This is a genomic window from Mycobacterium sp. TH-M116 (assembly GCF_057473685.1).
In genome coordinates this window covers 1-55,213 of sequence record NZ_JBYCLC010000255.1, presented here as the reverse complement: position 1 = coordinate 55,213, position 55,213 = coordinate 1, and the positions used below count along the sequence as shown (strand labels likewise).

The 55,213-nt window shown below is 66.4% G+C and carries 52 protein-coding genes and 3 pseudogenes; 41 read left to right on the top strand and 14 right to left on the bottom strand.

The annotated features are described in order from the left end of the window. The 4 genes and pseudogenes from AC2VOK_RS13010 to nicT all read right to left on the bottom strand — a co-directional run. Positions 1–362 (bottom strand): annotated as a pseudogene (locus AC2VOK_RS13010) (hydrogenase expression protein HypE); the annotation flags it as partial. Between the two features lie 275 nt (positions 363–637). Next, complete coding sequence (gene hypB, locus AC2VOK_RS13005; RefSeq protein ID WP_428900841.1) at positions 638–1,411, bottom strand: hydrogenase nickel incorporation protein HypB; 774 nt, start codon at positions 1,409–1,411, stop codon at positions 638–640. Positions 1,412–1,490: 79 nt separating this feature from the next. Further along, the gene (locus AC2VOK_RS13000) at positions 1,491–1,826 is read right to left on the bottom strand and encodes a hydrogenase maturation nickel metallochaperone HypA (RefSeq protein WP_428900840.1); all 336 of its coding nucleotides are present in this window, start codon (positions 1,824–1,826) and stop codon (positions 1,491–1,493) included. A gap of 89 nt (positions 1,827–1,915) precedes the next feature. Next, a complete protein-coding gene (gene nicT, locus AC2VOK_RS12995) occupies positions 1,916–3,055 on the bottom strand; it encodes a Nickel transporter NicT (RefSeq protein WP_428900839.1) in 1,140 nt (379 codons plus the stop codon). A 190-nt stretch (positions 3,056–3,245) separates the two neighbouring features. On the opposite strand from nicT, the gene AC2VOK_RS12990 reads away from it, so the two are divergent. Continuing rightward, entirely contained in the window at positions 3,246–3,746 is a 501-nt protein-coding gene (locus tag AC2VOK_RS12990) for a Fur family transcriptional regulator (protein WP_428900838.1), read from the top strand. Positions 3,747–3,881: 135 nt separating this feature from the next. Here AC2VOK_RS12990 and AC2VOK_RS12985 read toward each other — a convergent pair whose 3' ends face one another. Then, positions 3,882–4,901 carry an alpha/beta hydrolase gene (locus AC2VOK_RS12985; RefSeq protein ID WP_428900837.1) on the bottom strand — a complete coding sequence of 340 codons (1,020 nt, stop codon included), beginning with the start codon at positions 4,899–4,901 and terminating at the stop codon, positions 3,882–3,884. 162 nt (positions 4,902–5,063) lie between these two features. On the opposite strand from AC2VOK_RS12985, the gene mqo reads away from it, so the two are divergent. The 7 genes from mqo to AC2VOK_RS12950 all read left to right on the top strand — a co-directional run bounded on the left by mqo (position 5,064) and on the right by AC2VOK_RS12950 (position 13,867). Further along, a complete protein-coding gene (gene mqo / locus AC2VOK_RS12980; RefSeq protein WP_428900836.1) occupies positions 5,064–6,551 on the top strand; it encodes a malate dehydrogenase (quinone) in 1,488 nt (495 codons plus the stop codon). Between the two features lie 5 nt (positions 6,552–6,556). After that, entirely contained in the window at positions 6,557–7,021 is a 465-nt protein-coding gene (locus AC2VOK_RS12975) for a GNAT family N-acetyltransferase (RefSeq protein ID WP_428900835.1), read from the top strand. Continuing rightward, the gene (locus tag AC2VOK_RS12970) at positions 7,018–8,883 is read left to right on the top strand and encodes a VWA domain-containing protein (RefSeq protein WP_428900834.1); all 1,866 of its coding nucleotides are present in this window, start codon (positions 7,018–7,020) and stop codon (positions 8,881–8,883) included. Before AC2VOK_RS12975 ends, AC2VOK_RS12970 begins: the two co-directional genes overlap by 4 nt. Before the next feature lie 22 nt (positions 8,884–8,905). Continuing rightward, the gene (gene cobO / locus AC2VOK_RS12965) at positions 8,906–9,520 is read left to right on the top strand and encodes a cob(I)yrinic acid a,c-diamide adenosyltransferase (protein WP_428900833.1); all 615 of its coding nucleotides are present in this window, start codon (positions 8,906–8,908) and stop codon (positions 9,518–9,520) included. Between the two features lie 52 nt (positions 9,521–9,572). Further along, positions 9,573–10,970 (top strand): cobyrinic acid a,c-diamide synthase CobB, encoded by a 1,398-nt coding sequence (locus AC2VOK_RS12960; RefSeq protein WP_428900832.1) that lies wholly within the window; start codon positions 9,573–9,575, stop codon positions 10,968–10,970. Positions 10,971–11,034: 64 nt separating this feature from the next. Then, entirely contained in the window at positions 11,035–12,252 is a 1,218-nt protein-coding gene (gene cobA, locus AC2VOK_RS12955; protein WP_428900831.1) for a uroporphyrinogen-III C-methyltransferase, read from the top strand. A 22-nt stretch (positions 12,253–12,274) separates the two neighbouring features. Beyond that, positions 12,275–13,867, top strand: coding sequence for an MFS transporter (locus AC2VOK_RS12950; protein WP_428900830.1), 1,593 nt, complete (start codon positions 12,275–12,277; stop codon positions 13,865–13,867). 77 nt (positions 13,868–13,944) lie between these two features. Here AC2VOK_RS12950 and AC2VOK_RS12945 read toward each other — a convergent pair. Next, positions 13,945–14,211 (bottom strand): annotated as a pseudogene (locus AC2VOK_RS12945) (hypothetical protein); the annotation flags it as partial. 335 nt (positions 14,212–14,546) lie between these two features. On the opposite strand from AC2VOK_RS12945, the pseudogene AC2VOK_RS12940 reads away from it, so the two are divergent. Beyond that, positions 14,547–14,723: pseudogene (locus AC2VOK_RS12940) on the top strand (MFS transporter); the annotation flags it as partial. Between the two features lie 158 nt (positions 14,724–14,881). Here the strand turns inward: AC2VOK_RS12940 and AC2VOK_RS12935 are convergent. The 4 genes from AC2VOK_RS12935 to AC2VOK_RS12920 all read right to left on the bottom strand — a co-directional run bounded on the left by AC2VOK_RS12935 (position 14,882) and on the right by AC2VOK_RS12920 (position 19,323). Further along, positions 14,882–15,928, bottom strand: coding sequence for a TIGR03617 family F420-dependent LLM class oxidoreductase (locus AC2VOK_RS12935; protein ID WP_428900829.1), 1,047 nt, complete (start codon positions 15,926–15,928; stop codon positions 14,882–14,884). Continuing rightward, positions 15,925–17,496: an aldehyde dehydrogenase family protein gene (locus AC2VOK_RS12930; RefSeq protein ID WP_428900848.1), complete on the bottom strand. Its 1,572-nt coding sequence runs from the start codon at positions 17,494–17,496 to the stop codon at positions 15,925–15,927. Before AC2VOK_RS12930 ends, AC2VOK_RS12935 begins: the two co-directional genes overlap by 4 nt. 61 nt (positions 17,497–17,557) lie before the next feature. Further along, on the bottom strand, positions 17,558–18,664 hold the full coding sequence (locus AC2VOK_RS12925) for an NDMA-dependent alcohol dehydrogenase (protein ID WP_428900828.1): 1,107 nt from the start codon (positions 18,662–18,664) through the stop codon (positions 17,558–17,560). 32 nt (positions 18,665–18,696) lie between these two features. Next, positions 18,697–19,323: a TetR/AcrR family transcriptional regulator gene (locus tag AC2VOK_RS12920; RefSeq protein WP_428900827.1), complete on the bottom strand. Its 627-nt coding sequence runs from the start codon at positions 19,321–19,323 to the stop codon at positions 18,697–18,699. A gap of 141 nt (positions 19,324–19,464) precedes the next feature. Between AC2VOK_RS12920 and AC2VOK_RS12915 the strand changes: the two genes are divergently transcribed. From AC2VOK_RS12915 to AC2VOK_RS12815, 21 genes are all read left to right on the top strand, one after another. Then, on the top strand, positions 19,465–20,226 hold the full coding sequence (locus AC2VOK_RS12915; protein WP_428900826.1) for an SDR family NAD(P)-dependent oxidoreductase: 762 nt from the start codon (positions 19,465–19,467) through the stop codon (positions 20,224–20,226). A gap of 2 nt (positions 20,227–20,228) precedes the next feature. After that, entirely contained in the window at positions 20,229–21,014 is a 786-nt protein-coding gene (locus AC2VOK_RS12910; protein ID WP_428900825.1) for an enoyl-CoA hydratase/isomerase family protein, read from the top strand. After that, positions 21,011–21,385, top strand: coding sequence for a Zn-ribbon domain-containing OB-fold protein (locus AC2VOK_RS12905; RefSeq protein WP_428900824.1), 375 nt, complete (start codon positions 21,011–21,013; stop codon positions 21,383–21,385). Before AC2VOK_RS12910 ends, AC2VOK_RS12905 begins: the two co-directional genes overlap by 4 nt. Next, positions 21,382–22,488 carry a thiolase family protein gene (locus AC2VOK_RS12900; RefSeq protein WP_428900823.1) on the top strand — a complete coding sequence of 369 codons (1,107 nt, stop codon included), beginning with the start codon at positions 21,382–21,384 and terminating at the stop codon, positions 22,486–22,488. The genes AC2VOK_RS12905 and AC2VOK_RS12900 overlap by 4 nt, the downstream gene beginning before the upstream one ends. A gap of 55 nt (positions 22,489–22,543) precedes the next feature. After that, positions 22,544–24,106 carry a class I adenylate-forming enzyme family protein gene (locus AC2VOK_RS12895; RefSeq protein ID WP_428900822.1) on the top strand — a complete coding sequence of 521 codons (1,563 nt, stop codon included), beginning with the start codon at positions 22,544–22,546 and terminating at the stop codon, positions 24,104–24,106. Further along, positions 24,103–25,251 (top strand): acyl-CoA dehydrogenase family protein, encoded by a 1,149-nt coding sequence (locus tag AC2VOK_RS12890; protein ID WP_428900821.1) that lies wholly within the window; start codon positions 24,103–24,105, stop codon positions 25,249–25,251. Before AC2VOK_RS12895 ends, AC2VOK_RS12890 begins: the two co-directional genes overlap by 4 nt. Before the next feature lie 34 nt (positions 25,252–25,285). Then, complete coding sequence (locus AC2VOK_RS12885; RefSeq protein WP_428900820.1) at positions 25,286–26,068, top strand: alpha/beta hydrolase; 783 nt, start codon at positions 25,286–25,288, stop codon at positions 26,066–26,068. Between the two features lie 614 nt (positions 26,069–26,682). Further along, complete coding sequence (locus AC2VOK_RS12880) at positions 26,683–27,531, top strand: MlaE family ABC transporter permease (protein ID WP_428900819.1); 849 nt, start codon at positions 26,683–26,685, stop codon at positions 27,529–27,531. After that, positions 27,531–28,400 (top strand): MlaE family ABC transporter permease, encoded by an 870-nt coding sequence (locus tag AC2VOK_RS12875; protein WP_428900818.1) that lies wholly within the window; start codon positions 27,531–27,533, stop codon positions 28,398–28,400. The genes AC2VOK_RS12880 and AC2VOK_RS12875 overlap by 1 nt, the downstream gene beginning before the upstream one ends. 10 nt (positions 28,401–28,410) lie before the next feature. Beyond that, a complete protein-coding gene (locus tag AC2VOK_RS12870) occupies positions 28,411–29,454 on the top strand; it encodes an MlaD family protein (RefSeq protein WP_428900817.1) in 1,044 nt (347 codons plus the stop codon). Continuing rightward, positions 29,451–30,515, top strand: coding sequence for an MlaD family protein (locus tag AC2VOK_RS12865; protein WP_428900847.1), 1,065 nt, complete (start codon positions 29,451–29,453; stop codon positions 30,513–30,515). Before AC2VOK_RS12870 ends, AC2VOK_RS12865 begins: the two co-directional genes overlap by 4 nt. Further along, positions 30,512–31,471, top strand: coding sequence for an MlaD family protein (locus tag AC2VOK_RS12860; protein WP_428900846.1), 960 nt, complete (start codon positions 30,512–30,514; stop codon positions 31,469–31,471). The genes AC2VOK_RS12865 and AC2VOK_RS12860 overlap by 4 nt, the downstream gene beginning before the upstream one ends. Beyond that, positions 31,471–32,565: an MlaD family protein gene (locus tag AC2VOK_RS12855; protein WP_428900816.1), complete on the top strand. Its 1,095-nt coding sequence runs from the start codon at positions 31,471–31,473 to the stop codon at positions 32,563–32,565. Before AC2VOK_RS12860 ends, AC2VOK_RS12855 begins: the two co-directional genes overlap by 1 nt. Then, positions 32,562–33,557, top strand: a complete 996-nt coding sequence (locus AC2VOK_RS12850) for an MlaD family protein (RefSeq protein WP_428900845.1) — start codon at positions 32,562–32,564, stop codon at positions 33,555–33,557. Before AC2VOK_RS12855 ends, AC2VOK_RS12850 begins: the two co-directional genes overlap by 4 nt. After that, on the top strand, positions 33,554–34,507 hold the full coding sequence (locus AC2VOK_RS12845) for an MlaD family protein (protein WP_428900815.1): 954 nt from the start codon (positions 33,554–33,556) through the stop codon (positions 34,505–34,507). Before AC2VOK_RS12850 ends, AC2VOK_RS12845 begins: the two co-directional genes overlap by 4 nt. A 72-nt stretch (positions 34,508–34,579) precedes the next feature. Further along, positions 34,580–35,251 (top strand): hypothetical protein, encoded by a 672-nt coding sequence (locus AC2VOK_RS12840; protein WP_428900814.1) that lies wholly within the window; start codon positions 34,580–34,582, stop codon positions 35,249–35,251. A 148-nt stretch (positions 35,252–35,399) separates the two neighbouring features. After that, positions 35,400–35,981: a hypothetical protein gene (locus tag AC2VOK_RS12835; RefSeq protein ID WP_428900844.1), complete on the top strand. Its 582-nt coding sequence runs from the start codon at positions 35,400–35,402 to the stop codon at positions 35,979–35,981. A gap of 780 nt (positions 35,982–36,761) precedes the next feature. Continuing rightward, positions 36,762–37,208: a hypothetical protein gene (locus AC2VOK_RS12830; protein WP_428900813.1), complete on the top strand. Its 447-nt coding sequence runs from the start codon at positions 36,762–36,764 to the stop codon at positions 37,206–37,208. A 103-nt stretch (positions 37,209–37,311) separates the two neighbouring features. Further along, the gene (locus AC2VOK_RS12825; RefSeq protein WP_428900812.1) at positions 37,312–37,623 is read left to right on the top strand and encodes a hypothetical protein; all 312 of its coding nucleotides are present in this window, start codon (positions 37,312–37,314) and stop codon (positions 37,621–37,623) included. Between the two features lie 274 nt (positions 37,624–37,897). Further along, entirely contained in the window at positions 37,898–38,047 is a 150-nt protein-coding gene (locus tag AC2VOK_RS12820) for a hypothetical protein (RefSeq protein ID WP_428900811.1), read from the top strand. 102 nt (positions 38,048–38,149) lie between these two features. Continuing rightward, positions 38,150–39,907 (top strand): proline--tRNA ligase, encoded by a 1,758-nt coding sequence (locus AC2VOK_RS12815; RefSeq protein ID WP_428900810.1) that lies wholly within the window; start codon positions 38,150–38,152, stop codon positions 39,905–39,907. A gap of 18 nt (positions 39,908–39,925) precedes the next feature. Here the strand turns inward: AC2VOK_RS12815 and AC2VOK_RS12810 are convergent, their stop codons facing one another. Further along, positions 39,926–40,417, bottom strand: a complete 492-nt coding sequence (locus tag AC2VOK_RS12810; RefSeq protein WP_428900809.1) for a ferritin-like domain-containing protein — start codon at positions 40,415–40,417, stop codon at positions 39,926–39,928. Continuing rightward, complete coding sequence (locus AC2VOK_RS12805; RefSeq protein WP_428900843.1) at positions 40,414–40,872, bottom strand: hypothetical protein; 459 nt, start codon at positions 40,870–40,872, stop codon at positions 40,414–40,416. The genes AC2VOK_RS12810 and AC2VOK_RS12805 overlap by 4 nt, the downstream gene beginning before the upstream one ends. A 286-nt stretch (positions 40,873–41,158) precedes the next feature. On the opposite strand from AC2VOK_RS12805, the gene rimP reads away from it, so the two are divergent. The 6 genes from rimP (at position 41,159) to AC2VOK_RS12775 (ending at position 47,567) form a co-directional block, all read left to right on the top strand. After that, positions 41,159–41,692, top strand: coding sequence for a ribosome maturation factor RimP (rimP, locus tag AC2VOK_RS12800; RefSeq protein ID WP_428900808.1), 534 nt, complete (start codon positions 41,159–41,161; stop codon positions 41,690–41,692). After that, positions 41,689–42,732 (top strand): transcription termination factor NusA, encoded by a 1,044-nt coding sequence (gene nusA, locus AC2VOK_RS12795; protein ID WP_428900807.1) that lies wholly within the window; start codon positions 41,689–41,691, stop codon positions 42,730–42,732. The genes rimP and nusA overlap by 4 nt, the downstream gene beginning before the upstream one ends. Before the next feature lie 74 nt (positions 42,733–42,806). Beyond that, positions 42,807–43,148, top strand: a complete 342-nt coding sequence (locus AC2VOK_RS12790; protein WP_428900806.1) for a YlxR family protein — start codon at positions 42,807–42,809, stop codon at positions 43,146–43,148. 99 nt (positions 43,149–43,247) lie between these two features. Then, a complete protein-coding gene (gene infB / locus AC2VOK_RS12785; RefSeq protein ID WP_428900805.1) occupies positions 43,248–46,067 on the top strand; it encodes a translation initiation factor IF-2 in 2,820 nt (939 codons plus the stop codon). Then, positions 46,067–46,552, top strand: coding sequence for a 30S ribosome-binding factor RbfA (rbfA, locus tag AC2VOK_RS12780; RefSeq protein ID WP_428900804.1), 486 nt, complete (start codon positions 46,067–46,069; stop codon positions 46,550–46,552). Before infB ends, rbfA begins: the two co-directional genes overlap by 1 nt. Further along, positions 46,527–47,567 (top strand): DHH family phosphoesterase, encoded by a 1,041-nt coding sequence (locus AC2VOK_RS12775; protein ID WP_428900803.1) that lies wholly within the window; start codon positions 46,527–46,529, stop codon positions 47,565–47,567. The genes rbfA and AC2VOK_RS12775 overlap by 26 nt, the downstream gene beginning before the upstream one ends. A gap of 12 nt (positions 47,568–47,579) precedes the next feature. Here AC2VOK_RS12775 and AC2VOK_RS12770 read toward each other — a convergent pair whose 3' ends face one another. Then, positions 47,580–48,176, bottom strand: a complete 597-nt coding sequence (locus tag AC2VOK_RS12770; protein WP_428900802.1) for a hypothetical protein — start codon at positions 48,174–48,176, stop codon at positions 47,580–47,582. Between the two features lie 169 nt (positions 48,177–48,345). On the opposite strand from AC2VOK_RS12770, the gene AC2VOK_RS12765 reads away from it, so the two are divergent. Beyond that, the gene (locus tag AC2VOK_RS12765; protein WP_428900801.1) at positions 48,346–50,052 is read left to right on the top strand and encodes a PE family protein; all 1,707 of its coding nucleotides are present in this window, start codon (positions 48,346–48,348) and stop codon (positions 50,050–50,052) included. A 1-nt stretch (position 50,053) separates the two neighbouring features. On the opposite strand, the gene AC2VOK_RS12760 is transcribed toward AC2VOK_RS12765, so the two are convergent. Continuing rightward, complete coding sequence (locus tag AC2VOK_RS12760; RefSeq protein ID WP_428900800.1) at positions 50,054–50,803, bottom strand: enoyl-CoA hydratase; 750 nt, start codon at positions 50,801–50,803, stop codon at positions 50,054–50,056. 56 nt (positions 50,804–50,859) lie between these two features. On the opposite strand from AC2VOK_RS12760, the gene AC2VOK_RS12755 reads away from it, so the two are divergent. From AC2VOK_RS12755 to AC2VOK_RS12740, 4 genes are all read left to right on the top strand, one after another. Continuing rightward, a complete protein-coding gene (locus tag AC2VOK_RS12755; RefSeq protein ID WP_428900842.1) occupies positions 50,860–51,075 on the top strand; it encodes a type II toxin-antitoxin system Phd/YefM family antitoxin in 216 nt (71 codons plus the stop codon). Beyond that, on the top strand, positions 51,072–51,464 hold the full coding sequence (locus AC2VOK_RS12750) for a type II toxin-antitoxin system VapC family toxin (RefSeq protein ID WP_428900799.1): 393 nt from the start codon (positions 51,072–51,074) through the stop codon (positions 51,462–51,464). Before AC2VOK_RS12755 ends, AC2VOK_RS12750 begins: the two co-directional genes overlap by 4 nt. Positions 51,465–51,550: 86 nt before the next feature. Further along, positions 51,551–52,099, top strand: a complete 549-nt coding sequence (locus AC2VOK_RS12745) for a DUF1802 family protein (RefSeq protein WP_428900798.1) — start codon at positions 51,551–51,553, stop codon at positions 52,097–52,099. 401 nt (positions 52,100–52,500) lie between these two features. Further along, positions 52,501–54,939, top strand: a complete 2,439-nt coding sequence (locus tag AC2VOK_RS12740) for a cellulase family glycosylhydrolase (RefSeq protein ID WP_428900797.1) — start codon at positions 52,501–52,503, stop codon at positions 54,937–54,939. The last annotated feature ends 274 nt before the right edge of the window (positions 54,940–55,213 follow it).

Here is a 55,213-nt window from a genome sequence, read left to right as displayed (position 1 = left end):
ATCGGCTGGCCGGTGGCCGGGTCGTTGCCGAAGCCGCACCAGTAGCCCTCGTCCTTGATCTTCTCGTTGGGGATCGAGCCCTCGACGACCAGCACGAAGGGTTCCAGTTCGCCGCGGTCGGCCTTGAAGAACCACGCGAGGAAGTCGTCGGCCCCTCCGGCGGGGCCGCATTCGAAATCGATCAGCGGCCAGTGCACGGCGACCTTCGGTAGGCCCGGGAGCGCGCCGAGGGCGATCTCCTCGACGCTGGGCTGGGTGGCGGCGGTCAACGCCACCGAATCGCCGTCACAACTCAGGCCCGCATTGATCCAGAGAACGTGGATCAGCGTTTCTTCCGCTTTGACTGCTGCTTTTGTTGGCATGCTGCAGCTTTCCGGGGCAGCCCGAGCCCCTGCGCCGCAGGAGTCGACCGTCGGCCCACTTGCACAGCGCTGGTTCTGGGTCTACTCCCGCGGGTGGCCCTTGTCAACGGTTACCGAGAGCGGCTCAACAACCACAGCGTGCATAATCCCGGGATCAGGCGGAAAACGCAGGGCAACGGCAGGTTTGGCCGCTCGACGCCGGCGCCGCATGCCAGGGGGGCCGGCCAGGCGCCGGGGATTTCCGGCATCCGGTGTCGATAGCCGGGCACCGCAGTTCAGACCGGCGGCATGCCGGCGAACCGCCGCAGCCAGCCGAACCACGCACCCAGGCCGGCGCCGGTGCGGGCACTGACGGGCAGGATCGTCGCCGTCGCGTTGACCTGGCGAACGTGGCGCACGTAGGTGTCGACGTCGACGTCCAAATGCGGCACCAGGTCAATCTTGTTGAGCAGCAACACATCCACCGAGCGAAACATCACGGGATACTTCAACGGCTTGTCCTCGCCTTCCGTCACGGAGTAGACCATGGCCTTGGCGTGCTCGCCGACGTCGAACTCGGCTGGACAGACCAGGTTGCCGACGTTCTCGATGATCACCAGATCCAGCAGTTCCAGGTCGAGGCCGGGCAGTGCGCGATTGACCATCGGCGCGTCGAGATGGCATTCGCCCCCAAATCCGTTGCTGGTGTTCAGCAGTGACACCTGGGCGCCGCGGCCGCTGAGCTTGGCCGCGTCCAGGTCGGTGGCGATGTCGCCTTCGATCACCCCGATCGCGATCTCACCGGCCAGCGCGTCCAGCGTGGCCTGCAGGACGGTCGTTTTGCCCGATCCCGGTGAGCTCATCAGGTTGAGGGTGCGGATCCCATGGCTTTCGAACGCCGCCCGGTTGGCGCCGGCGAGTAGGTCGTTCTCCGCGAAGATCGACTCGAGCACCTCGACGCGCTGCCGGCCCGTCCCGTAGTGGCTGTGATCGCCGTGGTCGTGGTCGTGGTCGTGGTCGTGGCCGTGCTCATGCTCGGTTCCGTCGTCGTGCCGGTGGAATCTACCCATGGTCAGCGCGATTCATTGCGAGACGTCCCCCTCACGAGACGTCCCCTTCACGAGACGTCCCCTTCACGAGACGTCCCCTTCACGAGACGTCCAATGACGTCACCAGGAATTCGTTTCCGCGCACCACCTCGACGTCGCAACTGTCGCAGCGTGGGCACCAGATCGACCACGCCGAGGTGATCTCGGACCGCTGACCGCACGCGCGGCAGCAGACCTCGGCGGTGACGCACTCGAGTTCCAGTTCGGCGTCCGGCATGTCCTCGGCGTCCCGGACGAGCGTCCAGCAGAACGACAGCGACTCCGGCACCACCTGGCGCAGAGCGCCGATGCGCACCCGCACCACGTCCACCTGGCGGCCGTCGGCATGCGTCTTGGCCACGCCGGCGATCGCCTCGCAGAGCGAGAGCTCATGCACCGCGGATCACCGGCGCCCGCGCGCCGCCGAGGAGCCCATGGCACCGTTGTACACCCCAACCGCCGTTTTCCGGGAGGGTCTGTGGAGGCCTATGACGTGCGCTGGGCCCCGACGGGAGGGGAACTCCACTTCTCTTCGATGCGGCCGTAGCGCCAGACGACCAGGGCGACGGCCCAGGTGACGACGAACATGCCGACGACGCAGTAGCCGACCGCATTGAGGTCAAGCCCGCCGATCCATTCCCAGAACGGGCCGTGCCAGCCGAATTGGCCGGCGAAGAGCCCCAGCAGTTCCACGCTGCCGATGAGCAGTGCCACGACCACCGACAGTGCGGTGATGGTGATGTTGTAGTAGATCTTGCGCACCGGATTGGAGAACGCCCAGCCGTAGGCGAAGTTCATGAACGAGCCGTCGACGGTGTCCAACAGGCACATGCCGGCGGCAAACAGCACCGGCAGGCACAGGATGGCGTACCACGGTAGGCCTGACGCCGCGCTGGTGCTGGCCAGCACCAGCAGCGCGATCTCGGTGGCGGTGTCGAAGCCGAGCCCGAACAACAACCCGATCGGGTACGCGTGCCACGACTGGGTGATCGATCTGGTGAACCGCCCGAGCAGGCGGTTGATCAGTCCCCTGTTGTCCAGCTGCCGTTCCAGCTCCGCTGCGTCCGTGTCGGGGTCGTAGCGGCCGCGGCGCAGCTTGGCGAACACCCGCAGGATGCCGACGAGGATGACGATGTTGACTGCGGCGATCAGGTACAGGAACCCCCCGGAGACGCTGGTCCCGATCAGGCCCGTGTAGTGGTGCAGCGTCGCCGAATCGTGCTCGACCGGGCCCACGAGCGCCTTGATCCCGCTGGTCAGCAACACCGCCAGCGCGAAGACAACCGAGGAGTGGCCCAGGGAGAAGAAGAAGCCGACCGCAAGGGGGCGCTGCCCGTCGTTCATCAGCTTGCGGGTGGTGTTGTCGATCGCGGCGATGTGATCAGCGTCGAAGGCGTGCCGCATGCCCAAGGTGTAGGCCGTGACACCGATGCCGATACCGAAGGCCTTGCCGCCCACGCTGAGCTGCGCGGGCTCGACCAGGAATACCAGGGTCAGCCAGCCGACCAGGTGCAGTGCGACGATGAACGCCGACATCGATCCCAGCCGCCACCACTCCGCCGCGGTCAGGGCGCTGCGAATCTTGGCCTGCCACGGCGGTCGCCCGTTGGGGTGGGCATTGGACACGGGAATCCTTCCGGCTTCGGTCAGGCGGCAACATCGGTCAGGCGGCAACCGGCCCGACTTTAAGCAGCCTGGCGTCCTGGATGCAAGTCACTTGCAGGAGGCGTCGCACCGCACCGCACCGCACCGCACCGCACCGCGCCGCGCCGCGGCGAAACTGGCGCTCTCGCGGATCCGGGGCAACACTGGACGGGTGACCTGTGATCGGTCCGTCCTGGATCCCGCCGCCACCGAACGAATCGGTGACTTCCTTCGCGCCCGCGGGCTGCGGCGGATGGCGTCACGCATCCAGGTGCTGGCGGTGCTCGAGCCGGTCCACGGGCATTTGCCGGTCGCCGACATCCACACGCGGGTGCGCGAGTGTGTGCCGCCCGGCACCCACGTGCCCGACCTGGCGACCATCTACCGCACGGTCACCACGTTGGTCGACCAAGGGGTGTTGCACGCGTTGACCCTTGACAGCGGTGTCACCACGTACGGGCTGGCCACCGCCCCCCACCACCACGCGGTCTGCACCCGGTGCGGCTCGATCATCGAGGTGCCCGCCGATCAGCTGAGTTCGGCGCTCGAGCAGGCCATGGCGGGCAGTTCGTTCGCGCTCTCCGAGCGGGCCGGCCTGACCCTGCGCGGGCTGTGCCCGAGGTGCCAGGCCGGCGAGCCCGCGCCGCATCCGCGCGGACCCTCGACTCACTGAACTCGGCACCGGCCCGGCAGCGCGTTCCCAAGAATCTCCGTGGCAGTCGGCCCGAAGCTCATCGCCTCGAGGATCGACGATTCCTGCGGGCCGGCGACGATGATTCTTCCCCTGCGCCGATGCTCACCGACGTTCTCACGACCGTCGCCCCGGAGCCGCAGCGTCGGTGTTGTCGGCGTCGAGGTAGTCGTCGAGCCACCGGTCGAGCCGGCGATAGGCCTGTGCGCGCGGCTGCGCCAGGGACAGGAACACGTCGTGTTTGGCGTCGGCCACCGGTACGACGGTGGAATGGTTCCCGACGCAGCCGGCCCACCGGGCGATCTGGTTGACGTCGAGAACCGCGTCACCGCGCTGCATCGCCGCCGGGTCGCGGCATTCGGCGACGCTGTGGTCCGAGCGCAGGATCAGGTTGGGCACGCCGACGTCGAGCCCGCGGTGCAGGCGCGCCTGGCCGCGGCGGACGGCGTGCAGCCAGCCGAACGTGATCGGGAAGCCGCCCACCGGTTTCCACCGCAGGTCGTAGTCGAACTCGCCGTGATAGTCCCGGTGCAGGGTGGTGCCGTAACCGTCCTGGGCGGGCGGCCGGGCCACCCCTTTGGCCCGCACCCGCGACAGCGCGGCGAACACCGCCGAGGCCACCGGCAGGCGCAGGACGGCCGGGCCGTGCAGGTCCAGGAACGGGCTGTTGAGTACCAGGCCGCCGATGTCGGCGTGCGCGGCGTCGTCGCGTCGCCGCAACCGGTCCAGCCACAACGGCGCGATGAGGCCGCCGGCGGAGTGGGCGTACACCAGGATTGTGACGGGGCGCGCTGGCTCGGTGATCACCGACAGGGCCTGGCCGAGCTCGGCGTCGTAGCGGTCCAGATGGGTGACGAAGTGCGGGGTCTGGCCGTCGCGGCGCGATCGGCCGCACTTGCGCAGGTCCAGCGCGTAGAACGTGAAGCCGCGGTCGGCGAAGTGATCCGCCAGGGCGGTGTGAAAGAAGTAGTCGGTGTAGCCGTGCACCGCCAGCACCGCGTGAGAAGCGTCGTCGCCCGGTGGCCCGCCGCGCCGGACCAGCGTGGCGACGATCTCGCCCTCGCCGTCGGGATCGGGACCCAGCGGCAGGGTGCGCTGCCAGTAGCCGGGCAGGACGTCGGGCACCCAGCCAGTCACCTTGCCAGCTTAAGGCGAGGCCAGCTCAAGCGAGGCCAGCTTGAAGCGAGGCCAGCTTGAAGCGCGGTCACGACGCGTGGCCGCAGGGAGGTGCACGTCTTGGGGTCGTCACCGGTCGATAGCCTGGGCATCGGCACAACCGAGGGAAGGATCGACGATTCGGTGGCGAAGCAAACCGCGGCCGCGCGGACTGACGTCGTGCTGGTGGGCGCGGGCATCATGAGCGCCACGCTGGGGGCGTTACTGCGCCGGCTGGAACCGGACTGGTCGATCGCCCTGGTTGAGCGGCTGGACGCCGTCGCCGGCGAAAGCAGTGGTCCCTGGAACAACGCCGGGACCGGGCATTCGGCGCTGTGCGAGCTCAACTACACCCCGCAGCGCCGCGACGGGTCGATCGACATCGGCAAGGCGGTGCACGTCAACGAGCAGTTCCAGGTGACCCGCCAATTCTGGGCCTACGCCGTCACGAACGGGATCGTGGCCGATCGCGGCTTCCTCAACCCGATTCCGCATGCCAGCTTCGTGCGCGGCGCGCGGCGCGTCGACTATCTGCGAAGGCGGCAGCGGGCGCTGGCTCCCAACCCCTTGTTCGCCGGCACCGAACTGATCGAGGACCCCGACGAGTTCGCGCGCCGGCTGCCTCTGATGGCCGCCAAACGGGACTTCACCGAGCCCATCGCGCTGAACTGGGCTCCCCACGGCACCGACGTCGACTTCGGCGCCTTGTCGCGCCAGCTCGTCGGCTTCTGCGTGCGGCACGGAACCACCGCGCTGTTCGGTCACGAGGTGCGTAACCTCACCCGCCAGGGCGACGGCAGTTGGACGTTGTTGCTCGGTAATCGCCGCACCGGCGAAAGGCGCAGGCTCAACGCGAAATTCGTCTTTGTCGGCGCCGGTGGGGACGCGCTGTCGCTGTTGCAGAGATCGGGCATCGGGGAAGCCCGCGGCTATGCCGGCTTCCCCATCGGCGGTCGCTTCCTGCGCGCCGCCAAGCCGGCGCTCACCGCCGCACACCGGGCCAAGGTGTACGGGGTCCCGGCGCCGGGGGCTCCGCCGCTGGGCGCGCTGCACCTGGATCTGCGCCTGGTCAACGGCAGGGCGTGGCTGGTGTTCGGTCCCTACGCGGGCTGGTCGCCGAAGTTCTCCAAGCACGGCCATGTCACCGATCTGCCCCGCTCGGTGAAGCCGAACAACCTGATTTCGATGCTCGGCGTCGGCGTCACCGAACGGGCGCTGGTGAACTATCTGGTCGGCCAACTGCGGCTCTCCGGGCCGGAGCGGATGCGCATGTTGGGCGAATTCGTCCCCAGCGCAGAGGATTCCGACTGGGAGCTGACGGTGGCCGGTCAGCGAGTGCAGGTGATCCGGCCCGACCGGCGCAGGGGCGGGGCGCTGGAGTTCGGCACGACCGTCCTCAGTGGCGCGGACGGCACGATCGTTGGACTGCTCGGGGGCTCGCCGGGGGCATCGACCGCCGTGCCGATCGCGCTGGATGTGCTGCGGCGGTGCTTCGCGCGCCGATACCGATCCTGGCTCCCCGCGCTCAAAGAGATGGTTCCATCCCTCGGCGTGCAGCTTTCCGACGAGCCGGCGTTGTTCGACGAGGTGTGGTCGTGGGGCAGCCGGGCCTTACAGCTGGAGGTTGCGTGACAACGATGAGTCTGCGTCGCGCCCGGGCGCAGGACCTTGACACCCACACCCTCTACCAGCTGCTCAAGCTGAGGATCGAGGTGTTCGTCGTCGAACAGGCCTGCCCCTATCCGGAATTGGACGGGCGCGACCTGCTCACCGAAACCCGGCACTTCTGGCTGGAAACCGCCGGCGGCGACGTCATCTGCACCCTGCGGCTGATGGAGGAACACGCCGGAGGCACCAAGGCGTTCCGCATCGGCCGACTGTGCACCAGACGCAATATGCGTGGTCAGGGCCACACCACCCGGCTGTTGCGCGCCGCGCTGGCCGAGGTCGGTGACCACCCGTGCCGGATCAATGCGCAGACGTATCTGGCCGACATGTATGTACAACACGGGTTCGTCCGGGACGGTGAGGATTTCGTCGAAGACGGGGTGCCGCACGTGCCGATGCTGCGGCCCGGCTCCGGTTTGGCCGAGCTGCCGTGACGCCATATCCGTTCAGTGCGATCGTCGGGCACGACCGGCTGCGGCTCGCCCTGTTGCTGTGTGCCGTGCGTCCGGAGATCGGCGGGGCGCTCATCCGTGGCGAGAAGGGGACCGCCAAGTCGACCGCCGTGCGGGCGCTCGCCGCGCTGCTGTCCGCTGCGACCGGCAGCGAAGGAGCGGGCCTGGTCGAGATGCCGCTGGGGGCAACCGAAGACCGGGTGATCGGTTCGCTGGATCTGCAGCGGGTGTTGCGCGACGGGGAGCACGCCTTCTCGCCGGGTCTGCTGGCACGCGCGCACGGTGGTGTCCTCTACGTCGACGAGGTCAACCTGCTGCATGATCACCTGGTCGACGTGCTGCTCGACGCCTCGGCAATGGGCCGGGTGCATGTCGAGCGCGACGGCATCTCGCATTCGCACGAGGCGCGGTTCGTGCTGATCGGCACGATGAACCCCGAGGAGGGCGAGCTGCGCCCGCAACTGTTGGACCGGTTCGGCCTGACCGTCGACGTGCGCGCCTCCCGCGATGTCGACGTCCGCGTCGAGGTGATCCGCCAGCGGATGGCCTACGAGGCCGACCCCGACGCCTTCGCCGAGCGTTACGCGGGCGCCGACGCCGAGCTGGCCCGGCGGATCGCTTCCGCGCGCGCTCAGGTCGACGACGTGGTGTTGCCGGACAACGAGTTACGCCGGATCGCGGCGCTGTGTGCGGCGTTCGACGTCGACGGCATGCGAGCCGATCTGGTGGTGGCCCGCACCGCGGTCGCCCACGCCGCCTGGCGCGGCGCAGGCATCGTCGAGGAGCAGGACATCCGGATCGCGGCCGAATTGGCGTTGCCGCATCGGCGCCGCCGCGACCCGTTCGACGACCCCGGCATCGAGCGCGAGCAGCTCGACGCCGCACTGGCGCGGGCCGGGGACCGCGATCCCGAGCCGGAGCCCGAACCGCCCGGTGGTGGAGCCCCTTCGGATTCTGAAGGTCCAGTGCTGCAACAGGATTCGCCGCCACAGTCGCAGGCGTCGCATCCGCAGGCGCCGCGTCCGCAGGCGCCGCGGCCCAGCGCGCCGCCGTCGCAGACTTTCCGGGCCCGCGCACTGAGGGTTCCGGGAGTCGGCGCCGGCACCCCGGGACGGCGATCACGGGCCCGCAACGCCACCGGCGGCGTGATCGCGGCGACCGACGTGAGCGACACCGGCTCCGGCGCGCGGGGACTGCACCTGTTCGCGACGCTGCTCTCTGCCGCCGAGCACGGCGGTGCCGGCCCGCTGCGCCCACGGCCCGACGACGTCCGCCTGGCCGTCCGCGAAGGGCGCGAGGGCAATCTGGTGGTGTTCGTCGTCGACGCGTCCGGTTCGATGGCGGCGCGGGATCGCATGGCTGCGGTCAGCGGCGCCGCACTGTCCCTGCTGCGTGACGCCTACCAGCGCCGCGACAAGGTCGCGGTGATCACGTTCCGCCAGCGGGAGGCCAGTCTGGTGCTCCCGCCGACGTCGTCCGCGTACATCGCCGGCCGGCGGCTCGCACGATTCGACACCGGCGGCAAGACCCCGCTGGCCGAGGGGTTGCTGGCTGCGCGTGAGCTGATCGTCCGGGAACGGGCGCGCGACAAGTCCCGGCGCGCCCTGGTGGTGGTCCTCACCGACGGGAGGGCCACGGGTGGGCCGGACCCGTTGGGCCGCACCCGCACCGCGGCGGCCCGGCTGGCCGCCGAAGGCGCTGCCGCGGTGGTCGTGGACTGCGAAACCTCCTATGTGCGGCTGGGTTTGGCCGTTGCGCTGGCCCGCGGGCTTGGCGCGCCGGCCGTGCGGCTCGAGCAGTTGCACGCCGATCACCTGACGCGGGCCGTACGCCGCGTCGCCTGAGCTACCGGAAGGTGTGCGCCCCATGCCACAAGGAACACCAGTGCAGGTCCCCGACGACGGCCTGACCACCCGGGCGCGGCGCAACGCGCCGGTGCTGGCGGTGCACACCGGCGCGGGCAAGGGGAAGTCCACCGCAGCGTTCGGAATGGCGTTGCGCGCCTGGAACGCCGGGCTGGACGTCGCCGTCTTCCAGTTCGTCAAGAGCGCCAAGTGGAAGGTGGGCGAGGAGAACGCCTTTCAGCGGCTCGGCGAGCTGCACGAGACCCACGGGCTCGGCGGCGCCGTCGAGTGGCACAAGATGGGCGCGGGCTGGTCGTGGACGCGCAAGCAGGGCAGCGACTCCGACCACGCCGCCGCGGCGGCCGACGGATGGGCGGAGATCGCTCGGCGGCTGGCCCTCCAGCGGCACGGATTCTATGTGCTCGACGAGTTCACCTATCCGCTCAAATGGGGCTGGATCGACGTCGACACCGTGGTCGACGCCCTGCTGGGGCGGCCCGGTTGCCAGCATGTGGTGATCACCGGGCGCGACGCCCCGCCGCGGCTGGTCGAGGCGGCCGACCTGGTCACCGAGATGGCCAAGGTCAAGCATCCGATGGACGCGGGACGCAAGGGGCAGAAGGGCATCGAATGGTGAGCCGGAGTGCGCCCTGCGTCGCGTCGTTTCGCGCACGCCCGTGGGTGAGGCCGTGACCCCGGTACCGGCCGTCGTGATCGCCGCGCCCGCCTCGGGCAGCGGAAAGACCACGGTGGCAACAGGTTTGGTCGGGGCGCTGCGCCAGGCCGGGCATACCGTCGCGCCGTTCAAGGTGGGTCCTGACTTCATCGACCCGGGCTATCATGGCCTGGCCGCCGGCCGGCCCGGCCGCAATCTGGATCCGGTGCTGGTCGGGGAGCCCCTGATCGGTCCCCTCTACACCCACGGTGCCGCCGGCGCGGACGTCGCCGTGGTCGAAGGGGTGATGGGGCTGTTCGACGGACGGATCGCTACCGGTGCGACGACCCCGGCGGCCGGATCCACCGCCCACGTCGCCGGGCTGCTGGGCGCTCCGGTGGTCCTGGTGGTCGACTCGCGCGGCCAGAGCCACAGCGTCGCCGCCCTGCTGCACGGGTTCGCGACGTTCGACACCGCGACCCGGATCGCCGGAGTGATCCTCAACCGCGTCGGATCGCCCAGGCACGAGCAGGTGCTGCGCCAGGCCTGTGAGCAGGCCGGTGTAGCGGTGTTCGGGGCGATTCCGCGCACCGCAGAACTGGAGGTGCCGACGAGGTATCTGGGTCTGGTCACCGCCGTCGAATACGGCCGGCGTGCGCAGACCGCCGTCGAGGCGATGACCGGCCTGGTCGCCCGCCACGTCGACCTGGCCGCCGTCGTCGCGGCCGCCCGGAGTCGCCCCGACGGCCCGGCGTGGGATCCAGCGACGGCGGTGGGGGAGGTCCCTGCTGAGCTCCCCGCCGGGCGCGCCGCCGCCGTCGCGATGGCGGCGGGCAAGGCCTTCAGCTTCGGTTACGCCGAGCATGCCGAGCTGCTGCGCGCCGCCGGCGCGCAGGTGACCGAGTTCGACCCGCTCGTCGACCCGCTGCCCGACGGCACCGACGCGGTGGTGCTGCCCGGCGGCTTTCCCGAACAGTTCACCGCCGAGCTGTCCGCCAACGACCTCGTCCGCCGCCAGATCAAGGAGCTCGCGCGCACCGGCGCGCCGGTGCACGCGGAGTGCGCCGGGCTGGTCTATCTGGCCTCCGAACTCGACGGGCAACCGATGTGCGGGGTGCTGGGCGGGTCGGCGCGGTTCACGCCGCGCCTCACGCTGGCCTACCGTGACGCCGTCGCGGTGGCCGATTCGCCGCTGTACCGCGCGGGCCGGCGGGTCGTCGGGCACGAATTCCACCGGACCGTCCTTCGCTACAGCCGCGAGTACCCGCCGGCATGGGCCTACCGGGGCGACGGGGCGGACAGCATGCGCGACGGCGCTGTGCACGCCGGCGTCCATGCCTCCTACCTGCACACGCACCCGGCCGCCGCGCCGGACGCCGTGGTGCGCTTTGTCGCGCATGCCGCTCGGCGCCGCGTCGGCGGTCGCCACTAGGTCGATGGTGGCGACCCGCCGCTCCCGGCTTCGCCGCGTCGGCGGTCGCCACTAAGCTTGCCGGGTGTCCGAGAACCCCTACCTGGTCGGATTGCGGCTGGCCGGAAAGAAAGTCGTCGTGGTCGGCGGCGGGTCCGTGGCCCAGCGCCGGTTGCCCCTGCTCGTCGCCAGTGGTGCGGAGGTCCACGTCGTCTCCCGTGCCGCCACCCCCGCCGTCGAGTCGATGAGCGGCGTCACGTTGTCCGTGCGGGACTACCGCGACGGGGATCTCGAGGGTGCCTGGTATGCGATTGCAGCCACCGACGACCCGCAGGTGAACGAAGCTGTCGTCGCCGAAGCGGAACGCCGTCAGATCTTCTGCGTCCGCGCCGACATCGCCGTCGAGGGGACCGCCGTCACACCGGCCTCCTTCAGCTACGCGGGACTGTCGGTGGGGGTGCTCGCCGGTGGCGAGCACCGCCGGTCTGCGGCAATCCGATCCGCGATCCGGGAGGCGCTGCAAAACGGCGTGATCACGCTGGAGAGCTCTGCGAACTCCGATGTTGTACGCGGCGGCGTCGCGCTGGTCGGGGGCGGCCCGGGGGACCCGGAACTGATCACGGTGCGCGGTCGTCGTCTGCTCGCCCAGGCCGACGTGGTGGTCGCGGACCGGTTGGCGCCGCCGGAACTTCTGGCCGAGCTGCCGCCGCACGTCGAGGTCATCGACGCTGCCAAGATCCCTTATGGGCGGGCCATGGCCCAGGAGGCGATCAACGACGTCCTGATCGACCGGGCGCGGGCCGGCAGCTTCGTGGTCCGCCTCAAAGGTGGGGATCCCTTCGTGTTCGCACGCGGCTACGAGGAGGTGCTCGCGTGCGTCGACGCCGGGATCCCGGTGACGGTGGTGCCCGGTGTGACAAGTGCCATAGGCGTACCGGCGCTGGCGGGCATCCCGGTCACCCATCGCGCGATAAATCACGAGTTTGTGGTGGTCAGCGGCCATCTGCCGCCCGGTCACCCCGAATCGTTAGTGAATTGGGACGCTGTGGCGGCATTGACGGGCACCCTTGTTTTGCTGATGGCGGTCGAACGCATCGAACTCTTCGTGGATGCCCTGTTGAAGGGCGGCCGACCTGCGGATACGCCGGTCCTTGTCGTCCAGCACGGGACGACGGCGGCTCAGCAGACGTTGCGGGCCACTCTTGTCGACACGCCAGAGAAAATCCGTGCCGAAGGTGTCCGACCTCCCGCGATCATCGTGATCGGGGCCGTCGCCGCCTTCGGGGCTTTAAACAATTCTTAAGATTACTGTAAGGTAACCCGTTATGACGGCTCTCAACGACTCGGATCGAGCGGTCCGCAATTGGACATCTGCACTCCCCGATCGTCCGGTGCCGGCGCGTGCGGCGCGTCAGGCAGAGACCGCCACCCCCCGTGCCGGGAGGTATTTACCCACCTGGTTGCCCTCTCGCCGCTTCATCGCGGCCGTTGTCGCGATCGGCGGCATGCAGTTGCTGGCGACGATGGACAGCACGGTTGCCATCGTCGCACTGCCCAAGATCCAGAATGAGCTCAGCCTGTCCGACGCGGGCCGTAGCTGGGTCATCACCGCCTACGTGCTCACCTTCGGTGGGTTGATGCTGCTCGGTGGCCGTCTCGGGGACACTATCGGGCGTAAACGTACGTTCATCGTCGGCGTCGCGTTGTTCACCATCTCGTCCGTCCTGTGCGCCGTGGCCTGGGACGATGCGACGCTGGTCATCGCCCGACTCTCCCAGGGCGTCGGGTCGGCCATCGCGTCGCCGACCGGCCTGGCGCTGGTGGCGACGACCTTCCCCAAGGGGCCGGCGCGGAACTTCGCCACCGCGGTCTTCGCCGCGATGACCGCGGTCGGGTCGGTGATGGGCCTGGTGGTCGGCGGGGCGCTGACCGAGTTGTCGTGGCGGCTGGCGTTCCTGGTGAACGTGCCGATCGGGCTGGTGATGATCTATCTGGCCCGGACCGCGCTGCGGGAGACCAACAGGGAGCGGATGAAGCTGGACGCGGCGGGGGCCATGCTGGCCACCCTGGCCTGCACGGCCGCCGTGTTCGCCTTCTCGATGGGGCCGGAGCAGGGCTGGATCTCGATCACCACCCTCGGGTCGGGCGCGGTGGCCATGGCCGCCGCTCTGGCCTTCGTCATCGTCGAGCGCACCGCCGAAAACCCCGTGGTCCCGTTCCGGCTGTTCCGCGACCGCAACCGGTCGGTCACCTTCGTCGCGATCTTCCTGGCCGGCGGCGTCATGTTCACCCTGACGGTGTTGATCGGCCTCTATGTGCAGGACATCCTGGGCTACAGCGCGTTGCGCGCGGGCGTCGGCTTCATTCCGTTCGTCCTCGCGATGGGTATCGGCCTGGGCGTCTCCTCTCAGCTGGTGTCGCGGTTCTCGCCGCGGATCGTGACGATCGCCGGTGGATACCTCCTGTTCCTCGCGATGCTGTACGGCTGGTGGTTCATGCATCGGGGCGCACCCTACTTTCCGAACCTGGTCATGCCGATCGTCATCGGTGGGATCGGCATCGGCATGGCCGTCGTCCCGCTGACCCTGTCGGCGATCGCGGGCGTGGGTTTCGACCAGATCGGCCCGGTGTCGGCGATGACACTGATGCTGCAGAGCCTGGGCGGGCCGCTGGTCCTGGCGGTCATCCAGGCCGTGATCACCTCGCGCACGCTGTACCTCGGAGGCTCGACAGGCCCGGTCAAGTTCATGAACGACGCCCAGTTGCGGGCTCTCGACCACGGTTACACCTACGGTCTGCTCTGGGTGGCCGGAGCCTCCATCATCGTCGGCGTGGCCGCGCTGTTCATCGGATACACCCCGGAGCAGGTTGCCCACGCGCAGGAGGTCAAGGAAGCCATGGAGGCCGGGGAGCTGTAGCTCCTGACGTTCAGTACTTTTTGACGACCGCTTGGGGAGCGGTTCGCCAGGTCCGGCCGTCGTCCCGCTGCTGACGGGGCGAGCTCGATGGTCTCGTCTTGCACCGCGCGCGGGTTGCCCGCCGGGCTGCGCCAGGCCAGAAAGGCGCTGGAATTGTGCGAGGTGTACCGGATGCGGTCATCGACCAGCAGCTGGTGGCGGGTGGCGCCCGCTGCGACACCGAGGCCGGCCGCCGCCAGTTCACCGAGCAGCGCGCGGTCCCGGCGCCCGGGGCTGTGCAGGTCGTCGGTGTCGTCGATTCCGATGAGCAGTTTCGCCCCGGCGAGCGCCCCGCCGCCGGTCACGGGTCGACCCCCAGGCGGTGGTATGGCGCGACGGGGCCGCCGCACGGCGAGCGTGCCCAAGGCGCGGAGCCGCGACTACACGAAACCGGCGCACATAAGCACTCATCCAAGGAGTCCGTACGTGAAATAATCCGTCAACCCATCGCGTCGGCCGCGGCCGCCACCGCGTCGGACCGGGGAAGGTCGCGCGCGTCGGCATCCCCGGTCGCTGATCGACCGCGGCTATCGCAACGAATTCCTGGAAACCGACGACGCGGCTGACGCCGCGCCGACAATGCCGCGTCCGCATGCAGGGTCGGAGCGTGGTGGTCAACCGGAGGGGGTCACCGGGACGCTCGCGGGGCCCGGTGAAGTTCATGGACGACGAGCGATTGCACGCCTTGCATCACGGCTACATCGGCGGCCTACTGTGGGTGGCCGGCGCGGCCGTCATCGTCGGCGCAGCGGCGGTGTTGATCGGCTACGGTCCCGGCAGAGGTCGCCACGCCCAAGAGGTCAAGGACGCGATCGAAACCACCGTCTTGCTGGCGTGCGCGATCCGCGCCGGCGCCCCGGCTGCGAATTCGTGGGCACAATTTCACTCTTTTCATGCGCCGCTGCATTCGATTCCGCATCTGCGAGTGCTGCTGTCGATTTAGGCCTGCGGCGCACAGCGCACGAGTCAGATCGGTCAGCTACGGCAGAGGTCACCCGTGCGGCGGGCATCGCTGCCGGCCTGTACCTCGCGCATTATCGGCTCCCAGAACCCTGCGGGAACCGGGTAGGGAGCATAGAAGCCGGTGCGGGTGAAGACGTCGCCGTATTTGGTGAGCAGACTTTCGGCGACGCGCTCGGGCGGGGCGACAATCGCGAACTCATGCAATAGCTCATCGGTGATCCGGCGGTTCATCTGGTCCCACGCACCGCGCTTGGATAGCGCGTTGAGCTCCTCGCCGAGATCGCTCCAGCCGTGCGCGTCAAGCACACATCGGTAGGCCGGGGTCGAGCCGTACACGGCGATCTGGCTGCGTACCGCCGCGTCGGCCGCCTGCGTGGATGCTTTGTCGGGGCCGGTCACGATGAAGGGCAGGCCGCTGATCTCGAACCCGTCGAGCGTGTCTTTGCCGGCGATCGCTCGGCCGTTGCTCAGCGCCGCCAGGGTGGTCTCGCGCAGGTAGCGCTCGGTGGTGAACGCGTGCACGGAGAAGCCGTCCGCCACCTCGCCGGCCACCTCAGTCATCCGGGCTCCAACACCGGCCAGGATGATCGGCGGGTTGCCATAGGGGTTCGGTCCCGGACTGAAAAACGGCGTCATCAGCGTGTGCGTGTAGTACTCACCGGTGAAACGCAGTGGTTCGCCGGTGGCCCAGCTGTGCCAAATCGCCCGCACGGCCAGAAGGTACTCGCGCATCCGCCGGGCTGGCGCCGACCACGGCATCGAGAACCGCTTTTCGATGTGCGGCTTGATCTGTGAGCCGACGCCGAGCTGGAACCGCCCAGCGGAGTAGAGCTGCAGATCATTGGCCACCATCGCCAGCGACATCGGATTGCGCGCGAAGGCCACCGCGATCGCGGTGCTCAGCTTTATCGTTGTGGTGCGGGTGGCGGCCACGGCTAGCACCGGGAACGGGTCGTGTGATATCTCCGGAAGGCACACGCCGTCATAGCCGTGCTGCTCGGCCCAAGCAGCTCGCTCCCAGTCGCCGGGTTCACCGAACAGCGAGTAGTGAACCTTCACGGCGAGTCCGCCGTTGCCGCGGGCGGGTTAGGTCGGGGACTGGCTGTTCGACCCAGCCGGCGCCGCCAGTCCCTGGCCCCGAGCAGCCTCGCCATTCGAGACTGGACCTTGCCCTTCCACGGGCTATACGGATACCAGAACAACTCCCTCTTCATCGCCACCCGGTCGGCAGCAATGCCTTTGGTGCGGCAATACTTTCGGATGCCATCGGGACCTCCCGCGCGCGAGCCCGGCCCCGAGTCCTTCCAACCGTGCATAGGCAGTGGGTACTGAAATACCGACATGATCGCGTTGTTGATGTTCACCGACCCGGTGTCCATCTGCTTGGCCAGCTCCATCCCCTTGGAGTGATCGCGTGTCCACACGCTGCCTGACAGCCCGTACCGGCAATCGTTGGCCTTTTGGATCGCTTCCTGTGCGTCGCGAACCTTCATCACCGGCAAGGTCGGGCCAAAGGTCTCCTCGCGCATGCAATCCATGCCATGGTCGACGTCGACCAATACGGTTGGCTCATAGAACAGTCCGTCTGTCCGCGCCTTGCCTCCGATGAGGACCTTGGCGCCTTTGCTGATCGCGTCCTGTACTTGTCGGGAGACGATTTCCAGCTGTTGCTCGCTGGCCATTGCTCCGATGTCACAGGAATAGTCGTGGCCCGCATCCATGCCCTGGCGCAGCGTGGACGTCTTGGCGACCAGCTTGCGGACGAACTCGTCGTAAACCGCGGCCTCGACGTATACCCGCTCGATTGAGATGCACGTCTGGCCGGAGTTGAAGAATCCGGCCCACACCGCGCAGTCGACTGCCCGGTCGATGTCGGCGTCCGCACACACGACCATGGCGTCCTTGCCGCCCAATTCAAGGCTGCACGGAATAAGTCGTTGTGCTGCGGCGACGGCCACCCGCCGACCGGTGTCGACCGAGCCGGTAAACATGACATAGTCGACGACATCGATTACCGCCGAGCCGGTTTCGCCGGCCCCGAACACGACATCCAACACATCGGGGGCCCCGATTTGTTTCCATCCGCCGACCGCCGCCCGCCACGCGAGCGGGGTGAGTTCGGATGGCTTCGACACCACCGCACAGCCGGCCATCAGCGCTGGCGCGATGTCCAGCAACGGCATCGCCAGTGGGTAGTTCCAGGGTGTGATCACGCCGACCAACTGGTAGGGCTCGTAGACGGTCATCAGGCGCTTGGCGATATTCGCCGGTCCGGCGGGGCGGACGTGTTCGTCGGCGAGAAACTCGGCGGCGTGCTCGATCCAGTAGTTGGCTACATCGGTCGCCAAGATCTCGATATTCGAATCACCCCATGACTTGCCGGATTCCTGCTGGACCAGTTCCAGCAATTCGTCGGCATGGTCGAGGATCCAATCCCGCCACTTGCTCACCCATCGGGCGCGCGCGTCGACTCCCATTGCCTGCCAGGCAGGTTGGGCCGACCGCAACCGCGCCGCGCTGTCGGCGACGTCGGTACGCCGCGCGGTCGGCACGCTACCAATCGCTTCGCTCGTCGCCGGGCAGGTGACGGTGATTTGGGCGGATCCTGTTAGGCCGTTGGCGTCCACGGGCGTCGTTTTCGATTTCGCGTCGGGCGGCACGCGATCACCTCCGAGATAGTTGTGGCGTTCAGAACCGGATGATGCCGCGCAGGTTGATGCCGTCACGCATGTCGGCATAACCCTGGTTGATCGCTTGCAGCGGATATTCGCGAGTGATCAGCTCGTCGAGTTTTAGCTGCCCGCTCGTGTAGAGACTGAGCATGCGAAGGATGTCGTAACGAGGATTGGAAGAGCCGAAAAGCGATCCGCGAAGCTGCTTTTCAAACAGCGTGAGGTCGGCAAGGGACATCGTCACGCTGGTGTCGGTGAGGTGCGGAGTTGCGGTCATCACAACCCGGCCCCGCTTGCCGACGAGACAAAGCGCCTGCGCTACGTAGCCCGCCTCGGCCGTGTCTGTGGTGACCACGCAAACATCGGCCATTTGCCCCTCGGTGAGATGGCTGATGACCGCGAAGGCCTCATCAACGGTTGCGGCACTGTGGGTCGCCCCGAATTCGTAGGAGCGCGCGCGTTTATATTCGACCGGGTCGAGGGCCACGATGTGAAGGGCACCAGCGATCCGGGCACCCTGCACCGCGTTGATGCCGACGCCGCCCACTCCCATCACGACCACGGTGTCACCGTCCCGCGTTTCGCCCGTGCGAACCGCACTGCCATAGCCCGTGGTGACCCCGCACCCGACCAGGGCGGCCTTGTCCAACGGGATACCCGGGTCGACCTTGACCACCGACGACGTTGGCACGACGGTGTATTCGGCAAACGTTCCCAGCAAGCACATTTGGCCCAGGTCTTGACCGCGGGCGTGGAACCGGTAGCTGCCGTCGAGTTGCGGTCCGGCAATGACCGTCGCCCCCAGCACGCAGAGATTGCCCATGCCTTTCGCGCACGGTAAGCAGCGGCCGCAGGACGGGACGAAGCTGAACACAACGGGATCGCCCGTTGCGACTTCGGTTACTCCCGGCCCGACGTCGACGACGACGCCGGCGCCTTCATGGCCGCCGATCGCGGGCAGCGCCATCGGCATATCCCCGCCGACGATGTGGTCGTCGGTCCTACACAGTCCGCTGGCGGTCATTTGCACCAACACCTCGGCCTCTTTCGGGCCGTCCAGTTCGACTTCTTCGACCTCCCATTTCTGATGACGGTCCCACAACACAGCCGCGTTTGTTTTCATGTGGTGCGCCTTTCGTCCTCGAGGGCTTGCAGCTATTCGTCCCCGTCGCGTGGATCGTCTTGTAGGCCAGTGAATAGCAACCTGGTCAGCTCCTTGCTGGCCCCGTCCACGTCCAGGGTTTCTTCTCGCATGCTGCTGTCCATTGCGAGAAACCAGGACATCCCGAAGACAGCCACGGTGGTGCGGCGTGCGTCGAAGTCGACGTGCCGCCAGGTGGGAAGGGCCTTTTGGACCAGGTTCACTATCCTGCTCAGCATGGGCTCCAGGCGGTCCCGATAGAACTTTTTCCCGACTTCCGGGTCACCGAACAGCACCGTCCCGAACAGCGGGCTCAGTTCGACCATGATGTATAAGATCTCCCGCACGAACTCCTCGGTTGTGCGCTGCTGGATGTTCTCCGCTCCGATCGCCAACTTGCGGGTCTGCTGTTCGGTGCGTTCCAGCAATTGCTCGAGCGGGTAAATCACGGCTTCGCTGAATAGCTCTTCTTTGGAACTGAAGTGCTGGTACATCAGCGCCGTATTGACTCCGGCCGCATCAGCTATATCGACGACGCGCGTCCCGCCTACACCGTTGTTGACAAATACCTTCTGAGCGGCCTCAAGGATAAGCGCACGTCGCTCAGCTTTAGGCAGCCGACGTCGCAGCGGGCTCGACATTTCTTTACCACCGATCTTCGTACCTTGCCCAACGAGCGTGAGTCAACCATGACAGCAACCTGGGCTAGCCGCGGCGCTGAGGGAAGCGCGGTCGGATTGACACTACCAACGGAAGTGTTATAAGTATACAACTATCTACTTATGGGAGGTGGCATGTCTCAGCGAGTCGCATTGGTCACGGGTGCCGGTGCGGGCGTGGGGAGGGCGGTCGCGTTGCGGTTGGCCCGGCAATGTGCGGCGGGGACGGTGCTGGTCAACGACGTGGTGAGCGAGGCGGCCGAGCGAGTGGCCGGCGAGGTGACGGAGCTGGGCGCTCGTGGCGTCCCGGCGGTAGCCGACGTTACGTCCTGGGATGCCGTTCGCGATCTGGTCGATCAACATGGCCCGATCGATGTGCTCGTCAACAATGCGGGGGTGCCCGTCGGGAGCGCTGAGCCCGCCCAGTTTGCGACATCCGAACCGGTGCAATGGGCTCCGTGGATGAAACTCAACCTTGAGGCGGTGATGTACTGCACCCGCGCAGTGCTACCCGGGATGTTGCAAAACCGCTGGGGCCGGGTGATCACGGTTATTTCCGACGCCGCTCGCGTCGGCGAAGCCGGGTTGGTTGCCTATTCCGCGGCGAAAGCGGGGGCGGCCGGGTTCATGAGAGCCGTGGCGCGGGAAGTGGGCCCCGCCGGGGTCACCTGCAACTGCGTGGCACTCGGCACCATCAAGCATGGCCGGATCGCGGAGTTCCTCACCGAGGAGATCGAACGAAAGATGTTGCGCGCCTATCCGACGTCGCGTCTGGGGACGCCCGATGACGCCGCCGGGATGATCGCTTTCCTAGCTGGCGCCGATGCCGAATGGATCACCGGGCAGACCTACCCGGTCAACGGCGGCTTCTCGATGGCGGTGTGAGCATGAGCGACCAGGCCGAATCGGTAATCGTCGCCGAGCGTGACCGCGTACTGCACATCCAACTCAATCGCCCGACCGCTGGCAACGCGCTGGACTGGGCCACGCTCGAGGGTCTGCACCGGGCCTTCACCCGCCTCAACGAGGACGAGCGCCTATGGGCCGGAGTGCTAACCGCTACCGGCGAGGCAATCTTCTGTGCGGGAGCGGATTTGAAAGCTCTGCCGCAACAGGTCGCCGAGAAGCTGAAACAGGGGATAGCCCCACCGGACACCATCATGCACGGCTTGCGGGTACAGAAGCCGTTGTTGTGCTCACTCAACGGTGATGCGTTCGGCGGCGGCGTGGAACTCGCGTTGGCATGCGATCTGCGCATCGCAGCCGACCATGTTCGGCTTTCCCTGCCGGAGGCCCGCGTCGGACTGATCCCCGCCGGCGGTGCGACGTACCGGCTGCCGCAGCTGATCGGTAGGGGACACGCCCTGCGCATGATGCTCACCGGCGAGCCCGTTTGCGCCACTGAGGCATTGGCCTGGGGGCTGGTTGACCAAGTGGTCCCGAAGGACGAGCTCGACGGGGCAATCAGTGAGTGGACCGAGATGATCTTGCGCAGCGCACCGCTGGCGGTCCAAGTCATCAAAGAGCTGGTCGATGCCGCACCGTCGATGCCTGCGACGGCCGCCCTGCAGGCGGAAGCGGCGGCCATCGCCCGGATTCAGCGCACAGCGGACGCTGCCGAAGGGTCGCGCGCGTTCCGGGAGCGCCGGGCGCCGACGTGGTGTGCCCAGTGAGCCCGTCGTTCGACCCGGAGATTCTGTTGACGGACGGTCACAGTGCGACACTGATTTCCGCGTGGTGCCCGGAGTGCGGTGCCGTGATGTTCCCCCGGCGACAGCAGTGCGTGCGTTGCGGTTCGGACACTCGCAACGGCCATCTGCCGACTACCGGTGTCGTGCAAAGTTATTGCCGTATAACGTTTCCGCTGCCCGGTGCGGAACCGCCGGTCACCTTGGTACGGGTGGAACTGAGTCCGCAGGTGATCGTCCAAGGAGTGATGGCCGGCACGGTGGAAATTGGCGATCGGGTTGCCGTGGTACCCCGTCCGATCCCGGACGGCGCCGAAACGGCCACCGGTTTCGGCTTCGCGCGGAGCGCGTCATGAGCATTCAAACACAATGCACGCCGCCAGGCCGCCCCGTCTACGTCGCGGGTGTCGGCATGACGAAATTCGCCAAAAGCCATGACGCGGCCGGCAGGAAACTCGCCGCTTCGGCCATTCGGGATGCGTTGACCGACGGGGGCATCGTGTGGTCGGAAGTCGGACTTCTGGTAGCCGGTGTTGTCGGCGGCGAAATGGGATTCGCGCCGTCCATCGTGCACGAGTTGGGCTGGACCGGGGTGCCCGCTCATGTCGTGGAGAACGCCTCGGCCACCGGCTCGGCGGCGTTCGATGACGCATATGCGGCAGTAGCCACCGGGTGCGCCTCATCCGCGGTCGCGGTGGGGTGCGGCAGTCTTGCGAGCGCCCTCGACGGTGCCGCGAACCTGCAGGGCAGAATCGACCTTGCGGCGATCTCCGGCAATAACCTGCCGCCGACGACGTTCGCCATGCTCAAGCGGCAACGTATGCACGACTACGGCGAACCCGACGACGCCGCGTTGACCGTGGTGGCCAAGAATTTGCACCATGCGAGTCTGAATCCGCTGGCACAGCGCCGCACCGCGGTGCCCGTGGCCGAACTCAAGTCCTCGCCGATGTTCGCCGAACCACTTCGCCGGGTTGAATGTTGCCCAATCGGCGACGGCGCCGCCGCCGTCGTGCTGACCGCCGAGCCGCCACAGAACGCGGCAGTGGCCGTGCGCGTCGCCGCGGCCACCTCCGGCACCGACCAATGGCACCCCGCGGCGTCGTGTGCACCAGATCCGGAAATCACGCGCCGTGTAGCGGACGCCGCCTACCGGCTCGCGGGTATCACCGCGGACGACCTCGATCTGATCGAACTTCACGACGCGTTCAGCGTGGAGGAATTGCAGTACCTTGAAGATCTTGGCGTCTGCCCACCGGGGCAGGCCGGAAAGCAAATGCTGGCCGGCAAATTCGGCCTCGGCGGCAGGGTCGCGGTCAACACCAGCGGCGGACTGATAGCGCGCGGGCACCCCGGCGGAGCCACCGGTTTGGCCCAGATCGTCGAGCTGGCGACGCAGCTGCGCGGCGCGGCCGGCGAGCGCCACACGGCGGCGCCAGAATCGGTCTTGCACAGATGATTGGCGCGGGCGGTTCATGCTATGTGCAGATTCTGCGACGTGAGGACGTGTCACGATGACGTCTAACACCTTCGGCGTGCACAGCGAAACCTATCCCGAGCTGATCGCGACGTTTGGCGATCGGCCCGTCGATGCGGTGGCGGTCCGAGACGACACGACAACGCTGACCTACCATGAGCTCTACCAGCGCGTCGGGTCACTGGCCGGATGGCTGTCCGATTGCGGCGTGGAACCCGGCGACACGGTGGCGCTCATGATCGCCAGCAGTGCGGAACTACTCGTCGCCCAGCTCGCCACCCAGGCCGTCGGAGCCATCGGTGCTCTAGTCAACACCAGCCTGGTCGGGCAGGCGTTGCGACACATCATCGAATTGGCGTCGCCCACCACAATTCTCGCTGACGAACCATCCGCAGCGCAGTTGAGCAGGGAATCGGTGCCATGCCACAGCACGCACGATCCCGCCGTGGCTGCTGCTCTGCGCGGCGGCTGCGATCCGACTCCTTGGCTACACGGGCGATCATGCACTGCCCACGATCCAGCGTTCATCAACTTCACTTCGGGTACCACCGGCTTCCCCAAAGGTGTTGTGCTCGAACAGCGCACCAGCGCCCGAGCGATGATAATCGGGGCCCTGCTCGGACTGAAGGACGGTACGGAATCGTTCTACATCCCGACCCCGATCTACCACGCGATGGGCTTGGCGTTGGCCTCGCTCGGTTTGCGGTTGGGCGCCACACTTGTCCTGCGCCGCCGCTTCAGTGCTCGCAACTTCTGGTCGGACATCCGAGAAAATCGCAGCACCCTGACCTACTACGTAGGCACGATGCCGCGCATGATCTTCAACCAGCCCCCGAACGCGTTGGACGCCGATCACCACCTGAAAGCCTTTCTCGGGGGCGGAATGCCGGCCGACATCTGGGCGGAGTTCGCCGCCCGATTCAACGTCAGGATCGTCGAATCCTACTCGGCCAGTGACGCCGTCGGAACCTTCAACAATTTCGGCAACGCACCCGTGGGCTCGATCGGCCAGCCCAGCCCGGACATCGAAGCGCGTCTTGTCGACGCTGACGGCAACGACGTAACCGTCGGAGAGCCCGGTGAGCTACTCGTTCGGCCCAGGCAGCCTGCCGAGGACCCAGCGGTCGTCTACTACCGGGACGACCAAGCCACCCGGGAGAAGAACGAGGGCGGGTGGGTGCACACCGGCGACCTGATGCGGACCGACGCCGCCGGTAACTACTACTACGTCGACCGGTTGCGGCACATGATCCGTCGGCGTGGAGTCAACATCGCTTCGCGCCAAATAGAGGACATCCTCGCGGCGCACCCGTCGATCACCGAGTGTGCCGCCGTCGGGGTTCCGTCCCCGCTGGGCGAAGAAGACGTCAAAATTGTGGTACGCCCGGCAGATGACACCCTCAGCGAAAGCGACGTCGCCGAGATCGCCAACGCGCACCTGCCCAAACACATGTGTCCTCGCTACGTCGAGCTGGTAGCCGAACTGCCGCTGACCATCACGCAGCGCATCAAGCAGTTCGAGCTCAAAGCAGGATGGCAGACCGCGACCACCTGGGATCTGGAAACAGCGAGCTTTCCATTTCGGGGACCGAGCGCATGAACGCGCTCTCCGACGAGCAGTGCCTGCTTCGCGACGCGATCGAGAAGTTCGTCGACACCGAGTTGATACCCCATGAGACTGAGCCGATCACCTCCGAGTTCCGGCAGCGCATCCATGCGGGGCTGCATCAGCTCGGCATCTGGGCGCTCGGTGTTCCGGAACGTTTCGGGGGAGCCGGCGGCACCCCGCTCGACCGGGTCGTGATGATCGAGCAATTGTCGCGTTCGTTGCTGGGGCCCGAACTGATCGGCCGGATGGGCGAACCGCTGTCGATCCTGTTCGCCGCGACACCCGATCAACAGCAACGGTATTTGGAGCCGGTCGTGCGAGGGGAAATGCTGGGCGCCTTCGCGCTGACCGAACCGACCGGCGGTGCCGATCCGGTGCACAACATGACAACGACGGCAGTGCCGGAGGGCAACGGGTGGATCCTGGATGGCCGAAAGTGCTTCGTCAGCATGGGCGACGTCGCGGACTACGTCGTGGTGTTCGCCCGAACCGACCGTACCGCCGGCGCCAAAGGCATCACCGCATTCATCGTCGACGCGAATACGCCCGGGTTCAGTGTGGTTCGCCGAATCCCCACGATGGGCTCGATGGCACCGGCCGAAATCGACTTTCAAGGCTGCTTTGTCCACGACGACAATCGAGTCGGTGAGCCGGGCCATGGATTCCTGCTGGCTCAACGTCTTCTGGGCACCCAGCGCCTCGAGATCGGGGCTCGTGCGACCGGCGCGTGCGAGCGCCTGATCGACCTGGCGGTCGACCACGTGAACAGTCGAGAGTCGGTCGGCGCCACTCTGGCTTCCCAGCAGGGCGTTCAGTGGATCCTCGCTGATTGCGTGCTCGATCTGGAAGCCGTTCGCAGCATCACCTACAGTGCGGCCGGTCGCGAAGGTGACGATGTCGTGGCGCAACGCATGCTCTGTTCGATTACGAAAGTATTCGGTTCCGAGGCATTGTGCCGAGTCGCCGATCGCGTGTTGCAGTTGTTCGGGGGCTGGGGATACAGCACGGAGTTCCCGGTCGAGCGCTTCTACCGTGAGGTTCGGATGTGGCGGATCGTCGAGGGCCCCAACGAAGTGCACCGCAGTCTCATCGGCCGCTTGTTGACCCACAGCGGTACCCGAGGTCTGCGCCCATAAGCCACCGCTGTTTACCAGGAAGCGCTGAAGAACAATGCTAGAGGTTCTCGACATCGGCACTGAGACGGCCACGCACGAGACGCCGCTGTTGTTCGTCCATGGCACCTCCCATGCGGCCTGGTGTTGGGACGAGCACTTCCTGCGCTATTTCTCCGAACACGGGTATCGCGCTGCCGCGGTGAACCTTCGCGGACATGGCCGCAGTCGCACGGACACGCCGATACGCAGAGTCTCGCTTGCCGATTTCGTCGAAGACCTCCGCGCATCCGTCGTAGCGATGGGCACCGCGCCGGTTCTGATCGGTCATTCGCTGGGCGGGTTTGTCATCGCCAGGTATCTGGAACGCTACGAAACGCCCGGCGCCATCCTCGTCGCATCGGCGCCGCCATACGGGTCGTGGGGGACATTATCACGAGCGTTGCGGCGCTATCCACGCCTGATGCTGAAGACGGCTCTGCGTGGGAAGCTCGGCCTTGACTTCTCTGCGCCGGCGTTGGCGCGACGATGGTTCTTCTCAAGAGACCTTCCCGAGGAACTCGTGGTGCGTTACGCGGCTTGCCTTCAAGAGGAGAGCGACCGCGCCCTGATCGACTGTCTTTTCCAACGTCGTGTGCGAGGGCGAAGATCAGTTCCCATGTTGGTGCTCGCCGCGCAGGACGACTTCGTGTTCAGCCCTCGCGACACCGCTGCCACGGCCCGCGCCTATGGGGCGGAGTGGCAGCTGATTCCGCACCTAGCTCATGACGTGATGCTGGACACCCGATGGCAGGCCGCAGCGGAAGCGATCCGCCTGTGGCTGGATCAGCATGGATTCTGAATTGCGGAGGCCAAAGGCGATGAACGAGAACGACACTGGAAACAATGAACGGGCCTCGCGATCTGATGGCCGTGGCGTGGTCGTCGGTCGCTGTTGTCAACACGGGCGAGCCGGGTTAACTGAAATGATTCCGCGGCAAACGATTCGGGGTAACGACGCGATCGCGGCCCGGCATGGGCCCGCCCGCCCCGGAATCGGGTTGGCCGGCCAACGTCTGCGGTGTGATCGGCGTCGAGTAGTAGGGGCCTCGTTCGGGAACGTCGATCCAGCCGTGCTCAGCCGCACCGTCCCGGCCGCGTTCGTCCGACTTGCCGGGCAGGAGCGTCGCCGCGGCTGGCGGTCGGGACCCGGGGTGCCGGCCACGGGTGAGCCGGCGGCAAAGCAACAGGCGTTCCCGACATCATCGAAATCCGCTTCCTCTTTGGCCCCTCGCGTGTGGCGTCGGTTCTCATGCTATGGGTGAGCGGGCCGCCACCGCACTGCGTCGGCCAAGCGGCTATGCCTCCGTGGGGTCGTTCGCTACTCGCCTGTGGCGGACAAAGATGACGACTCGCCTCAGCCGTGGTGGACCGCTGGAAGCCCGGAGTCCTTCGCCGCGCTCTGCGGAGCAGACGATGCCTGGCACGCGCCGCGACGTGTCCCGGGCCCTCATCGTGGCCCACCGAGTGTTGCGGCACATAGGCACGATCCCGGGGCGCAGTCTGGGCACGATCGGTCGCGGGGTGCTGCTGTTGGCGGCCGTGCTGCGCTACACGGTCACCGATGCCATTTCGTTGCGGCTCGGGGTCGGCGAACTGCTCGTGCAGGCATGGACGCTACTCAAAGTCACGGCCACGCCTGCGTTGCTGATGGCCATTCCGTTCGGCGCGATGGTCACCGTCGTGTCTTCTGGGCTTGTCAATCAGCTGGGGGCGACTTCCCTGCTCGGGGCGGCCAGCGGGATCGGCGTCATCCGGCAGGGAGCGCCAATCACCGCAGGGCTGTTGATGGGAGGCGCGGCGGCGTCGGCCATCGCCTCTGACTTCGGGGCGCGCGCGACCCGTGAGGAACTCGACGCGATGCGGGTAATGGGTGTCGACCCGGTGCGCCGTTTGGTGGTGCCGCGGTTTCTGGCATTGCTGTTGTTAGCTCCCGTGCTGTGCGTTTACATCGTTGTGGCGGGCACCGGCGCCGCATACATTCTGGCGGTCTCGGCCAGCGACCTGACGCCCGGAAGCTTCTGGCAGTCCTTTGGAACATTCGCGAAGGTGGTGGACATATGGTTCGCAATCGGCAAGACCATCGTCTTCGCCGCGATCGTGGCTATCGTTTCATCGCTTCGGGGGATGGAGGCAAAGGGCGGCCCGCGCGGCGTCGCTGATGCGGTGAATTCATCGGTGGTGCTGAACGTCGTCGGCATCGTTTTCGCGAACCTCGCGATAACGCAACTGCAGACGATGTTCTATCCGATGGAGGTGGCGTAGTGGTTTCGGGTAGCAGCGCGACACCGTCGACGCATCTCAGCACCCGGCTGATAACGCCGTCGGCGTGGCCCATCAGCGAGGTGCTCCGTACGGCGGGGCAGTGGGCGGTGTTCATCGCCCAGACCTTTTGGTTGCTCCCGCTGACGTTCAGCAAATACCGCCGGCAGACGCTACAGCAAATGAACGGCCTCGCGTGGGGCAGAGGGTCGCTCATCGTGGACGGCGGCGTGGTAAGCGTATTGCTGATCCTCGGGATCGCGGTCGGCGCCTCGTTGGCCGTGGAGGCATTTGCTGCCCTGGACATCATCGGCTTCGGCGCGCTGTCGGGGATCATCGCGGGGGTAGGGGCCGTTCGGGTGATCGGTCCACTCGTGGGCGGGATCGCGTTCGCCGCCCAAACGGGGTGCCGGATGACCGCCGAGATCGGCTCGATGCGCATCGCCGACGAGATCGATGCCATCGAGGCAATGGGACTCAGGCCGATACCATTCGTGGTCGGCACCCGCCTGGTCGGCGGGCTGGTGTGCGTAATCCCGGGTTACCTCCTAACGCTGGTAACGACATTCTTGACGATGGACACCGTCATCCGGATATTTCACCATCAGCCCGGCGGCACGTACAACCATTATTTCGTCGAATTCCTGACAACGAGGGATCTCTTCTATTCCGTTATCAAAGTAACGATCTACTGTGTGGCAGTGACGGTGATCCATTGCTATTACGGATACTTCGTCACGGGTGGTCCGGTCGGCGTGGGTCGAGCGTCGGGGCGTGCCGTTCGGGCAAGCCTTGTCGCGATCATGATTCTGGACTTCATAACCACGGTGGCGTTGTGGGGCCTGCAACCGGTGTTTGTGTTCAAGGGTTAGGTGTGCTGACGTGTTGATTTATGGTTCGGAGGAAGCTGAGAAGAGAACTTTGACCATTGTCGGTGCGGCGGTGCTGATATGTGTCGCGGTGGCCGGGCTGCTCGCTGAGTTCATTCCGTTCGGTGGCCGGCCGGCCGGGGTGATTTCGTTCTCTATCGACACGCCATATGTCGGTCAAGGAGTCGCCGAGGGCGCGGCGGTGGTCTTGCACGGGGTCAGGGTGGGGGAGGTCACGGGTGTGTCCAGCTTGCCTGGCGGGGGCGTGCGCGTCGCTGCTCACTTACAGAAGCCGCTGGCAGCCGGCTTGACCGACACGATGACGATCGACTTTCGGCCGGTCAACTATTTCGGTGTCACCGGCATCAATCTGATCCCGGGTGCTGGCGGCCGACCACTGAGGGACGGGATTCGGATCAACACGGTGCCGACCGGAAACTTCACCCTCCAGGCGTTGCTGTCCCGTCTTGGTGAGGTGTCGGTCGGCGTGTTGACACCACGGCTGATCCAGGTGATCGATCGCGCCACTCGCTATACCGACGCGCTGGATCCGCTGATAGAGACGGCGTTGATCACCGCCGATTCCGTTGCCCGGGTGCAAACAGTCAGTACCGCCCGACTCTTGAACAACACGGCCGGACTGAGCGTGGTGTTCCCGTCCACGGTCAACGCGCTCGCGGGAACCGGCGAGAGTTTGATACACAACGATATAAATTTCAAACACCACAGTGCCTCAGACGTCAGCAGCGACGAATTCGAGCACAAATACATACCGAGCCTGAAGTTGGCGTCCGAAGGGCTCTTGGCTGACGTGGGCAGGCTCGAGTCCACGCATCTTGACGATCTGCTTCCCGTGACCGAGGCGGTCAAGGCGCTGTTTGACGTGGTGCCGCCGTTGATCAGGCCCGAAGGCTTCGCGCAGCTGTTGGGCGAATTGCGGACCCGATTTGAGAAAATGTACGCAGGTCCCCCTGATCAGCGTGCTCTGAAAGTTCGCATTGTCCTTGACAACCTGCCCGGGGTGGCAGCTCCGATCAGCGCCATTGGGGGCCCCTGATGACACCCGTAGCGGCTTTGTGGCGCCTCGCGATAAGCGGCCTCACCGCGATCGCGTTTTTCATCTTGCTGGCCAACGTCATTCAGCAGCCCGTTGCAGCGGATCAGCGTTCGTATAGCGCGGAGTTCACCGACGCATCCGGACTGCATAAGGACGCCGACGTGCGTGTTCGCGGAGTGCGTGTCGGAAAGGTGCAATCGATCCGGCTCGAGCGACGGGGTGGCCAAAGCCTGGCTTGCGTCGGTTTTACGCTCGACAAGCGATACGGCGTGGTATCCGCCACTCGATTGGCCATCAAATACCAGACGCTCACCGGTTTGCGGTATGTCGATGTCATGAACCCGGTGGAGGTTTATTCGGTCACCGATCTCGTGACTCGGGCCACCACCGCGATGACACAACCATCGTTCGATATCACAGCGTTGTTCAACGGGCTGCAACCCGTGATCGCGACGTTGAGTCCCGACGAGATAAACACTTTCTCGACCAACGCGGTAGCGTACCTTTCCGGTGCTGGCGACGGCTTGGGGCCGATGCTGGAAAGTATCCGTAAGCTCACCGCGTTCGTGTCAAACCGCCAGCAAGTGGTCGCCACATTGATGCAAAATCTGTCAGAAGTCGCTGAGGTCATCGGTGGACATTCAAAAGAGTTGATCCAAATACTCGAGTGGGCAAACCGACCACTGGACAGTGCTCTCAAATACCTGGATGAATTCCGAAAATCTCAGCTCTTCGGTCCCGAATTCACCGCCGTGGCGCTCCGATTGATCGCTAATGCGGGATTCCCGCCGATTTCCAACAGCTCTTTTCGGTTTCAAATCTATCCGGCACCCGTTCCGGGCGACGACATTCCCACTGACATCGACGCCGCACTGGACCGGGCATTCACCAATGTCGACGACTATGTCGACGCGTTCAAGTTGGTCCCGGTCATGTGGGACGGCATTCCAGAACCGCCGGTCGCCGGGACGACTCTTCCTTGCACGAAGGGCCATTTCGAACTGCCGGCGCCGATGGACATCCTGGTCAACGGACAAAAGGTGGTCTTGTGCAACCGATGAAAGTGCTGCGTAGCCCGTTTGCGTGGGGTGCCGGTACGTTGGCCTTCGCGACGGTAATGGCGCTGGTGGCGGCCGCGCTCTACATCAGCCCACCAGCCCAGCGAATCGTCACGTTCTACACCGTAGATGCGGCTTCGATCCGTCGTGGTGATCAGGTGCGAATTGCCGGTATCACCGTCGGCAAGGTGAAAGATCTTGCGCTGGAACAAGACCGGGTGCGGGTAGAGGCGCAAATCGACAACGACGCATTCGTCGGTGACCAGTCGCAAATCCAGGTCCGCATGCTCACAGCGGTCGGCGGCTACTACGTGAACATCGTTTCGCTAGGGGACTCCGCTCTGGCTGGAAAGGCCGTTCCGGTGGAACGCGTGACGATGCCCTATAACCTGATGCGTACCCTCGCGGATGCGACGAAGATCACTGGAAACGTCAACCCGACGCCGATCAATCAGTCGCTGGAAGAGGTGCAGAAAGGACTTGCCGGGGGCAACGTCGACTCGCTCTCCGCAATAATCGATGCGGGCAACGCGCTCATGTCCACCATCGAAAAACAACGTGGGCAAGTGTCCGCGATTCTCAACCTATCCGACGAGTATATAAAAGGGCTGAGCAACTTCGGTGACGAGCTGAAGAACATGGTCCGCAAAATTTCGATCACGGAGCAGACGCTTGTGCTCTACGGAGAGGGATTCGGTGGTGCGCTCAAGGGATTGGGTGACATTATGGACGCGCTCGCACCGGCCGGTGTCTTTTACCAGAATCATCGCGACGATTTTCTCGAAAAGGTTCGGCACTGGCAAGAAAAAGCCCGGTACTGGGCGGATCGCAATGGCGTGATAGTCCGAGGGCTGCGCCTGGTGCGGAGCAAGATCGAGCGGGTCCTTGATGCGCAGAACGCGGGGCCAGAGCTGCTGGCCACCGACCTGTGCATACCCGTGACGGGAAGTGGGTGCTAATGGCCGCGCAGGTGCGCAGGCGCGTTTGCCGGGTCGCAGCAACCATGCTGACGGCCGCGTCGGTGGCCGCGGGCGGCTCGTGCGCGCCGAAGCCCGAGAGTCAGCGCGCCGACTACTGCGCGATCATGCCCGACAGCATCGGGCTTTATGTCGGTAATCCGGTCACCCAGATGGGCTATCAGATCGGATCGGTCAAAGCCATTGCCCCCGGTGCGCTCGACGTGCGTGTCGATTTCACGGTGACCGAGCATCGTCGGTTGCCGCGGGACGTCAAAGCGATCATCAGGTCGACATCAATCCTCGCCGACCGGTCGCTGGAACTGGTCGGCAACTATGCCTCGGGACCGCAGCTGCGCGCCGGCGGATGTGTTCCACTCACTCGCTCGTCGACCCCTAAGAGCCTGTCCGAAGTGATCGGCTCGGCAACCAGTTTCATCAATTCGGTCAACCCCAACGGGTCGACGAACATCGGCGATGTCGTGCGCGGTGTCGATCAGGCGATCCACAACCAGGGAGCCGGCATCAACCAACTGCTGACCACGTCGGCGGCGGTACTCGACAGTCCTGACCAAGCGATCAGCGACATCGGATCCCTCATCGCCGACCTGGCTCACCTGACGACGGTGCTCAAAGAGATCAGGGGGCCGCTGAAGGAGATCATGTATGACGCTCAGAAGACCACGCCGGGCCTGGACGCGGCAATCGACGGGGGCCGACGGCTGACCGACGGACTCATCTGGGTGATTCCGATGGTCGCTGATTTGGAGACAAACCTCGGGCAGGAGACTCAGTTCACCCTGGACACGACGGGGGTTCAGTTGAGGAAGCTCAGCGCGCATGCCCCCCGGCTTTCAAATCTGCTGAATCCGGTGCCCTGGTGGATCAACACCCTGGCCAATCATTTCAATAATCGGCCCTTCAGCCCTCTCAGATATCGGCCGCCGCTGTATCGCATCCATACCCCCGATGGAGTCGCGCTGTGCAATCTCATGAACGCATCGATGCCCGGCAGCTGCGCGAACGTCCAAGGACAGCCATACGCGGTCGACGTCGCACTGCTGCAGTACGTACTCAGCCAGGCGGCAAGGCGATGAGCAGGCAGGCGTGGTCGACTGCCGTCGTCGTCGCCAGTGTCGTCGCGGTGTCATCGTGCGCATCGCTGGACGTCAACGCGTTGCCCCAGCCCGGAAATGCCTACCACAACGGGCACAACATAGTCCTCGAATTCGACAACGTCCTCAATCTGCCCGAGCGCGCGAAAGTGGTCATGGACGGCAAGACCGTCGGCGTCGTGACCTACGTGGCGGTCACGAGCCATTACGTCGATGTCACCGCGCGACTCGACCCCAGCGTTGTGGTGCCGTCGAACATCCATGCGGCACTGCAGCAAGCCACGGTGCTGGGCGACATCTACGTCGCCCTCAACCGGCCCCGCAGCAAGGAACCGGCAGCCCCTGCACTAGGGCCGGACGGACGGGTCACGCTGGCGCACACCACGTCTCCGCCGCAACTGGAAGACACCATCGCTAATCTGGCGAACTTCGTGTCCAGCGGGTCCGTCCAACGAGTGCAGAACACGATTGTCGGCCTCAATCGCGTTACCCCACAAGGAGGTACGGCGCGCGAAATCGCCTCGCGAGTGGCCGTCGACCTTGCGGACCTGTCCAAGGGCATCGATACAGTCGACCAATGGCTCAACGGTGTGTCCGGAACGGCTGATGTCATGCACAACCGCATCCCGACATTCCAGGAATGGTTCTCGCCCAAAGGAATGGTGGGCTTTGATCGCATGACAAGATCTGCGGCCTACGTCGGCACGCTCCTGACTTCCGCCGGCAGCGTCTACTCGGACGGATATTGGTTGATTCCCCTGCTGAGTTCGGTCGCCGACGCCTTCGCGGCGATGCAGCGCGACAAACGGGCGTTCGAAGCCGAGTTGCCGGCGTGGCGACGGCTCTTCTACGAATACTTCCTCCCGCAGGATAAATATCCCGCGATGAACATCACGTCAATAGTGGGGCCCGACGGGCTGGAAATGTCCGACCACGTTCAAGATGTCCTGCGGATCATCGGGGCGGCGCCATGAGAGTGCGAGACATGTTGTCCTTCATGATATTCGGCCTGATGATCGCGTTGGCCGTGGGCTACATCGGCTTCCTTGGTGTCCGCATAGGGCCGCCCTCCCACCGCATCAACATCTCCATGCAGGTGGCCGATGTCAATAGTCTGGTCGTCGGGTCGAATGTACTGCTGCGGGGCGCGCCAGCCGGCAAGGTCACCAATATCACGGCCGCGGTCGACGGGGCAACTATCGACTTCTACATCGGCGACCGGTTCCACGTTCCCGCCGACAGCGATGTTCGCCTAGAGAATCTATCTGCGCTCGGCGAATCCTATATTGAGCTGGTTCCGCGGACTCAGGGCGGACCCATGCTGCACAACGGCCAGCGCATCGCAACAGAATCGATAAGCCAGCCACCCTCGATATCGGAATTGGCGAAAAGCGTGGTACGGGTGCTTAATCAGCTCGATCCCGGCGCGCTCGAACGCATCGTCGGCGAAGCCGACGTCGCACTGCCGAAGGCGAACTCAGTGCTTCCCAATCTCTCGCACGCCAGCAGCCTGCTGCGCAACACCGCGGCCGATATGCGTGGCCGCGGCCGAGAACTGCTCGACAACCTTCAGACACTGCTGGGCAAGGCCGGCTGGCTCGGCCCTCTGCTCGCCGAACTCACACCGATGGTCGAGAATCTCAACCCCCATATTCGTTCAGTGCTCAGCACCATCCCATTGGAGGTGGACGCCGGTGCGCCGGCAATGGATATCGCGTTCGACAAGTACCTGGGCCGAATTCAGAAGCTGTTGGACAACAATGGTGGCGACCTCAAGGTGCTTGGCGAAGCGTTCACGCCGCACGTCAAGCGCATCGCCGGCGCATTGCTCAACTTCGACACCGGTCAGATACTGGCGAACGTGTTGGACGGGCTGCCGGCGGACGGTGCGATTACCTTGCATGTCGCCATCACCGGAAATTAGGCGGGCAGCAATGGACTCCACCGGCGCCACCGCACTGGAAACACCCGACCTGGAAATTGAGAGGGGCACCCGATGAGCGTCAAAGAATCAGACACTTACGAACCGTGCGAGGCCGATTCGGCAGAGCCGGAGGCGCACGACACGACCAAGCAGGATCCTGCGCAACCGCAAGCGGTGGATCAGGCCGTGGATAACGCCAACGACAAGAGATCCGCGAGACAGCTCCGAGTGACAATCTCCTTCCGCAGTTTGGTGGTTGCGGCGGTGATCACCGCGCTTGTCGGCGCTGTCGCGGTGCTGGCTTGGCTGTACGTCGGAGTACGACACAATCTCGACGCCCAGGCTCGCCGATCGGAAACCACGACGCACGCCGAAAAAATCGCCCTCGACTATGCTGTGAATGCCGCGGCAATAAACTACACGAACATTAATGCGTGGAAGACCAAACTGGTCGCCGGAACCACTCCAGAACTCAAAGAGAAGTTGACCAAGGCGGCGCAGGAGATGGAGCAGATCCTGGTTCCTCTTCAGTGGATTTCCACCTCAAACCCACTCGTAGCCAAGGTTCGTTCGGATACGGGCGGAGTGTATGTCGTTGATTGTTTTGTCAGTATTCTCACCAAGACCGTGCAAGCCTCCGAACCGCTGCAATCCACGGCGACGTACAGTCTCACGATCGACAGCGGCAAGAACTGGCAAATCAGCGATGTTGGTGGGGTTGGCGCTGTGGTACAGCAGAAGTAACACACCAGAGCGCGAAAAGTACCGGAAAGAAATAACTATGCGTGAGGCTGGGATCGCTCAGAAACGGCAGCCAGCGACAAGGCTGTTGCCTTCGTTGCGCATCGCGGCGGGCTGTGCGGTGGTCATGCTGGCGGCGACAACCGTCGTGATGGGCCCGAAGTCCGGTGCCGACCCGCCGTACCAACCCGGCCCCGACAGCGATCTGATCCGGCCCTTACCGGTCGTCATCCCAACCGCCTCGAACTGGGCTCCGAAGTTTCCTTTTCCCTATGACCAAGCCAGAACAAGTGTTACCGATGCGGATATCGCCGCGGAGCGGGAGATGTGCCAGTGGTTCAACGCACAGTACGATACGCTGCGACGCCAGATCGACAGGCTGCAATTCGAGCGCATCACCCCCAACGGCCCGGGTGTCATCATGGGTTCGGCCAGCGACTGGGACTACAGTTTCGGGGTAGTTCAGCAGCAGGTCGACATCGTCACCGCAAACATCGACCAGTCGGTAGACTTCCTCGCCCCTCGTGTCCAAGCGCTCACCCAGACCCAGGACCACTCGGGCGACGTCTACTTCCCGCTTTACGAGGGCGAGAGTTTTTACCTGCTCTGGCAGCACCTATCCAATGTGAGTGCCGGCATCAAAGCCCATCAGCCCGACTGGTTTACCGGACCATCGGTGCAACGAGTCAAGCGTTGGGGCACCAGGATCCACCGTTCCCACGTGTGCGACTAGATGGAATCGCAACGAATGCAAGATATTCGAGACCGACAGGACGACCAATGAAGGGTCGACACGGTACGCTACCCCCAGGGCGCGATGGCAGACGGTGCAGCCGCTACCGTCGCTCGGCGGCCGTCGGGTGTGCGATCGCATTGGCGTTAGGCAACGCGACCTCGGGACACGCGGACCCGCCTGCCGATGCGGCGGCCAGTCCATTTCCGGATATGGCGCACATAACGACCTGGTACACCCAATTGGGGCCAGACGAATTCGTCATTCCCGACCATCCGGGCGTGTGGTTCTTGTCCCCTTCGGGGCTGAACTGCGGGATCTGGTTTTGGGGAAGCTTCGGCTGCACTGGTGATATTCCCGGCGCACCGCCGGGCGACAATCACATCGCCTGGTTCAACGGAAATCGCTCCGTGCACCACGGCTGGACGGCGGCTATTCAGTTCCCCGCCGGACAAGCGGCACGGACACTGCCTCCGCGCAGCTACGTGACCGATAACTCAACGACTTGCGCGAGCACGCCGGAGGGCAACACGTATTGCGGGCACGGCGAGTTCAAGTTCTTGATAACGCCACAAGGAACGTGGTTCAAAGCATGGGACGACAAGCGATCCTATGTATGTAATAGTTACGCATCCTGTCCCCCGAGTTAATCACCGCAGGCCTGAGTCGGCATGCAACTCGTGCATCGGAAATAGAGAAAGGGCAGCGATCATGGTCGGCCACCGTTTGGCTTCGTGGTCACCCCACAGCGGCAGGGGCACGCCGCCGCCATGGGATTCCATGATCGAATCGGCACTGATCGTCGCGATTGTTCTCGCCACTGGGACTACGCTGTCACCTGCGGCGGTCGCGGATTCGGGAACCGATCTCCGAGACGCTGTGTCGTTGGCTCGCAGCGAAACATCATGCAAAGCAATGCAATACAATCCGATCGTCGAGCATGTGGCATCGGTCATCAACCGATCGACCAACGACTACCTCGATCACACAGCAACGCGAGTCCCGGTTTCTGACCCACTGGAGGGCCTGAAAGATCTGGGCTACCGCGGCACCAAGGCATACCTGCTGCAGGGCGCCGACAAAAACGACGGCAACGCCATAAAGGGCGCACTTTTGGAAGGCTACGCCACGATCCCGAACTGCTCGTATAGAGACTTCGGGGTGAGCATTCGCCGTAACGACACGACCGGATACACCTTGGCTGCGGTCGTACTGGCGGGACCCTAGATAGCGTGCGGGACGGCAAATGATTCGCAGCAGGCTCGTAACGATAGTGGTCACCGGGTTATCTGCGGGGGTGCTGGCCCCAATCGCGCGCGCTGATGAGAGCGTGACCTACGAGGTCGTTTCGGATCAAATCCCGACAGTGGGCGGCATCGAGTATTTCGATGGCTCCGCGAGGCAACTTCTGCAGAATGTGCCGCTGCCATGGCGAACCGATGTGACGATGGCCAACCCCCGCAGCCTGGGCACGGATGGGGCCGAGGTTCGCGCCGACTGGCGAAGCAGCATCGCCGCTCCGGTATGGCAGCCTGGTAAGTGGGTGACAGTACGGATCTACATCGGCAACGTCCTCAGATGCCAAAATACGCTCGATGTCGGCAATGCGGCGTGCTACGGCAGCACGTCCTTTAGGTCATGACCGGGGTTTGCCGCACAGAAGGATGACAGTTTCTGTCGCGCGGCTCGGTTGGCCGCGAACAGCTCATAGGCTCGAGGGAGTAGCCGATCGATCGAAGCCACAAAACCCCTCGGCCAAAGCGATAGCCTGAATCGAGGCTTGTTGGCCGGCGGAGACCACCCAGATGTGTCCGGGGTCGCCGGTCGCAGCGGTTCGCTGGGACGCTCCCGGAGCCTGGCGCCGACCCGGCCGGGCTGGTCGCGTTTTCGACGACGAATTCGGCGAGGATCCCAGCATGCCGCTGCTGCCGCATACCTGGCGCATACCTGGCGCGATGAGCCTGGACCGCAAGGCGGCCGCTGAGCAAGGCCCTATATCGGACTGCGGGGCTCGCCTCGGTGGGGCGTGGCGCAGCGGTGTTCGCCCGGGACTGCACACGGCGTGACCTCGACCGGCGCGTCGCCGCGCCGGTTTCAGTGTCGCGCCTGCCCTGCCCCCCCGCGCCCGCATCGTCGCCGGGGGGTGTCCACCACTAGGCTGGCCCGCTGTGATCACCCGGATGTCCGAGCTCTTCCTGCGCACCCTGCGTGACGATCCCGCCGAGGCCGAAGTCCCCAGCCACAGGCTGCTGATCCGCGCCGGATACGTTCGTCCCGTCGCGCCCGGGCTGTACAGCTGGCTGCCCCTGGGATTACGGGTCCTGCGCAGGATCGAACGCGTCGTCCGCGACGAGATGAACGCCATCGGCGGCCAGGAGATCCTGTTCCCGGCCCTGCTGCCGCGCGCGCCGTACGAGACGACGAACCGCTGGACCGAATACGGCGACAGCGTGTTCCGGCTGCAGGACCGCCGCGGCCACGACTACCTGCTGGGCCCCACCCACGAGGAGCTGTTCACCCTGACCGTCAAGGGCGAATACAACTCCTACAAAGACCTTCCGCTGGTGCTCTACCAGATCCAGAACAAGTACCGCGACGAGGCGCGGCCGCGAGCCGGCATCCTGCGCGTCCGGGAGTTCCTGATGAAGGACTCCTACTCCTTCGACGTCGACGACGCCGGCCTCGAGGCCGCCTACCGCGCGCACCGCGAGGCCTACCAGCGCATCTTCGCTCGGTTGCAGGTGGGCTACGTCATCGTCTCAGCGACTTCGGGCGCGATGGGCGGCAGCGCCTCCGAGGAGTTCCTGGCCGAGAGCACCATCGGCGAGGACACCTTCGTGCGGTGCCTGGAATCCGGTTACGCGGCCAACGTCGAGGCCGTGGTCACCACCCGGCCCGAACCGCGTCCCGCGGAGGTCGTGGCTTGCTTGCCCGAGGCACAGGTCCACGACACGGGCGACACCCCGACCATCGCCAGCCTGGTGGAGTGGGCCAACAACGCCGGCCTGGGCCGCACCGTCACGGCGGCCGACACACTGAAAAACGTCTTGCTGAAAGTCCGCGAGCCCGGCGGGGACTGGGAGCTGCTGGCCATCGGGCTGCCCGGCGACCGGGAAGTCGACGACAAGCGGCTGGGCGCGGCCCTCGAGCCCGCAGAGCACGCACTGCTCGACGACACCGATTTCGCCAGGTACCCATTCCTGGTGAAGGGCTATATTGGCCCGAAGGGCTTGCACGACAACAAGGTTCGCTACCTGGTCGATCCGCGGGTGGTCGAGGGCACCAGCTGGATCACCGGGGCCGACGAGCCCGGGCGGCATGTCGTGGGCCTGGTGGCCGGCCGCGACTTCACCGCCGACGGCACCATCGAGGCCGCCGAGGTGCGAGACGGAGACCCGTCACCCGACGGAGCGGGCCCGCTGGTGTCCGCACGCGGCATCGAGATCGGGCACATCTTCCAGCTCGGCCGCAAGTACACCGATGCTTTCGCCGTCGACGTGCTCGGCGAGGACGGAAAACCGGTGCGGGTGACGATGGGTTCCTACGGCATCGGGGTGTCGCGGCTGGTCGCCGTCATCGCCGAGCAGCACCACGACGAACTCGGGTTGCGCTGGCCGTCGGCGGTGGCGCCGTTCGACGTCCACCTGGTGATCGCCAACAAGGACGCCGGGGCCCGAACCGGAGCCACCGCGCTGGCCTCCGACCTGGACCGGTTGGGCGTCGAGGTGCTGCTCGACGACCGCCAGGCCTCACCCGGCGTGAAGTTCAAGGACGCCGAGTTGCTCGGGGTGCCCTGGATCGTCGTCGTCGGGCGCGGCTGGGGCAACGGCATGGTCGAGTTGCGTGACCGCTTCACCGGGCAGACCCGCGAGCTGGCCGCCGGCGAGTCGCTGGCCGCCCAGATCGCGGCGCTGCTGGGTTCTTGACCGCGACGCGGGGAACTCTTATTCGTCGCCGCCCGGGAAGGCCGTCGTGATGGGCCAGGCGCCCAGCACCCGGTTCCACCTGGCGGCCAGCACCGCGCATTGGGTCAGGGCCGTCGAGGCGAACGCACGGTCCTCTGCCGTCTCGGCGCGCTCGATGACCACACGCCAGGCCGTCGCGCAGTCGTTCTCCATCCGCGCCGCGAGGCGAGCCGCGTCCGCCGGGCTGGCCACCAGCATCGGCAACTGGTAACCGGCGGCGGGGACCGGTGCGTTCACCTTGCGCGCGTTGAGCATCGCGATGAGGTCGTCGCGGCGCTGGCGGTGCTCGGTCAGGCCTTCCACCACCAGATTGTTGACGCCGGGAGGCGAGAGGGCCGACACGATGCCGTAGCCGTAGATGGTCGAGTGTTCGACGGCGAGCGCGTCGCACAGCGCCGCGTCGTCGCCATCCTTGCCGGTGGTGCCGGCCGGCGACCGCTTCGCCGTCGCGCGCGGCGTGGGCGTCGTCACGGTGTCGGTCCCGCGGGTGCCAGCGCGACCGAGTAACTCGCCGTGCAGCTGGCGGCGATGGAAGCCAGCAGTCCGGCCCGGTAACCCGACGAGGTGGCCACCAGGCGGCCGGCGCTCTCGGCGGAGACGCGCAGCGACTCGACCACATCGGACAGCGGAGGCGGTGGTGGCGGCGCCGCCTCGCCGGTCGGGCTGGGGCTGGTCGTCTCGCTTGACGTACTGGAGGCCGCACCCGACTTGGCAGAGGCGCGCCAGATCTCCGTGGACAGGGCACGGGCATGCGCGGCGCGCTGGGTGGCGACCACGGACAGCGCGGCGGCAACCTGGGGCGGGTTGCCGACGGCGGCCGCGGCCGCGCCGGCGAGCGCACTGTCGTGCCGCGCCTGGTCCAACGGCCCGAACAGATCTTCGACGCCAACAGGCTTGGGCGCGGGCTCGCCGCAGGCGGACACCATCACCCCGAGCGCGGCCAAGGCAGCGCCGCCGGTGAGCACACCCCGCCTGTTGGTAACCGGTGATGGGCTGGGCACAGCAATATCCTGCCATTGGTCTGAGGCTGACCGCTGTAAGGACCTTGACCAGGCGATAACGCCGTCATCCGCGATCTCTGGCGTATCGTTGAGTCGCGGTCCTCGGGAAACGGTGGCCGCCACCGTTCCACCGGGCCACGGACGCCGCCCGACGCGGGGTGGGCGGCGACACTCGCCAGATGACCGGACAACTCAAGATGAGGAGCTCGCAGTGACCACCGGGCTACCGTCGCAGACGCAGGTGATCGAGCTGCTCACCGGGGAGTTCGCGCGCGCCGGCTATGAGATCGAAGACGTGGTCATCGACTCCCGGGCACGTCCGCCGCGGATCACGGTCGTCGCCGACGGTGACACTGCGCTTGACCTCGACACGATAGCGACCCTGTCGCGCTCGGCGTCGGCTTTGCTGGACGGCCTGAACGACGTTGGGGACGGCTACGTGCTCGAGGTCAGTTCACCCGGCGTCGAGCGCCCACTGACCAGCGTCAAGCACTTTCGCCGCGCCCGCGGCCGCACAATCGATGCCACCTTGTCCGACGGCTCCCGGCTCACCGGCCGGGTCGGCGAGACCCGCGAGGACGCGGTCTTTCTGGTGGTGCGCAACGGCAGCGGCCTGGCCGTTCGCGAGGTTCCCCTCGCCGACATCGTGAAGGCCGTGGTGCAGGTGGAGTTTTCCCCGCCGAGCCAGGTCGAGTCGGATCTGGCCCACACGGATCAGGCCCGCAGGACGGAGGCCGGGACATGAACATCGACATGGCGGCGCTGCATGCTATCGAGGTGGACCGGGGCATCTCGGTCACCGAGCTGCTCGAGACGATCAAATCGGCGCTGCTCACCGCCTACCGGCACACCCAGGGCCATCAGAACGACGCGCGCATCGAGATCGACCGCAAAACCGGTGTCGTGCGGGTGATGGCTCGCGAGACCGACGAGGACGGCAACGTCATCAGCGAGTGGGACGACACCCCCGAGGGTTTCGGCCGCATCGCCGCCACCACCGCACGGCAGGTCATGCTGCAGCGTTTCCGCGACGCCGAGAACGAACGTACCTACGGCGAGTTCTCCACCCGCGAGGGTGAGATCGTCGCCGGGGTGATCCAGCGGGACAGCCGGGCCAACGCCCGCGGCCTGGTGGCGGTCCGGATCGGCACCGAAACCAAAGCCTCCGAGGGTGTGATCCCGTCGGCCGAGCAGGTTCCGGGGGAGAGCTACGAGCACGGCAACCGGGTCCGGTGCTATGTGGTGGGCGTCACCCGCGGGTCCCGTGAGCCGATGATCACGTTGTCGCGGACCCACCCGAACCTGGTGCGCAAGCTGTTCTCCCTGGAGGTGCCCGAGATCGCCGACGGCTCGGTGGAGATCGTGGCGGTCGCCCGGGAGGCGGGTCATCGCTCCAAGATCGCGGTGCGGTCCAACGTTCCGGGCCTCAACGCCAAGGGCGCCTGCATCGGCCCGATGGGACAGCGGGTCCGCAACGTGATGAGCGAGCTCTCCGGGGAGAAGATCGACATCATCGACCATGACGAGGACCCGGCCCGTTTCGTCGCCAACGCACTGTCACCGGCCAAGGTCGTCTCGGTGTCGATCATCGATGCGGCCGCCCGCGCCGCCCGCGTGGTGGTGCCCGACTTCCAGCTGTCGCTGGCCATCGGCAAGGAGGGCCAGAACGCCCGGCTGGCCGCCCGGCTCACCGGGTGGCGCATCGACATCCGCGGCGACTCGCCGGCGCACGCCGAGGACCGCCCCGACCAGGGTGACGGCCGGGCGGTCGGGCCATCGGGCTAGCCCGGTCGGATGGGAAGATCACGGTCCGGCTGCGGGTGGTTCTGACCACGGGCCGGGTGACGCTAGACTGAGCCGTGATCCAGCGCAAGCTTTCGGCTCCCGAAGCCGGTTGGGCGCACCGAAGCACCGATGGACCGGTGCGCACGTGCGTCGGCTGCCGAAAGCGAGAGTTGGCCGTCGACCTGCTTCGAGTGGCAGCTGTGTCTACGGGGAACGGTACTTATGCCGTGACCGTTGACACGGGCACTGGCGTGCCGGGACGGGGTGCGTGGCTGCACCCCGAACCACAGTGCATCCACCAGGCGATTCGGCGGCGAGCTTTCACCAGGGCGCTGCGCATCGCCGGTTCACCGGACACCACCGCGGTGGTCGAGTACGCCAATGCACTCGACTCGCCCGGCAGAAAGAACAGGTAGCAAGAACATGAGCACACCGTGAAGTTTCGATGACCATGCGTCATAGCTAGAACCGAGGCGCCGGCCTACGACTGTCGCGCCTCATAGACAGGAGATGTAGTGGCAGGTAAGGCCCGCGTACACGAGTTGGCCAAGGAACTCGGTGTCACCAGCAAGGAAGTCCTCGCCCGGCTCAGCGAGCAGGGCGAATTCGTCAAATCCGCGTCGTCGACGGTGGAGGCGCCGGTAGCCCGGCGGCTGCGCGAGTCCTTGGGCGGCGGGAAGCCGGCCCCCGGGAAGAGCGCGACCAGGGCTCCCGCCAAGGGCCCCGACAAATCGCTCGACCAGGCCCTCGACGAGGCGATCAGCAAGTCCGTCGGCAACGGGGAAGCCGTAGCGGCGCCCGCCAAACCAACGAGTCCCGAGGCCGCACCGGCGCCGGCAGCCCAGGCTTCCCCGGTCCAGGCTTCCCCGGCCCCGCCCGCCGGGACCCCGCAGCCGGCGCCCGCCGCGACCCCGCAGCCGGCGCCCGGCCGTCCGTCGGCCCCGGCGCCCAAGTCCACGCCCACGGCCCCCGGCCAGCAACCCGGCCAGGCGGCGGGGCCGCACCCCGGTGCGACACCGGGCCCGCGTCCAGGGCCCGCGCCGAAGCCCGGCGTGCGTACCCCGCGCGTCGGCAACAACCCGTTCTCGTCGGCCCAGCCTGTCGACCGGCCCATTCCGCGTCCGGCGGCACCTCGCCCCGGCGCGCCCCGGCCGGGAGCGCCGCGCCCGGGCGCTTCGCCTGGCAACATGCCCCCGCGGCCCGGCGGTGCCGCCGGTGGGCCGCGTCCGCCTCGGACCGGCGCGCCCCGGCCCGGCGGTGCTCGCCCCGGCGGCGGTCGCCCCGACGGCGGCGGCGGCGGTAATTACCGCGGCGGTGCTGGCGGCGGGGTCGGTGCCGCACCCGGCGCCGGTGGCGGCGGTTTCCGCGGCCGCCCGGGTGGTGGTGGCGGCGGTGGCCGTCCCGGCCAGCGCGGGGGTGCCGCCGGCGCGTTCGGCCGTCCCGGCGGAGCGCCACGGCGCGGCCGCAAGTCCAAGCGGGCCAAACGCGCCGAATACGAGAACATGCAGGCGCCCGTCGTCGGCGGCGTTCGGCTGCCGCACGGCAACGGCGAGACGATCCGGCTGGCACGCGGGGCGTCGTTGAGCGACTTCGCCGAGAAGATCGACGCCAATCCGGCATCGCTGGTGCAGGCGCTTTTCAACCTCGGCGAGATGGTGACGGCGACCCAGTCGGTCGGCGACGAGACGCTCGAGCTGCTGGGCAGCGAGATGAACTACAACGTCCAGGTCGTCAGCCCCGAGGACGAGGACCGCGAGCTGCTGGAGTCCTTCGACCTGTCCTACGGCGAGGACGAGGGCGGCGAGGAGGACCTGCAGATCCGTCCGCCGGTGGTGACCGTCATGGGTCACGTCGACCACGGCAAGACCCGGCTGCTGGACACGATCCGAAACGCCAGCGTCCGCGAGGGCGAGGCCGGGGGCATCACCCAGCACATCGGCGCCTACCAGGTCACCGTCGAACTCGACGGCACCGAGCGGCCGATCACCTTCATCGACACCCCCGGTCACGAGGCATTCACCGCCATGCGGGCCCGCGGCGCCAAGGCCACCGACATTGCGATCGTGGTGGTGGCCGCCGACGACGGCGTCATGCCACAGACGGTGGAGGCCATCAACCACGCGCAGGCCGCCGACGTGCCGATCGTGGTGGCGGTCAACAAGATCGACGTCGAGGGCGCCGATCCGGCCAAGATTCGCGGCCAGCTCACCGAATACGGTTTGGTGGCAGAGGATTTCGGCGGCGACACCATGTTCGTCGACATCTCCGCCAAGCAGGGCACCAACATCGAGGCGCTGCTGGAAGCGGTCGTGCTGACCGCCGACGCCGCCCTGGACCTGCGGGCCAACCCCGACATGGAGGCCCAGGGTGTGGCGATCGAGGCGCACCTGGACCGCGGTCGCGGCCCGGTGGCCACCGTGTTGATTCAACGCGGCACGCTGCGCGTCGGCGACTCGGTGGTCGCCGGTGACGCCTACGGCCGCGTGCGCCGGATGGTCGACGAACACGGCGAGGACATCGAGGCGGCGCTGCCGTCCCGGCCCGTGCAGGTCATCGGCTTCACCTCGGTGCCCGGCGCCGGCGACAACTTCCTCGTCGTCGACGAGGACCGCATCGCCCGCCAGATCGCCGACCGGCGCAGCGCGCGCAAGCGCAACGCCCTGGCCGCGCGTTCCCGCAAGCGGATCAGCCTGGAGGACCTGGACTCGGCGCTGAAGGAGACCAGCCAGCTGAACCTGATCCTCAAGGGCGACAACGCAGGCACCGTCGAGGCGCTGGAAGAGGCCCTGATGGGCATCGTCGTCGACGACGAGGTTGCGCTGCGCGTCATCGACCGCGGCGTCGGTGGCATCACCGAGACCAACGTCAACCTGGCGTCGGCGTCGGACGCGGTGATCATCGGTTTCAACGTGCGCGCCGAGGGCAAGGCGACCGAGCTCGCCAACCGCGAGGGCGTCGAGATCCGTTACTACTCGGTGATCTACCAGGCCATCGACGACATCGAGAAGGCTCTGCGCGGCATGCTCAAGCCGATCTACGAGGAGAAAGAGCTGGGCCGCGCCGAGATCCGGGCGATCTTCCGGTCGTCCAAGGTCGGCAACATCGCCGGCTGCATGATCACCTCCGGCGTGGTGCGCCGCAATGCCAAGGCCCGGCTGTTGCGCGACAACATCGTGGTCAGCGAAAACCTCTCGATCAGTTCGCTGCGCCGGGAGAAGGACGACGTGACCGAGGTCCGCGAGGGCTTCGAGTGCGGCATGACGGTGGGCTACGCCGACATCAAAGAAGGCGACATCATCGAGTCCTACGAGCTGGTGCAGAAGGAACGGACCTGATGGCCGATCCTGCCCGGGCGCGCCGGCTGGCCAGGCGGATCAACACGATCGTCGCTTCGGCGATCGAATTCGAGATCAAGGATCCGGGGCTGGCCGGGGTGACGATCGTCGACACCAAGGTGACCGCCGACCTGCACGACGCGACCGTGTACTACACGGTGCTGGGCCCCACGTTGGACGACGAGCCGGATTACGACGCGGCGGCGGCCGCGCTGGACCGTGCCAGGGGCGCCCTGCGCACCAAGGTCGGGGCGGGCACCGGCGTGCGTTTCACTCCCACGCTGACGTTCGCCCGGGACACCACGTCGGAGACCGTGCACCGCATGGACGAGTTGCTCGCCCAGGCGCGCGCCGCGGACGCCGGTCTGGCGCGGGTTCGCGTCGGGGCCAAACCGGCCGGGGAGGCCGATCCCTACCGCGACCGGGCTACGGTCGAGGACACGGCCTGCGAGGACAGCGGTGCGGGCGATCGATCCCGGGACTGAGGTGGCCGGTGAAGTGGCCGGCGAGGTGGCCGAGACCGCGCGCGCGGACGCACGGAACCGCTGCGTGGATGCGCTCGGTGCCGCCGAGTTGCTGTCGGCTGCCGCGACGATCGCGGTGATCTCCCACGTCCATCCGGACGCCGACACGATCGGCGCCGGGCTGGCGCTGGCCCTGGCGCTGGATGCGAGCGGCAAGCAGGTCGAGGTCGGCTTCGCCGCGCCCGCCACGCTGCCGGAGTCGCTGGCGTCGCTGCCGGGATGTCAGCTGCTGGTGCGCTCCGAGGAGATGCGAGCCGACGTTGATCTGGTCGTGACCGTTGACGTTCCGAGCGCGACGAGGCTGGGTGGGTTGAGGGGGCTGGCGATGTCGGCTCCGCAGTTGCTGGTCATCGACCACCATGTCTCCAACGAGATGTTCGGGACCGCGAATTTCGTCGACCTGTCCGCGGATTCCACGACGATGATGATCGCCGACTTGTTGGACGCATGGGGCCGGCCGATCGACTGCGACATCGCGCACTGCATCTATGCCGGGCTGACCACCGACACCGGGTCGTTTCGCTGGGCCGGCGCCCGCGCGCTGCGGCTGGCGGCCCGGCTGGTCGAGATCGGCGTGGACAACGCGACGCTCAGCCGGACGCTGATGGACACCCATCCGTTCGCGTGGCTGCCACTGCTGTCGCGGGTGCTGGGTTCCGCGCGGTTGCTGCCCGACGCGGTCGGCGGCCTGGGGTTGGTGTACGCGGTCGTCGAGAACAGGGACTGGGCGAGCTCGCGGGCCGAGGAGGTCGAGAGCATCGTCGACATCGTGCGCACCACGCAGCAGGCCGAGGTGGCGGCGGTCTTCAAGGAGGTCGAGCCGCGGCAGTGGTCGGTGTCGATGCGGGCCAAGCACGTCGATCTGGTCGCCGTCACATCCGGTTTCGGCGGCGGGGGCCACCGGCTGGCGGCCGGCTACTCGACCACGGGCTCGATCCACGACGTGGTGGCGTCGCTGCGCGCCGCCCTCGGCTGAGTGCCGTCCCGGCTAGAACGCCCAGCTGCCGGAGCGCTGGAGAACGAACCCGTGGTCGCCGCTGGTGGTATCCAGGCAGGCGGCGAGATTCTCCGTGCCGACGACGCACGTCACGTTGAGATACGACAACTTCTGGCCCGGACCCAGCAATTTGCCGTTCGAGGGCAACGAGGCGGGGCTGCCGTCGCAGCCGCCGTAGGACATGCGGCTCAACGCGTAGCCGGGTCCCTTGAAATTCACCGCCCCCACCACGCAATCACCCGGCCGGGGATGGCTGCCGCCGGGGAAGGGGACGTCGCTCATCCCCGGCATGTCGCCGTTGCACCGGATGTCCTGTGAGGGGTGCGGCGCTGGCGGCGGCCCGCCGTAGAAGTCGCAGACGAGGTTGTTCGGGGCGGAGAACCTGACCCGGGGGGACGTGCCCGGTCCCGCCGTGGTGAGGTAGCTGTCCGCGGGGACCGCGCTGAAATCGTCGAGAGTGGGGAATCCGGGCGGGGGCTGCGCGGCCGCCCGCGGCGCGGCTGCCGTGATCGCGGAGGCCATCGCGGTGGCTGCTACCAAGGCCAGGGCGCCGGGCGCCCGCGCGGTGAGATCGACGACAGCACGCACCGATGCCTCCTGCGCTCCCGAACCTGTTCTGCGGTTGTTGGGATCGTATTGGCTATCGCGGCCCGTGGCGATCAGGGCCGCCGCGGCCGTGCGGGAGCACTTCCTCGCGCACGACATTGTGTGATAAGGATCTCAGTACAGGTCTCTGTGGTATGGGCGGGGGAAAACCATGTCGTACGTGATCACCGCACCCGAAACGATGTCGGCCGCGGCCGGGAATCTGGCAGGTCTGGGCGCGTCGCTGCAGCACGCGACTGCCGCCGCAGCGGTTCCCACCACCACGCTCGCGGCCGCCGCCGCCGACGACGTGTCGATCGCCATCTCGCGGGTTTTCGGCGCGTTCGGCCAGGAATTCCAGGCCGCCAGCACCCAGGCGGCGGCGTTTCATGACCACTTTGTGAGCTTGTTGGGCGGCGGCGCGGCGGCATATCTGAGCACCGAGGCCGCCAACGCCCAGCCGACACTGCTGGGCGGCCTGGGCGCGATCTTTGGCGGCGGCACTTCGGTTATCGGCGGGAGTCCCGTCGGGTCCTTACTCACCGGCTTGAGTCAAGGCGCCGGTGGGGCGCTGTCCAACATCCTGAACGGCGGGCTGATCTCGGTCCTGTCCAACCCGATCGGAACCCTGATCCAGCCCGTGGTCACGGGATTGTTTCCGCCCAGCATGCCTCCGTCCAATCCCGCCGCCGACCCGTGGGTTGTTCTGTTCACCCAAACCGGCGCCAACCTGCACGACCTCGGAGCCACCTGGGGCGCCGACCCCTTCCCCTTCCTGCGCCAGATCGTCGCGAACCAGGAGGGTTACGCGCAGACGGTGGGCGGGCAACTCGCATACGCCCTGACCAATCTGCCCACGACGTTGGCCAACGCGCCAGCGGCCCTCGAGCTCGCGATCCAGCCGGTGTTGAACTTCAACCCGGTGGCGGCGGCCCAAGTCTTCATCGAGCAGCGGATCGAGTGGACCTCGACGATCGTGACATCGCTGCAGACAGCGGGCGCTGACCTGCAGACGACCATCCCGGTCTACCGGGCCGACGCGGGGCTGGCCGAGCAAGCGATAGCGGCGGGCCATTACCACGAGGCGGTGCAGGACTTCACCCACGGCGTCCTGGGCCTGTTCATCAGCGGCTACGACACCAGCAACCTCTCGGATATCAAGATCCTCGGGCCGGCCGGGGACTTGCTCCCGATCCTGTCCATCCCGGCGCAGCAAGCGCACGACTTCGCCGGCCTTTTCAGCCCAGGCTCGATCCCCGGACAGATCGCGGACAACTACGACAACACGATCTCCACGCTCACGAATACGAACGTCTCGGCGAGCTTCGCGCTGAACGAAACCAATCCGAACGCCCCGGTGCTGGAGTCCAGCGCATACTTCGGGTTGCCGTTGTCGGTGGGCTTTTCCCTGCTCGGGGCGCCTGTGGCAGGCCTGAACGGGCTCGCGACGGGCGTGACTGCGCTGGCCGCGGCGGCGCAGGCCGGCAACCCTCTTGCGGTAGGCGGCGCGCTCGTCGACATGCCGGCCTACTTCTTGAACGGCTTCCTCAACGGCGAAACCGTCGTCGACATGACGCTGCCGGTGAGCACGGCAACGGCTCTCCCGGGCCTCAGCGGCCCTGTCCTGGGCCCGGTGCTCGAACAGGTCCTCGACCTCACGGGCATCACCGGTCCAACTATCCCGGTCGTGGTCCACCTGTCCTTCGACGGGCTTCTGGTTCCGCCGCACCCGATCACGGCCACGATGGACGTGACGGCTTCGGATGCCACCGTCACACAACTCGACCTCAACCTCGGAGGCACCCCCTTCGGCGGTCTGCTCCCCGAACTGCTCAACACCGTGCCCGAGCAACTCGCCGCCTCCATCGCGCCGCGGTGACCTAGCGCACCTGGGCGCGCCCGCGCTGCAGTACGGCCTCGCGGTTGGCGGCGATGTCCTCGCCAGTGGTCCGGTACTGTCTGGCCGCCATCGCTTCCAGCCACAGTCCTGGGCCGGTCTGGGTCTCGTCGATCCGGTGATAGGACTCCAGCAACGCCCGCACCGCGCCCTGGTTGTTGCCGACGATCGACGCCGCCACGTCCCGCGCGCTGCTGAGCAGCTGCTCGTGCGGAACCACGTCGGTCACCAGGCCGGCACGCAGCGCGTCGGTGGCCGACAGGTAGTCGCCGGTCATGCTCATGCGCCGGGCCATCCCGACGCCCACCTTCTGCGGCAACCGCACGCTCAGGCCCCAGGTGGGGAGCAGGCCGACGCGGGCGTGTGTGTCGGCGAAGCGCGCGTTCTCCGAGGCGATCAGGATGTCGCAGTACAGTGCCAGCTCCAGCCCGCCGGTGACCGCGGCGCCGTTGATCGCCCCGATCACCGGTTTGGTCATCGCCGGCCACCGCGGCGAGATGTCGGGGAGCGCCGAGCGCTCACCGAGCTCCTTGAGATCCAGGCCCGCGCAGAAGACCGGGTCGGCGCCGGTCACGATGACGACGTCGACGTCGGCCTCGGACTCGGCGTCGGCCAGGGCCGCGAAGAATCCGTCCCGCAACGCCGCGGACAGGGCGTTGCGCGACTGTGGGCGGTTGAGGGTCAGGGTGCGGACTCGGTCTTCGGTCTCGATCAGCAGGATGCCGTCGCTCATAGCGCAACCGTAATCGGTGCCTCAATGACCACTATTATGGCTATATGACCAGAAATATGACCGCTACCGAGGTGAAGGCAAAAATCCTTGGTCTACTCGACGACGTCGCCCAAGGCGAGGTAATCGAGATCACCAAGCATGGTCGTACGGTGGCCCGGCTGGTGGGTGCCACTGGCGCCGGTTCACTCAAGGGCCGGTTGTCCGGCGTTGCGATGACGGCCGCCGCCGAGGACGAGCTCTTCACCACCGGGGAGACCTGGGACGCCTCGTGACGACAGTGCTGCTGGACTCGCACGCACTCCATTGGTGGTCGGCTGAGCCGCAGCGGCTGAGCAAGTCGGCCGGCCGGGCGGTCGAACAGGCCGACGAACTGGCCGTTGCCTCCATCACGTGGTTCGAACTGGCCTGGCTTGCCGAACACGAACGCATTCTGTTGACGATTCCCCTGCGTAGCTGGCTCGGGCGGCTCGCCCAGCATGTTCGCACGGTCGGCATCACCGCATCGGTGGCTGCCACGGCGGTGTCGCTGCCGTCGTCGTTTCCCGGGGATCCGGCCGATCGGCTGATCTATGCCACTGCCGTCGAACACGGTTGGCGATTGGTCACCAAAGACCGTCGCCTCCGGAGTCATCCGCATCCACGCCCGGTGGCGGTCTGGTAGTCGACGGCGCACGACGGTTGTTCCTATTGCCTCCCTATTGTTGAGGGCATGTGCGGCGCCATCACCGAACTGGTCAGGGTGACGCGGTGACGCCCGCGCTCAAAGAGTGGAGCGCGGCGGTGCGCGCGCTGCTCGACGGCCGTCAGACCATCCTGCTGCGCAAGGGCGGCATCGGCGAGAAGCGGTTCGAACTGACGTCCCGGGAGTTTCTGTTGTTCCCGACCGTCGCGCACAGTCACGCCGAACGTGTCCGGCCCGAACACCAAGACCTGCTCCCGCTCGCTGCCGGGGACAGCGGCGACGAGCACATCACGGTTCGTGCGGCAGCGAAAGTCGTTGCTGCACTAAGTGTTATCCGACCAGAAGGCCTGCCGGAAATCGAGGATCTGCATATCTGGACCGCCGAATCGGTGCGCGAGGACCGGCTCGACTTCCGGCCCCGACACCAACTCGCCGTGCTCGTGGTCTCCGCGTTGCCGCTCACCGAACCGGTCCGGCTGACCCGCACCCCCGAGTACGCGGGGTGTTCCAGTTGGGTGCAGCTACCGCTGCAGCGGCCGGGCCTGGCGCCGCCGGTCCACGACGAAGCCGCGCTGGCCGGGATCGCCGCCCGGGTCCGAGACGCCGTGGGCTGACCGATTCGGAGGTGCCGACGAGGCGAGGCCGGGAATTTCCATGGCGCCATGCCTCTTCGCCCAGACACGGTCGCCCCCCTGATTCACTGGCGGCGGCAGGACCCGACATTCCAGAACGCCTGGATTATCTCTGCCTAATCACCGGGCCTACTCACCGGAGCGCCGTCGCAGCGTTGCCACATGGCGCGCCGATTTGGCCGACGGAGATGACTGTCATTCGCCACGCCGATGAGACCATAGGTTGGCCAGTTATTTTCGCGCGAAAACCGGGCCGGTCCGCGACGGTCCCATCCCGCGGAGGAATTCCATGCGGGTTTTCACGTACGTCCCATGGTCATTGGTGCCCGTTTTGTGTTCAATGGTCTCCGACGGGTTGTCGCGGTGCCCGGAAGGTGTGTGGAATGGCTGCTGGCGGGCGGTATGGGCAACGGCGCCGTGGTGCTTTGGGTCGTGCCGCGCGCCGGGTGCTGGGTGCCGGTGCTGCGGCTGGTGTGCTGTCGGTGGCGGCGTTGTCGGCGGGGGTGGGGTTGCCGGGTGCGCGTGCTGACGTGCTGGATGTGATTCTTCAGCCGATCCTGGATGCGGCGGCGGCGGGAGTGGGTGCGGCCACGGCTGATCTGGGAGCTGTGGGGGGTGACGTTGCCACGACTGTGGGAGCCGATGTGGGTGCGGGGCTCACCGACACCCTCGATGTGGCGGTGCTGTTGGACGCGACTTTTGCCGAGGTGGGTAATCAGCTCGATGTGGCCACCGTCGCGGCCAGTCAGGATTACATCGGCAGTCCGGTTGGGCAGGCGCTGGACTCGGCCCTCAACGAGCCCTCGGTGCTGTTGTTCGGGCGGGATCTGATCGGCAACGGTGTGAATGGATACACCGGTGGCAATGATTCGCTGCTGGGGAGTTCGGGATTGTTCGGCAACCTCGGTGACGGCGGCTTTGTGATGGGTGACGGCGGCGCCGGCGCTGCCGGTGCGGCCGGTGTCGATCACGGTGCCGGTATGGCGGGAGGCTCGGCGGGGCTGATCGGTGACGGCGGTGCCGGCGGTGGCGGCGTCGACGGCGGTATCGGTGGTGCCGGTGGTGCGGGTGGGTTGCTCCTGGGCGATGGCGGGGTCGGTGGCGCGGGCGGTCTGGGTCAGGCCGGAGTCGATGGCGGGGTCGGTGGGGCCGGGGGCATCGGCGGTGCCGGCGCTCACGTCCTGTTCGGTAACGGCGGCACCGGCGGCGCCGGCGGTGACGGTGTGGATGGGGCCGCCGGTGGTGCCGGGGGTGACGGCGGCAGCACGGCGGCGTTGTTCGGTTTCGGTGGTGCTGGTGGGGCTGCGGGCGACAGCGGCGCCGACGCGCCCGCCGGTGTGTTACCCGCGCTGGGGGGCGCCGGGGGTAACGGCGGCTTGTTCGGCTTCCACGGCATGGTCGGCGACTTCGGCCTGAGCAGCGCACCGGGCAACGACGCCACCGGAACGTTGCCGCAGATCACCGCCGACGGCGACTACCTCATCAACAGCGACGGCCAAGTCGTCGAAATGCACGGTTACAACCTCATCGACAAACTTCCGCCGGGCACCCCGTCTGCTCTGGGCTTCGACAATGCCGATGCGCAGTTCCTGCAGGACAACGGCTACAACGTGGTTCGGCTCGGCATCATCTGGTCCGACCTGGAGCCGCAGCCGGGTGTCTACAACCCCGATTATCTGGAGTCGATCGACCAGACCGTGAACATCCTGGGACAGCACGACATCTACACCATCATCGACATGCACCAGGACGCCTACAGCAGCGACTTCGGCGGCGAAGGCATGCCGACGTGGGCGACGGATGCCGGGGCGCTCAACGTGCAATTGCCTTTCCCGGCCAACGAGTTCCTCGATCCCGCAGAGTTGCACGCCTGGGATGAGTTCTGGGTCAACGCCGACGCCTCCAACGGCATCGGGTTGGAAGACAACTACGCCCAGATGGCTGAACACGTCGCCGCCAACTTCAACGGCAACTCTGATGTGGCCGGCATCGAGATCATGAACGAACCGAGCCCGGGTTCGCAATGGCCGCTGACGGTCTTGGGTGACCCGTTCTTCGAGCAGCAGCAGCTGACGCCGTTCTACGACCAGGTGGGTGAGGCCATCCGCGCCGTCGACCCGAACACGACGATCTTCTACGAACCCAGCGTCACCTCCAGTTTCATGTCACCCATCCATCTGGGCTCCCTGGACGTCTCCAACACCGCCCTGTCGTTCCACGACTACTGTCAATTCACCATCCCGGTCATCGGGTGCGTGCCCGATGTCGACCTGATCGCCCAAACCGCCGTGGATTACGCCCAGGCGCACGACATCCCGGCCTTCATGACCGAATTCGGAGCCACCAACAACGTGACAGAGCTCGAGGCCTCGATGGGGGCCGCCGACCAAAATCTCATCGGCTGGACCGAGTGGGCCCTGACAGGTCAAAACGACATCACGTCCACGTCGGCGGCCACGGAGTGGTTGATCAAGAACCTCGCCGAACCTTTGACCGGCAGCAACATCGACACAGGCAACTTGGATGCGTTGTCCGCCCCGTATCCTCAGGTGATCTCGGGGACGCCGGATTCGTGGTCGTTCAGCAATGGTGTCTTCGAATTCACCTACTCCACAGCAGAAGTCGGCGGATCTGGAACCTTCGCAGCAGGCTCGGACACCACGATCGCCGTGCCACAGGTGGAGTTCCCCAACGGGTATACCGTGGACGTCACCGGCGGCGCCGTGACATCGTCAGCCGACGCCTCCCAACTGGTCATCTCCTCTGACCCCGGTGTCGACACCATCACCGTCGTCGTGACCGCGGCGGCGTCGAATTCGTAGCGGAATCGGCACCAGCGCAAAGGCTTTACCTGCCCCACCGCGTGAAATATGAACCCCGACATGCGCGTGGCACGTTGCCGTGAAAATGCGACTTACATTGCAGCCCAACTTATTCTTCGCCCAACTTATTCTTCGCCCAACTTATTCTTCGCACAACTTATTCTTCACACTGCTTATTCTTCACACTGATAGCCTGTCAGGATGTTGCGTCCTGGAAGTTGGATTGGACTAGCGGGTGAAAGTCCCGTCCCGGTAGGTACCGGAGCGCCGGGTA

Bases quoted from the DNA above. Each gene is read 5' to 3' on its own strand.
- AC2VOK_RS12910 (WP_428900825.1), top strand. From the start codon at position 20,229: ATGAGCGACCAGGCCGAATCGGTAATCGTCGCCGAGCGTGACCGCGTA.
- AC2VOK_RS12920 (WP_428900827.1), bottom strand. From the start codon at position 19,323: ATGTCGAGCCCGCTGCGACGTCGGCTGCCTAAAGCTGAGCGACGTGCG.
- AC2VOK_RS12835 (WP_428900844.1), top strand. From the start codon at position 35,400: ATGGGCCCGAAGTCCGGTGCCGACCCGCCGTACCAACCCGGCCCCGAC.
- cobO (WP_428900833.1), top strand. From the start codon at position 8,906: ATGCCACAAGGAACACCAGTGCAGGTCCCCGACGACGGCCTGACCACC.
- AC2VOK_RS12900 (WP_428900823.1), top strand. From the start codon at position 21,382: ATGAGCATTCAAACACAATGCACGCCGCCAGGCCGCCCCGTCTACGTC.
- AC2VOK_RS12950 (WP_428900830.1), top strand. From the start codon at position 12,275: ATGACGGCTCTCAACGACTCGGATCGAGCGGTCCGCAATTGGACATCT.
- AC2VOK_RS12895 (WP_428900822.1), top strand. From the start codon at position 22,544: ATGACGTCTAACACCTTCGGCGTGCACAGCGAAACCTATCCCGAGCTG.
- AC2VOK_RS12840 (WP_428900814.1), top strand. From the start codon at position 34,580: ATGAGCGTCAAAGAATCAGACACTTACGAACCGTGCGAGGCCGATTCG.
- AC2VOK_RS12860 (WP_428900846.1), top strand. From the start codon at position 30,512: ATGAAAGTGCTGCGTAGCCCGTTTGCGTGGGGTGCCGGTACGTTGGCC.
- hypB (WP_428900841.1), bottom strand. From the start codon at position 1,411: ATGGGTAGATTCCACCGGCACGACGACGGAACCGAGCATGAGCACGGC.
- AC2VOK_RS12925 (WP_428900828.1), bottom strand. From the start codon at position 18,664: ATGAAAACAAACGCGGCTGTGTTGTGGGACCGTCATCAGAAATGGGAG.
- nusA (WP_428900807.1), top strand. From the start codon at position 41,689: ATGAACATCGACATGGCGGCGCTGCATGCTATCGAGGTGGACCGGGGC.
- AC2VOK_RS12820 (WP_428900811.1), top strand. From the start codon at position 37,898: ATGCCGCTGCTGCCGCATACCTGGCGCATACCTGGCGCGATGAGCCTG.
- AC2VOK_RS12880 (WP_428900819.1), top strand. From the start codon at position 26,683: ATGCCTGGCACGCGCCGCGACGTGTCCCGGGCCCTCATCGTGGCCCAC.
- AC2VOK_RS12975 (WP_428900835.1), top strand. From the start codon at position 6,557: ATGAGTCTGCGTCGCGCCCGGGCGCAGGACCTTGACACCCACACCCTC.
- AC2VOK_RS12890 (WP_428900821.1), top strand. From the start codon at position 24,103: ATGAACGCGCTCTCCGACGAGCAGTGCCTGCTTCGCGACGCGATCGAG.
- AC2VOK_RS12760 (WP_428900800.1), bottom strand. From the start codon at position 50,803: ATGAGCGACGGCATCCTGCTGATCGAGACCGAAGACCGAGTCCGCACC.
- AC2VOK_RS12765 (WP_428900801.1), top strand. From the start codon at position 48,346: ATGTCGTACGTGATCACCGCACCCGAAACGATGTCGGCCGCGGCCGGG.
- rbfA (WP_428900804.1), top strand. From the start codon at position 46,067: ATGGCCGATCCTGCCCGGGCGCGCCGGCTGGCCAGGCGGATCAACACG.
- AC2VOK_RS12885 (WP_428900820.1), top strand. From the start codon at position 25,286: ATGCTAGAGGTTCTCGACATCGGCACTGAGACGGCCACGCACGAGACG.
- AC2VOK_RS12915 (WP_428900826.1), top strand. From the start codon at position 19,465: ATGGGAGGTGGCATGTCTCAGCGAGTCGCATTGGTCACGGGTGCCGGT.
- AC2VOK_RS12845 (WP_428900815.1), top strand. From the start codon at position 33,554: ATGAGAGTGCGAGACATGTTGTCCTTCATGATATTCGGCCTGATGATC.
- AC2VOK_RS12850 (WP_428900845.1), top strand. From the start codon at position 32,562: ATGAGCAGGCAGGCGTGGTCGACTGCCGTCGTCGTCGCCAGTGTCGTC.
- AC2VOK_RS12805 (WP_428900843.1), bottom strand. From the start codon at position 40,872: ATGGTGTCCGCCTGCGGCGAGCCCGCGCCCAAGCCTGTTGGCGTCGAA.
- AC2VOK_RS12740 (WP_428900797.1), top strand. From the start codon at position 52,501: ATGGCTGCTGGCGGGCGGTATGGGCAACGGCGCCGTGGTGCTTTGGGT.
- AC2VOK_RS12830 (WP_428900813.1), top strand. From the start codon at position 36,762: ATGATCGAATCGGCACTGATCGTCGCGATTGTTCTCGCCACTGGGACT.
- AC2VOK_RS12755 (WP_428900842.1), top strand. From the start codon at position 50,860: ATGACCGCTACCGAGGTGAAGGCAAAAATCCTTGGTCTACTCGACGAC.
- AC2VOK_RS12855 (WP_428900816.1), top strand. From the start codon at position 31,471: ATGGCCGCGCAGGTGCGCAGGCGCGTTTGCCGGGTCGCAGCAACCATG.